The 56,954-nt window shown below is 65.2% G+C and carries 51 protein-coding genes and 4 pseudogenes; 25 read left to right on the forward strand and 30 right to left on the reverse strand.

Going from position 1 to position 56,954, the window contains the following annotated elements; all coding sequences use genetic code 11:
• Positions 1 to 168 precede the first annotated feature (168 nt).
• From ABD912_RS19740 to ABD912_RS19765, 6 genes are all read left to right on the forward strand, one after another.
• Entirely contained in the window at positions 169 to 588 is a 420-nt protein-coding gene (locus ABD912_RS19740) for a nuclear transport factor 2 family protein (protein ID WP_345153592.1), read from the forward strand.
• A 297-nt stretch (positions 589 to 885) separates the two neighbouring features.
• Entirely contained in the window at positions 886 to 2,559 is a 1,674-nt protein-coding gene (locus ABD912_RS19745) for an amidohydrolase (protein WP_345153593.1), read from the forward strand.
• Between the two features lie 11 nt (positions 2,560 to 2,570).
• Entirely contained in the window at positions 2,571 to 3,104 is a 534-nt protein-coding gene (locus ABD912_RS19750) for a flavin reductase family protein (protein ID WP_345153594.1), read from the forward strand.
• Positions 3,105 to 3,499: 395 nt separating this feature from the next.
• Positions 3,500 to 4,651, forward strand: coding sequence for an LLM class flavin-dependent oxidoreductase (locus ABD912_RS19755; RefSeq protein WP_345153595.1), 1,152 nt, complete (start codon positions 3,500 to 3,502; stop codon positions 4,649 to 4,651).
• Positions 4,652 to 5,058: 407 nt separating this feature from the next.
• Positions 5,059 to 5,286 (forward strand): hypothetical protein, encoded by a 228-nt coding sequence (locus ABD912_RS19760; RefSeq protein ID WP_345153596.1) that lies wholly within the window; start codon positions 5,059 to 5,061, stop codon positions 5,284 to 5,286.
• Entirely contained in the window at positions 5,270 to 5,497 is a 228-nt protein-coding gene (locus tag ABD912_RS19765; RefSeq protein ID WP_345153597.1) for a hypothetical protein, read from the forward strand. Before ABD912_RS19760 ends, ABD912_RS19765 begins: the two co-directional genes overlap by 17 nt.
• 1,189 nt (positions 5,498 to 6,686) lie before the next feature.
• Here the strand turns inward: ABD912_RS19765 and ABD912_RS19770 are convergent.
• From ABD912_RS19770 to ABD912_RS19785, 4 genes are all read right to left on the reverse strand, one after another.
• On the reverse strand, positions 6,687 to 7,133 hold the full coding sequence (locus ABD912_RS19770) for a hypothetical protein (RefSeq protein WP_345153598.1): 447 nt from the start codon (positions 7,131 to 7,133) through the stop codon (positions 6,687 to 6,689).
• A gap of 9 nt (positions 7,134 to 7,142) precedes the next feature.
• The gene (locus ABD912_RS19775; protein ID WP_345153600.1) at positions 7,143 to 7,349 is read right to left on the reverse strand and encodes a hypothetical protein; all 207 of its coding nucleotides are present in this window, start codon (positions 7,347 to 7,349) and stop codon (positions 7,143 to 7,145) included.
• Positions 7,350 to 7,568: 219 nt separating this feature from the next.
• Positions 7,569 to 8,273: a TetR/AcrR family transcriptional regulator gene (locus ABD912_RS19780; protein ID WP_345153601.1), complete on the reverse strand. Its 705-nt coding sequence runs from the start codon at positions 8,271 to 8,273 to the stop codon at positions 7,569 to 7,571.
• A 7-nt stretch (positions 8,274 to 8,280) separates the two neighbouring features.
• Positions 8,281 to 9,315: an LLM class flavin-dependent oxidoreductase gene (locus ABD912_RS19785; protein ID WP_345153602.1), complete on the reverse strand. Its 1,035-nt coding sequence runs from the start codon at positions 9,313 to 9,315 to the stop codon at positions 8,281 to 8,283.
• Between the two features lie 195 nt (positions 9,316 to 9,510).
• Between ABD912_RS19785 and ABD912_RS19790 the strand changes: the two genes are divergently transcribed.
• From ABD912_RS19790 to ABD912_RS19800, 3 genes are all read left to right on the forward strand, one after another.
• The gene (locus ABD912_RS19790; RefSeq protein ID WP_345153603.1) at positions 9,511 to 10,443 is read left to right on the forward strand and encodes an NmrA/HSCARG family protein; all 933 of its coding nucleotides are present in this window, start codon (positions 9,511 to 9,513) and stop codon (positions 10,441 to 10,443) included.
• Positions 10,444 to 10,558: 115 nt separating this feature from the next.
• Positions 10,559 to 11,506 carry an NADP-dependent oxidoreductase gene (locus ABD912_RS19795; protein WP_345153604.1) on the forward strand — a complete coding sequence of 316 codons (948 nt, stop codon included), beginning with the start codon at positions 10,559 to 10,561 and terminating at the stop codon, positions 11,504 to 11,506.
• Between the two features lie 107 nt (positions 11,507 to 11,613).
• Positions 11,614 to 12,537: an NmrA/HSCARG family protein gene (locus ABD912_RS19800; RefSeq protein WP_345153606.1), complete on the forward strand. Its 924-nt coding sequence runs from the start codon at positions 11,614 to 11,616 to the stop codon at positions 12,535 to 12,537.
• Between the two features lie 196 nt (positions 12,538 to 12,733).
• On the opposite strand, the gene ABD912_RS19805 is transcribed toward ABD912_RS19800, so the two are convergent.
• The 11 genes from ABD912_RS19805 to ABD912_RS19855 form a co-directional block, all read right to left on the reverse strand.
• Complete coding sequence (locus tag ABD912_RS19805) at positions 12,734 to 13,294, reverse strand: hypothetical protein (RefSeq protein ID WP_345153608.1); 561 nt, start codon at positions 13,292 to 13,294, stop codon at positions 12,734 to 12,736.
• A 343-nt stretch (positions 13,295 to 13,637) separates the two neighbouring features.
• On the reverse strand, positions 13,638 to 14,561 hold the full coding sequence (locus ABD912_RS19810; RefSeq protein ID WP_345153609.1) for a sugar phosphate isomerase/epimerase family protein: 924 nt from the start codon (positions 14,559 to 14,561) through the stop codon (positions 13,638 to 13,640).
• Between the two features lie 12 nt (positions 14,562 to 14,573).
• Positions 14,574 to 15,644 carry a zinc-dependent alcohol dehydrogenase gene (locus ABD912_RS19815; RefSeq protein ID WP_345153610.1) on the reverse strand — a complete coding sequence of 357 codons (1,071 nt, stop codon included), beginning with the start codon at positions 15,642 to 15,644 and terminating at the stop codon, positions 14,574 to 14,576.
• A 34-nt stretch (positions 15,645 to 15,678) separates the two neighbouring features.
• Complete coding sequence (locus ABD912_RS19820; RefSeq protein WP_345153611.1) at positions 15,679 to 16,734, reverse strand: maleylacetate reductase; 1,056 nt, start codon at positions 16,732 to 16,734, stop codon at positions 15,679 to 15,681.
• The gene (locus ABD912_RS19825; protein WP_345153612.1) at positions 16,731 to 17,645 is read right to left on the reverse strand and encodes a dioxygenase family protein; all 915 of its coding nucleotides are present in this window, start codon (positions 17,643 to 17,645) and stop codon (positions 16,731 to 16,733) included. Before ABD912_RS19825 ends, ABD912_RS19820 begins: the two co-directional genes overlap by 4 nt.
• A gap of 41 nt (positions 17,646 to 17,686) precedes the next feature.
• A complete protein-coding gene (locus ABD912_RS19830) occupies positions 17,687 to 18,421 on the reverse strand; it encodes an SDR family NAD(P)-dependent oxidoreductase (RefSeq protein WP_345153615.1) in 735 nt (244 codons plus the stop codon).
• A gap of 54 nt (positions 18,422 to 18,475) precedes the next feature.
• Positions 18,476 to 19,519: an ABC transporter permease gene (locus tag ABD912_RS19835; RefSeq protein ID WP_345153618.1), complete on the reverse strand. Its 1,044-nt coding sequence runs from the start codon at positions 19,517 to 19,519 to the stop codon at positions 18,476 to 18,478.
• Between the two features lie 50 nt (positions 19,520 to 19,569).
• A complete protein-coding gene (locus ABD912_RS19840) occupies positions 19,570 to 21,108 on the reverse strand; it encodes a sugar ABC transporter ATP-binding protein (protein ID WP_345153620.1) in 1,539 nt (512 codons plus the stop codon).
• Positions 21,109 to 21,164: 56 nt separating this feature from the next.
• Positions 21,165 to 22,214 carry a sugar ABC transporter substrate-binding protein gene (locus ABD912_RS19845; RefSeq protein WP_345153622.1) on the reverse strand — a complete coding sequence of 350 codons (1,050 nt, stop codon included), beginning with the start codon at positions 22,212 to 22,214 and terminating at the stop codon, positions 21,165 to 21,167.
• A 34-nt stretch (positions 22,215 to 22,248) separates the two neighbouring features.
• Positions 22,249 to 22,638, reverse strand: a complete 390-nt coding sequence (locus ABD912_RS19850; protein WP_345153624.1) for a nuclear transport factor 2 family protein — start codon at positions 22,636 to 22,638, stop codon at positions 22,249 to 22,251.
• Between the two features lie 37 nt (positions 22,639 to 22,675).
• A complete protein-coding gene (locus ABD912_RS19855) occupies positions 22,676 to 23,476 on the reverse strand; it encodes an SDR family NAD(P)-dependent oxidoreductase (protein ID WP_345153626.1) in 801 nt (266 codons plus the stop codon).
• 332 nt (positions 23,477 to 23,808) lie between these two features.
• Between ABD912_RS19855 and ABD912_RS19860 the strand changes: the two genes are divergently transcribed.
• Positions 23,809 to 24,567 (forward strand): helix-turn-helix domain-containing protein, encoded by a 759-nt coding sequence (locus ABD912_RS19860; RefSeq protein WP_345153627.1) that lies wholly within the window; start codon positions 23,809 to 23,811, stop codon positions 24,565 to 24,567.
• 92 nt (positions 24,568 to 24,659) lie between these two features.
• The gene (locus ABD912_RS19865; RefSeq protein WP_345153629.1) at positions 24,660 to 25,745 is read left to right on the forward strand and encodes an SDR family oxidoreductase; all 1,086 of its coding nucleotides are present in this window, start codon (positions 24,660 to 24,662) and stop codon (positions 25,743 to 25,745) included.
• A gap of 356 nt (positions 25,746 to 26,101) precedes the next feature.
• On the opposite strand, the gene ABD912_RS19870 is transcribed toward ABD912_RS19865, so the two are convergent.
• Positions 26,102 to 26,530 carry a hypothetical protein gene (locus tag ABD912_RS19870; protein ID WP_345153630.1) on the reverse strand — a complete coding sequence of 143 codons (429 nt, stop codon included), beginning with the start codon at positions 26,528 to 26,530 and terminating at the stop codon, positions 26,102 to 26,104.
• A gap of 337 nt (positions 26,531 to 26,867) precedes the next feature.
• On the opposite strand from ABD912_RS19870, the gene ABD912_RS19875 reads away from it, so the two are divergent.
• The 6 genes and pseudogenes from ABD912_RS19875 to ABD912_RS23615 all read left to right on the forward strand — a co-directional run.
• Positions 26,868 to 28,265, forward strand: coding sequence for a DUF6421 family protein (locus ABD912_RS19875; RefSeq protein ID WP_425548113.1), 1,398 nt, complete (start codon positions 26,868 to 26,870; stop codon positions 28,263 to 28,265).
• Positions 28,262 to 29,020, forward strand: a complete 759-nt coding sequence (locus tag ABD912_RS19880; protein WP_345153631.1) for an SDR family NAD(P)-dependent oxidoreductase — start codon at positions 28,262 to 28,264, stop codon at positions 29,018 to 29,020. The genes ABD912_RS19875 and ABD912_RS19880 overlap by 4 nt, the downstream gene beginning before the upstream one ends.
• Positions 29,017 to 30,138, forward strand: coding sequence for a threonine aldolase family protein (locus tag ABD912_RS19885; protein ID WP_345153633.1), 1,122 nt, complete (start codon positions 29,017 to 29,019; stop codon positions 30,136 to 30,138). Before ABD912_RS19880 ends, ABD912_RS19885 begins: the two co-directional genes overlap by 4 nt.
• A gap of 145 nt (positions 30,139 to 30,283) precedes the next feature.
• Complete coding sequence (locus ABD912_RS19890) at positions 30,284 to 31,681, forward strand: NAD-dependent succinate-semialdehyde dehydrogenase (protein ID WP_345153635.1); 1,398 nt, start codon at positions 30,284 to 30,286, stop codon at positions 31,679 to 31,681.
• A 123-nt stretch (positions 31,682 to 31,804) separates the two neighbouring features.
• Positions 31,805 to 32,511 (forward strand): annotated as a pseudogene (locus ABD912_RS19895) (DDE-type integrase/transposase/recombinase); the annotation flags it as partial.
• Positions 32,512 to 32,633: 122 nt separating this feature from the next.
• Positions 32,634 to 32,900, forward strand: a pseudogene (locus tag ABD912_RS23615) (transposase); the annotation flags it as partial.
• A 122-nt stretch (positions 32,901 to 33,022) separates the two neighbouring features.
• Here ABD912_RS23615 and ABD912_RS19905 read toward each other — a convergent pair.
• Entirely contained in the window at positions 33,023 to 34,585 is a 1,563-nt protein-coding gene (locus ABD912_RS19905) for an amino acid permease (RefSeq protein ID WP_345153637.1), read from the reverse strand.
• A gap of 594 nt (positions 34,586 to 35,179) precedes the next feature.
• Here ABD912_RS19905 and ABD912_RS19910 point away from each other — a divergent pair.
• Positions 35,180 to 35,440, forward strand: a pseudogene (locus ABD912_RS19910) (IS982 family transposase); the annotation flags it as partial.
• Positions 35,441 to 35,673: 233 nt separating this feature from the next.
• On the opposite strand, the gene ABD912_RS19915 reads toward ABD912_RS19910, so the two are convergent.
• Positions 35,674 to 37,545, reverse strand: a complete 1,872-nt coding sequence (locus ABD912_RS19915; RefSeq protein WP_345153638.1) for a CocE/NonD family hydrolase — start codon at positions 37,543 to 37,545, stop codon at positions 35,674 to 35,676.
• Between the two features lie 504 nt (positions 37,546 to 38,049).
• On the opposite strand from ABD912_RS19915, the gene ABD912_RS19920 reads away from it, so the two are divergent.
• Together ABD912_RS19920 and ABD912_RS19925 are read left to right on the forward strand one after the other, a co-directional pair.
• A complete protein-coding gene (locus tag ABD912_RS19920) occupies positions 38,050 to 39,135 on the forward strand; it encodes an ArsR/SmtB family transcription factor (protein WP_345153639.1) in 1,086 nt (361 codons plus the stop codon).
• Between the two features lie 161 nt (positions 39,136 to 39,296).
• The gene (locus ABD912_RS19925) at positions 39,297 to 40,853 is read left to right on the forward strand and encodes an AbgT family transporter (protein WP_345153640.1); all 1,557 of its coding nucleotides are present in this window, start codon (positions 39,297 to 39,299) and stop codon (positions 40,851 to 40,853) included.
• A 487-nt stretch (positions 40,854 to 41,340) separates the two neighbouring features.
• Here ABD912_RS19925 and ABD912_RS19930 read toward each other — a convergent pair whose 3' ends face one another.
• Entirely contained in the window at positions 41,341 to 42,351 is a 1,011-nt protein-coding gene (locus tag ABD912_RS19930) for a zinc-dependent alcohol dehydrogenase family protein (protein WP_345153641.1), read from the reverse strand.
• A gap of 255 nt (positions 42,352 to 42,606) precedes the next feature.
• Between ABD912_RS19930 and ABD912_RS19935 the strand changes: the two genes are divergently transcribed.
• Entirely contained in the window at positions 42,607 to 42,963 is a 357-nt protein-coding gene (locus ABD912_RS19935; RefSeq protein WP_345153643.1) for an ArsR/SmtB family transcription factor, read from the forward strand.
• Positions 42,964 to 43,373: 410 nt separating this feature from the next.
• Here the strand turns inward: ABD912_RS19935 and ABD912_RS19940 are convergent, their stop codons facing one another.
• Positions 43,374 to 43,763: a MerR family transcriptional regulator gene (locus tag ABD912_RS19940; protein ID WP_345153644.1), complete on the reverse strand. Its 390-nt coding sequence runs from the start codon at positions 43,761 to 43,763 to the stop codon at positions 43,374 to 43,376.
• 77 nt (positions 43,764 to 43,840) lie between these two features.
• Here ABD912_RS19940 and ABD912_RS19945 point away from each other — a divergent pair, with 77 nt between their 5' ends.
• Entirely contained in the window at positions 43,841 to 45,076 is a 1,236-nt protein-coding gene (locus ABD912_RS19945) for an MFS transporter (RefSeq protein WP_345153646.1), read from the forward strand.
• 301 nt (positions 45,077 to 45,377) lie between these two features.
• On the opposite strand, the gene ABD912_RS19950 is transcribed toward ABD912_RS19945, so the two are convergent.
• Both ABD912_RS19950 and ABD912_RS19955 read right to left on the reverse strand, forming a co-directional pair.
• Positions 45,378 to 46,076 carry a flavodoxin gene (locus ABD912_RS19950; RefSeq protein WP_345153648.1) on the reverse strand — a complete coding sequence of 233 codons (699 nt, stop codon included), beginning with the start codon at positions 46,074 to 46,076 and terminating at the stop codon, positions 45,378 to 45,380.
• Between the two features lie 92 nt (positions 46,077 to 46,168).
• Positions 46,169 to 47,047, reverse strand: coding sequence for a helix-turn-helix transcriptional regulator (locus ABD912_RS19955; protein WP_345153650.1), 879 nt, complete (start codon positions 47,045 to 47,047; stop codon positions 46,169 to 46,171).
• 168 nt (positions 47,048 to 47,215) lie between these two features.
• Here ABD912_RS19955 and ABD912_RS19960 point away from each other — a divergent pair, with 168 nt between their 5' ends.
• Positions 47,216 to 48,097, forward strand: a complete 882-nt coding sequence (locus tag ABD912_RS19960; protein ID WP_345153651.1) for an aldo/keto reductase — start codon at positions 47,216 to 47,218, stop codon at positions 48,095 to 48,097.
• A 119-nt stretch (positions 48,098 to 48,216) separates the two neighbouring features.
• Positions 48,217 to 49,197, forward strand: a complete 981-nt coding sequence (locus ABD912_RS19965) for an aldo/keto reductase (RefSeq protein WP_345153653.1) — start codon at positions 48,217 to 48,219, stop codon at positions 49,195 to 49,197.
• A 267-nt stretch (positions 49,198 to 49,464) separates the two neighbouring features.
• On the opposite strand, the gene ABD912_RS19970 is transcribed toward ABD912_RS19965, so the two are convergent.
• From ABD912_RS19970 to ABD912_RS23620, 8 genes and pseudogenes are all read right to left on the reverse strand, one after another.
• Positions 49,465 to 49,788 carry a hypothetical protein gene (locus ABD912_RS19970; protein ID WP_345153654.1) on the reverse strand — a complete coding sequence of 108 codons (324 nt, stop codon included), beginning with the start codon at positions 49,786 to 49,788 and terminating at the stop codon, positions 49,465 to 49,467.
• 680 nt (positions 49,789 to 50,468) lie between these two features.
• Positions 50,469 to 51,515, reverse strand: a complete 1,047-nt coding sequence (locus ABD912_RS19975; RefSeq protein ID WP_345153655.1) for a DUF998 domain-containing protein — start codon at positions 51,513 to 51,515, stop codon at positions 50,469 to 50,471.
• A gap of 386 nt (positions 51,516 to 51,901) precedes the next feature.
• On the reverse strand, positions 51,902 to 53,092 hold the full coding sequence (locus ABD912_RS19980; protein WP_345153657.1) for a type II toxin-antitoxin system HipA family toxin: 1,191 nt from the start codon (positions 53,090 to 53,092) through the stop codon (positions 51,902 to 51,904).
• A complete protein-coding gene (locus ABD912_RS19985; RefSeq protein WP_345153658.1) occupies positions 53,089 to 53,286 on the reverse strand; it encodes a helix-turn-helix transcriptional regulator in 198 nt (65 codons plus the stop codon). The genes ABD912_RS19980 and ABD912_RS19985 overlap by 4 nt, the downstream gene beginning before the upstream one ends.
• A gap of 782 nt (positions 53,287 to 54,068) precedes the next feature.
• The gene (locus ABD912_RS19990) at positions 54,069 to 54,305 is read right to left on the reverse strand and encodes a hypothetical protein (RefSeq protein ID WP_345153659.1); all 237 of its coding nucleotides are present in this window, start codon (positions 54,303 to 54,305) and stop codon (positions 54,069 to 54,071) included.
• A gap of 512 nt (positions 54,306 to 54,817) precedes the next feature.
• Positions 54,818 to 55,216 (reverse strand): hypothetical protein, encoded by a 399-nt coding sequence (locus tag ABD912_RS19995; RefSeq protein ID WP_345153660.1) that lies wholly within the window; start codon positions 55,214 to 55,216, stop codon positions 54,818 to 54,820.
• 202 nt (positions 55,217 to 55,418) lie between these two features.
• Positions 55,419 to 55,874: pseudogene (locus ABD912_RS20000) on the reverse strand (IS630 family transposase); the annotation flags it as partial.
• Complete coding sequence (locus ABD912_RS23620) at positions 55,873 to 55,950, reverse strand: LacI family DNA-binding transcriptional regulator (protein WP_425548115.1); 78 nt, start codon at positions 55,948 to 55,950, stop codon at positions 55,873 to 55,875. The gene ABD912_RS23620 and the pseudogene ABD912_RS20000, both read right to left, overlap by 2 nt.
• Positions 55,951 to 56,103: 153 nt before the next feature.
• Between ABD912_RS23620 and ABD912_RS20005 the strand changes: the two genes are divergently transcribed.
• Positions 56,104 to 56,559 (forward strand): SRPBCC family protein, encoded by a 456-nt coding sequence (locus ABD912_RS20005; RefSeq protein WP_345153662.1) that lies wholly within the window; start codon positions 56,104 to 56,106, stop codon positions 56,557 to 56,559.
• Positions 56,560 to 56,954: the final 395 nt, after the last annotated feature.

Raw genomic sequence — 56,954 nt, forward strand, 5'->3', positions numbered from 1 at the left:
CTGAATCACAGCGAAATCCGGTGGCAAACGCATCTAGCGGCCGGGCTGAGCGGGCAACAATACTTTTGGATGTGAGAGGCCGATCACACCCCATCTTGATTTGCTGGATTCTTCTCGAGATCGGTTTTCTAATCGCAAACACCCTCAGCCAAAAACCGGAGGCTTTCCTTGAGTGATAAGCAAGACGTCGAAGTCCTTTACAAGAATTGGTGCAGCGCCTTCCAGTCCGTGGACGCACCACGTATGAGAAGCCTGTTTGATCGTTCCTTCGAAGGGTTGATTTACCAGCCGGAGGAAGTTCCCGATCCCATGTTCACCTGGGACGCGATCGACAAGTACTGGGATGCCATACCAACGGTTGTCGAATCAATTCCGGAATGGCGCGAACTGACCAGCCAGGTGAGCGTAGATGGCAACTCCGCGACGGTTTACCTAAAGCTGCAGACCCACATCGAACTCATCGGGGCCAAAAAGCCCCTGATCGGAGAGCTGCGCGTAACACTCGGCGCTCACAAGGTCGACAACGAGTGGAAGCTCATCAAGGTGCATGAATCCCGTCACGTGGATTTGTCCGACCTGTTCGAGTAAGCGCCAGCCCACTCGGCAGCGGCCAATACCAGGAAACGGAGATTCAAAATATGAAATTCCGACTCATTACCGAAGCCCAGGTCCAAAAGGGAACGACCCGCGCCGTCTGCTACCACGAAAACATCATCCACACGATTCTGGGCTGGGCGCGCGTCGCAACTTAGCCGCCGGCAAGCATGCGTGCCCCGCACTCCAGCCTCCCACCTTGGCGGATAGTGCAGACGACGGCTCCTGCAACAGCCCTAGCCCGGAACCCAGCCGCCTGTACTGCGAACATGAGAATTGAGAAGCAAACTAATGGACGTCGACCTGTTAGTCCACAACGCCGACATCATCACCATGGACGACTGCTACCCGCGGGCCACCTCCTTCGCGGTACTGCGCGGCAGGGTCGTTGCCGTTGACGAGACCTTCGGCCTCAATGCCAAGCACATCCTTGACGCGCAGGGGGCGACCATCGTCCCGGGGCTCGGAGACAGCCATAACCACATGGCTTGGTACGGTCTCGGCCTGTCGGAAATCGACCTCTCGGAGGTTCGGGACCTTGGCCAACTGTACGTGCTGGTCGCCGCCCGTGCCGCCGAGCTGGGGCCGGACGAATTCGTTATCGGCAACGGCTACTACCACGCCAAAACCGGCGGGCATCCAAAGCGGGAGGACCTGGACAGGGCGGCCGCTGGCCGGCCCGTATGGCTGAAACACGGATCCGGGCACATGGCCGCCGTCAACACCGTGGTCCTGGAGATGGCCGGCGTCCTCGACGGCACCGCGGTCGTGCCTGACGGGGGAGTGGTCGAACTCGACGAAGCCGGCGTACCTACCGGCATCCTCGAAGAGCAGGCGCAAAAGCTGGTCGTGGACCTGGTAACGCCCTATTCCCTGGACCACCTGAGCAACTCCCTTGAACGTGCCGCCGCCCAATACGCCTCCGAGGGGCTGACCCATGTGACGGAAGCTGGCATCGGCGGAGGCTGGATCGGGAAAACGCCGATCGAACTCGCCGCCTATCAGCGGGTCCGGGACCGCGGGGGACTGCGTGTCCGCGCCCAGCTGATGCCCACCGTTGACGCCCTGCATCCCCTGATATCCCATCCGGACGACGGCGTCGGCTTTGGCTTGGACCTGGGAATCACCAGCGGGTTCGGAGACGACCTCCTGCGTATCGGGCCAATGAAAATCTGGCTTGACGGCGGTCTCGCCAGCCGAACCGCGCACGTCTACGAGCAGTTCTGCGACCAACACAGCCACGGGTACTTCCAAGATGACCCGGAAGTCCTCAGAACGCAGGTTCTCCAGGCACACCGTTCCGGCTGGAGGATCGCCGCCCACGCCATCGGTGACCGCACCATCGACTTTGCCCTCGACATCCTCGAGGAAGCACAGAGGCGCTGGCCGCGGCCGGAGGTGCGGCACCGCTTCGAGCACGCCGGCATCACTACGCCGGAACAAATCGTACGCATGGCCAAACTCGGCATCACGCCCGTGCCACAGGGCCGCTTCATCCATGATCTGGGTGACACCATGGCCGCCGCACTCGGTCCAGGACGCCGCGACTCGCTGTACCGGGTCGCCAGCTTCCTCAAGGCCGGACTTCGCGTCCCGGGCAGTTCCGACCGCCCCGTCGCCTACGGCGCGCCCTTGGCCGGAATCCAGTCCATGGTTGAACGGCTCACGGAAATGGGCCTCTGCATCGGCCCTGAGGAGCGCGTCGATGCGCAAACCGCGCTCCGGTCATACACCGTCGACTCGGCGTGGATCGCCGGAGAGGAAAACGAACGGGGCAGGATACGGCCGGGCATGGCCGCGGACTTCGTTCTGCTCGGCGACGACATCACGAAGGTCGCGCCGGAACGGATTTCCCAGACCCAGGTTGTCGCCACCTTCCTCGGCGGAGAGTGTACCCATGGCAGCACCGCCCTGCATTGGCAGGCTCCGAGCACATCCACCGTCCAAGATTCCATCAGCAACTGAAAGGAGCAAAGGTGCCCAACCCCACCTCGACCACCGACCCCGCGTCGCAGGAGCCAGCAGGTACCGAATTGGAGGAACTGCAGGCGGTCTTCAGGAACGCCATGGCCGGTGTCGCCACCCCGGTCTCTGTGGTGACCGCCCTCAAGGATGGAAAAGCCCACGGGACTACTGTGAGTGCGTTCGCTTCCCTCTCGATGAATCCACCCATGGTCATGGTCGCCCTCGACCGAAGTTCCGACCTGCTAAGTATCCTCCGGGAGACCGGCGCGTATGGAGTGAATCTCCTCGGGCACGAACATTCCCAGTGGGCCAGCGCCTTCGCCAAGAAGGGCAGCGACAAGTTCAACGGGATCCCCTGGGCGGTCGACACCGGACTGCCCAGGCTGCCAGGCGCCGCCTGGGTGGCGTGCTCGGTAGAGTCCCTGGTCGACGGCGGTGACCACGTAATTGCGCTCGGATCCGTCCTAAAAGTCGATCTCGGCGACGACAAGCCGCTGACCTACTGCCAGAGGACCTTCGGCACCCATGCGCCGAATCCGGGGTGACCGTCCGGCAGTTCCCCAAACTCCGGGGTGTGCGGTGAGGAACTGTTTTCCGTTCCCACAGAAGCATCACAGGCAAGACGGGCAGCGGGTTAGGGGTCGCAGCGAATCCAGCATCTGCATACGGACCCGTCCAAAGGCGCCGGAATCCAGCGGCAAACACATCTGGAGACCGGTGAGGGCCATTGACAATAATGTGCCCAATTATTAAATCTTTCGATTTCCCTTCAAATCCACTTTTGGCAAAAAACCGCTAACCGAATCACGTTGTGGATATATGCCAGTGGAAGTCCACGCAAAACAAAGACTCGGATCATCGAGAATGTCGTCGCGATCTAGTCCACGCCCTACTCGGATTGAGCTCGTTCGCGAAAGATCACACAGGAGGAAAGGTCAAAATGAAGTTTGGAATTCTTAACGAGGGTCAGGTTGCGAAAGGGTCGACGCATGCCGTTCGAATCCAAGAGGTTATCGATGAGGCGGTGCACGCCGATAAGCTTGGCTACGATTACTGGGGCACCTCTGAACAGCACCTGGTGTCGAGTTCGTGGACCGTTTCGTCCCCGCAGGCGATCTATGGTGCGGTTGCGGCGCTGACGAAGCGAATCAAGCTCCGAACAATGTCGGTGATCACGCTTAAGGAACTGGGTCACCCCATTCTCACTGCGGAGCGGCTCGCGACCTTGGATGCCATTTCTCAGGGTAGGGTCGAGTTCGGCAGCGCCCGCTCCAATAACGCGGCCTACCAAACGGCTTTCGGCATTGATCCAACGAATACGCAGCGGGAATGGCTCGAGACGGTCGAAGCAACGCTGCGCGCGATGCAAGAAGACCCTTTTACCTTCGAGGGCGAGATCTATAAGATCGATGAACCGTTCCACGTGACGCCTCGCCCGTACTCCATGGTGCCGCCGCCGGTTTGGGCTGCGGCTTCCAGTCTCGCATCCCACAAGATGACAGGCGAACTCGGCATCGGAGTGATGACGCTCGAAAGCTTCTTCGGCTGGGACTACGCCAAGGACTGCGCTGAGGCGCATATCGAAGGCTTCAAGAGCGCCGCTCCCATCGGTGGATTGTACCCGCCGAACCCCGGGCGGGCATTCCTGACGTTCCCGGCCTATGTCGCGGAAACTCATGACCGAGCGATCGACGAGGCGAGGGAAACGACGCTGGGCCTGGTTGCCCACCTCGCTGACTTGTACACGACTGTGGCGAAGCAGGAAAAGGAAAAGGGCGGGGACTCATACGGGTACCTGCTGGACCTGGCGGATAAGATTTTGCCTTTCGTGAACGACATCGAGGGTCTGATCGAGCACTCGCCAACTGCCATGGTCGGCACCCCAGACGAGCTGATCGAGCGTATCCAGCGACTCGAGAGGATGGGCTACAACGAGATCATCCTCAAGTTCGACAACCACGGCCATCGGAACAACCTCCGTGCCATGGAAATGTTTGCGAAGTACGTGATTCCGGGTGTGAAGCATCCCTCCCTCATCCCGGTCAATGACTACGAGCAGCGCGGCGTGGCGGCGAAGCCATACCTCATCTGAGCTGGGTAACTTAACTTTCTCCTACAACTAGCTCACCAAGCTGCCCTGCTCGGCCCGCCCTGCACAGCAGACGGGCCGAGCAGGGCAGCTTTCGGGCTAGGGCGTGTCTCCTTATTGCCATGGCTGGATTAGGCACGGGCAGGGGGAAGGGGTCTGCCGGACAGGTGAACGTGGACGACGCCGTAGTGGTGTCGATACGGCCCCTCCGCCTGAAGCGGCTGCAGCGTTGCCGCCACGTCCTGTACCACGTGTGCCTCGGCGTCGACGTTGATGGGACGGCCCGGCCCTTGCGCCGGTGGACGGAGGCCTCTCTTCCCCGGGGACCGCGTGCTGAGCTAGGGGGACGCGGCGGGCTGCGCTGTGGCGCACACACCACGTCAATAGATCGCAATATGAAAGGTATCGTCATGGCAAACCCCGCCAAGTGGAATGACCTGGTCGGCCAGCAGGTGCAGATTCAGCACCACGGGCGCACCATCCGGACCGGTTACGTCGAGGAGGTGACCGCGGCCGCGGATGCGCTGTGGATTGAGGCCCACGGGATCGACGGGCGGGCCCTGTATGAGAAGGCGCAGGGCCATACGGTCCTGCCGTTCACCGAGCACGAAGGGGCGGATCGTGGACACCGAGGCTGACATCGTCATCGAAGTCAGGGTCAGTGACAAGGCCTCCACGGTCGACTGCCTCAACGCCGCGGTCGACCGCATGATCGAGGTCGCCCTGCGGGGATGCCGGCACGGCATCCGGGTCACTCGATTGGGGGCAGGGCACTTCACCGTCGGGCTGAGCGATGAGGTCCCCTTCGGTCGCACCGAACAGTGCGACGCCTGGAACAGGTCCTCCTGAGCATCTGCCGGCACCGTTGCGGCGGTTCCAGGGGTTCGGTCCTGTAACGCATCGGTCGTGTCCGGCGGCCGGTACGGGGTACCCGTCACCCGGTACTCGCACGATGCCTATGGTGTCGCCGTCCGCCCCGAGGTTCCTACGGCATGACCCTTGGGCGGGAAGATCCGGGAACTCCGTAAGGAATACCGCCTTGCCATGCCCCGCACCCTCTAAGACCTGGCGGCGTCCGGAACGGCGCCGCCGGGAACGGATGCCTCCGCCACGGGCAACGCCGGCATTTCCCCTTGCCGGTCCTCCCCGGGCGTCCGTTCCGCCGGTTGCTACCGGCAGCCGTGCCGGATCCGCACCCCGTCCCCCCTGCAGGGTTCGGATCCGGCACCGGCCACAGCAGTGCTGCCAATGAACGCCTGGCTCCCCGCAGACCTCCCCGATCGCGCACCACGGTCCGTGGCCCGACACTGCCGGCTCAGGGTGTGTCCCCCAAAGAGATCCGGGTTGTACCGAAATGCCTGGGGGCGTGCCGCGTTTTCCGGTTTTCACCGGCTGACCAGGGGGCCCGCATCGAGCCGGTGCTGCCGCCCTAGGACGGGCAGCGGTGCCAGCCGATCTGCCCCCACCGGCAGGACGCCATCGCTCGTGGCGCGTGGAGCGGCACGCTCAGCGTGGAGGAGTACACGGTGTTCCTGGAGGCGATGGGCGAAAACGCTATCTTGCCCGAGGACCGAGCCCGTTGCCGCTTTGCAAGCGTACCTTCGATTTCGGTGGGATGTTGATCGATTGAGGCCGTTGCCAGTGTTCGGCGTGCACTATGGGAACTGTCCGATGCCTCGCGCTTGGCAGAGCCTGTACACGGCCGCCGGCAGTGTGCGGCGACGTGCGGTGATTGACAGCTATAGGAGCGTCGTGTGCGCGGGAAAAGCGCGGAGCGGATGGGCTTTTGCTGTGTACATGTGTACATGTGGGCACGGGGCTGACATGTCTGATGACAGACAGAAAGAGCCAGATCCAGCGCATCCGGCGCGCGGAAGATGCTTCGTCAGCACTGTCTCGACAATGTGTCTTGCATCCCATCCGTTGCAAGACAGGTTGGACGGCCGGCGGGCGTGAGCGTGGAGGCTGCGTATAAGGTGCCACGCTAAGACTGCCGTGGCCGCGCCGTGGGCGGCGGGCACGCGATGCTGGGGGTGGCTTAGTCGTCGTCCAGATCGAAGACAAAGAAATCATTTTCCCACTCGTCGACGAGCTTTGGATCGTAGCATCGGCGTGAGTCTTCGACCTTGTGGCGGCAGTACCGTTCGACCTCGATCCAGTCGAATGCCTCCTGAACAAGGGCCCGTGGCGTTCCGTTGCGAAGGAAGCGGGGATCCGTTTCGACAAACCGGGGCGAGCAGACCCTGAGTTGGAGAACATCGGCCGCCGGAACAGAACTGAGCGGCCCAGACAGACCGAACACCCGGCGCAAGGGTTCCCAGATCCGCCGTTCCACCCGCAGGTACACCGTTGCGACGGTGGCCCAGGAATCGCCCGGCATGCCGAACCGGTCAAAGGCGAACTTCCGCATGTCCTCGTCCGCGGTCTCCCACTCCGGGACGGGCAGGTAGAAGCATTCCTCCAGGATGCTGTCGACGACAATCATCCCCCACTACTACCACCCGGTTGCGCGCCTATGTCCGCACGACCGCCCATGGTCGAAGCAGGGATGCAGCAGGCTTAGGTGGAACCGCCGGTACCTCAGGAAGAGCACAACCCCAGCACGGACGTCAGCGCCGAGGGACACCCCCTGCTCGATGTCCGTGATGGTGATGGCCAGGGACGCACTCAGCAGGACGATGAAGCCGGCCAGCAGGAACATGCTCTTGGACAGTCCTCCGGGGGCCCATGCGTCCGGGGAGTCGTAATCGGCATCGTCATACCTATAGGCCCACCACAGCCATCCGGACCCGCAGAAGTGAACGAACGCGAGGGCATACGCCGCCACGGCCGCGGCCGGGCGGATGTGAACCGCAGCGCTAAATGGTGCGGTTTTATCAGCGCTATTTGTCACCCCGGGTCAAGGGGCTTGAGGCGAAATCTAGCGCGGGTAGCCGCGGCTTGCCCACAGCGGGAGTAGTACCTCGTCGACGATGCTCTCGAAGTCGGCGCGTTCTATGGGGCGGGCGGTGATGTGGGGGAGGCTGGTCAGGAGTCCGATGACCACGGCCAGGTCGATCGATGCGTGAGGCCACTGTGGGTTGGTCACCTTACCGGCGTGGAGGGGGTCGCCTGCGTGTGTGCCCTGACCGATATGCTCGGTCTGCTCAGACGGCTCGCCTTGGTTTTCTCGGGGGGTCTGGACGGCTGCCGCGATGGCTGCGGCGATGGCGTTGATGAAGCGCACGCGCAGTGCCTCGACCAGTTCGGATTGGTCTTTCCCGGTGTTGAGGAGTGCGCTGATGATGCGCTGGCGGCGGGTGTCCATGCAGCCTGAGGCGGCGATGATGCCCTCGATGAGGTCCTCGCGCAGCCCGCCCTTGGACGCGGGAGGGGTGGCGGGGAAGGTGATCGTGTCCACGGCGTCGGCCAGCAGGTCGGGGAGGCTTCCCCAGCGGCGGTAGACCGTGGACTTGCCCACGCCGGCGCGGGCGGCCACGGCTTCCATGCTGATCGCGCCAGGGCCCTGCTCGCTGATCAGATCGAGCGCCGCCTCGAGGATCCGGGTGTCGCGTCCGAGGTCGCGTGCCCGGCCCACCGACCCGGCGGGACGCTGGCGGTGCGGGGTGGAAGGTTCTGAGCTCATTGTGTCTTCAGTGTACTGAGGTGACCGAGGCCGTCGCGGACGTCGCGGCCGGTTGGGCGCCGATGGCTTCGGAGATGAGCTGCAGGCTGCGCACGTGGTCGTCGTGTCCGTGGACGTTCGCCGTGATCATGAGCTCGTCGGCCCCGGTTTGCTTGGCCAGTGTTTGGAGGGCGTCGTGGACGCTGTCCTGGTCTCCGATGATGTGGCCGGCGGTGAGGCTGTCTGCGATGGTGTGGTCCTGCTCGCTCCAGTGGTGCCGCGCTGCGGTCTCCGGACTCGGCAGCGGCCCGGCTATGCCGCGGGCGGCGTGCACGGCGGCCAGCCGCGTAGCGCCGGCGATCCACCGGGTGTGTTCCTTGGTCTCGGCCGCCAGCGCGGCAACGGACAGGATCGCGTGAGGTCGCTGGAGGGTGCCGGCAGTGAAGTGCTCGCGGTAGGTGCGAAGGGCGGGTGTCGCCAGGTCGGGCGAGAAGTGCCCGGCGAAGGCGAAGGCGTCGCCTCGGGTGGCTGCGAGCCGGACGCTGGCCAAGCTCGAACCGAGGAGGAACAGCGGCGGCCGCGAGGTTCCGCGGGGCACGGCCCTGACCCGGGAACGAGGATCGACCGCAGTGCCGTCGAGGTAGGCGTCGAGCTCGGCGAGCTGGTCCGGGTACGACGCGGCGTCCGAGCGGCGCAGTGCCGAGGAAGTGGCCGGATCGGTGCCCGGGGCCCGGCCCACACCGAGGTCGATGCGCCCGGGGTGGAAGGCCTCGAGGGTCAGGTAGCGCTCGGCGACCTGAAGAGCGGAGTGGTTGGGCAGCATCACCCCGCCTGCCCCCACCCGCAGGTGCGACGTGGTGTCGGCAATCCGCAGCGCGATCAAGTCGGGGGCGGAAGAGGCAATGGTGGGCATGCTGTGGTGCTCGGCAGTCCAGAAGCGCTGATAGCCAAACTCTTCCGCGCACTGAGCCAAAGCGACGGCTTGGTTCACAGCCTCGGCCTCGGTCGCGCCGTCGGCAACCGTGGCGAGATCCAGCACGGACAGGGCAAGGGGTTCGGACACGGGACAGCCTCCAAGATGCTCGACTACTTCTCAGTCGATACGATAGCGTAGCGATACGAAACCGTTTCGATACGATGTAGTATTGCATACGGTGTGCTCGCGGAGCTACCACTCCCTTCGGCTCCGGCAGGGGCAACGCTGAGCGTCTTGCCCCGGCCTGCCGAAGGAATGCAACCAACGGAAAGTAGGACGTGCATGACATCGACAAACAAAGCAAGAGTGCTGGTTACCGGGGCCACCGGAATGCAGGGTGGCGCTGTTGTCCAGGCGCTTCTGCGCGGAGGCCACTCCGTGACCGCCTTCGTGCGCAACCCCGATTCCGCGCCCGCCCGGGCGCTTGCCCAGCAGGGCGTCACCCTAGCGGCCGGCAACCTGGAAGACCTCGCGTCCCTCGAGGCAGCCAGCGCCGGACACGACGTCGTCTTCTCCGTGCAGATGGCAGGCATTGACCCAACAGATCCGGGCGCTGAGCAGCGCCAGGCCCGCAACATCGCCACCGCGGCCAAGCGAGCCGGCATCACCCAGATCATCCACACGTCCGTATCGGCGACGGGGTGGCGCAGCCGGCACCCAGGTTATGAGCAGTCCGAGCTGTTTACGGCGTACTGGGACGAGAAGGAAGCCGCGGAAGCGGTGGTCCGGGAGTCGGGCATCGACCGCTGGACCATTTTCAAGCCCGCCTTCTATATGGACAACTTCCTCCCAGGCAAACGCGAGGATATGTTCCCCGAGCTGCATCAGCTGCCCGAGGGCAAGCTGGTGACCGCGACGGGCCCGCAAACAGTGATGGCGCTGATCAATGCGGAAGACCTTGGAGCTGCTGTCGCCGCCGCCGTGGCCGACCCCGACAAGTTCCATGAAGCCGAGATCGAGTTCGCAGGCGACGCGCTGACGCACCCCGAGATCGCAGATGCCATCTCCGCTGTCGCTAACCGCAAGATCACGGCCGTCTTCCGCCCCGCGGAGGAGTGGGAGCAGGTTCTCGGCGCACCTCAGGGGAGCGGCCGAACCTGGGACGACCTCGTCGGCTACCCCGCACGCCCCCACCACGCCGCCCGCTACGGCCTGACCACCACGACCCTCAAACAGTGGGCAGCACGACAGGACTGGCGCACCACGAAGGCCTGAACCCGGACGCGGCGTGCTCGCGGAGCTACCACTCAGGGACATGACCGCGTCACCCAGAAGCCCGGAACATCATTGTCTCGGGTTCGAATTCACAATTTAGAAGTGAGGTGGCCCAGTGAAGGCCGTAGGTTTTACCGAATTTGGAGGCCGCGAGGTCATGCGGGTGCTGGAGCTGCCCGAACCGCACGCTGGACCGGGGCAGGTGCGGATCAAGGTGGCCGCCGCTCCCGTCCACCCGGCCGACGTCAACATCCGCACCGGGCTCTCCGCCAAGTACAGCCCAGAGATGAACCCGCCGTCGGAGGTGTATGTCGTGGGGTGGGAGGTGGCCGGGACGATTGATGAGGTCGGGGAAGGAGCACGTCCGGAGTTGACCGTCGGCGTCGAGGTGATAGCGGTGACGGAGCCGAAGCTGGCCCTGGGTGGGCAGGCGGAGTACGTAGTGGCACCGGCGGAATCGGTGGTCCGTGCGCCGAAGGGAGCCGACCTGACGGCGGCTTCGACCTTGCTGATGACCGCACTGACCGCGCTGATGGGCGTGGACGCGCTGGCCCTGGCCCCGGGAGCGACGGTGGCGGTGACCGGTGCGGCCGGTGGGATCGGTGGTTACGCCATTCAGTTGGCCAAGGCGGCAGGGCTGACGGTCATCGCCGATGCAGCGGATAAGGACCGTGACCTCGTCGCGAGCCTGGGAGCCGATTACGTGCTCCCGCGCGGGGACGGGTTCCCCGACGGGGTCCGCCAGCTGCGCCCCGGCGGCGCGGACGGGGTCATCGACGCCGGGTCGGTGGGCGCGGCGGTGGCCGCAGCGGTGCGCAACGGCGGCGGGATCGCAACCTTCAAGGGGTTCACCGGCGACACCGACCGGGGCGTGAGCTGGTTCCCCGTCTTCGTCTACGACCGCATCCGGGACACAGCAGCCCTGACGCGGCTGCGCGACCAGGCCGAGTCCGGCGTCCTCACGCTCCGGGTCGCGGGGACCTACCCGCTTGAACAGGTCGCCGAAGCGCATCGGCTCATCGAGGAGGGCGGGGTGCGGGGACGCCCCGTGCTGGTGTTCTAAGTGGATTCCTGCTCCAGCGAAGCGTTCGCGCCCCAACTGGATGCCCGAGATCGGCTTTGAGGCCGTACCCCGAACTGTCCGAGATCAAATGAAAGTAGGGCTCTGAAATGACTGATAAGAACAAGACGAGAGTGCTGGTGACCGGGGCCACCGGAACGCAGGGAGGCGCCGTCGTGCAGGCGCTGCTGCGCGGAGACCACTCCGTGACCGCATTCGTGCGCAATCCCGAATCGGTACCCGCCCAGGCGCTTGCCCACCAAGGTGTGGCTCTCGCAACCGGGGACCTCGACGACCTCGCATCCCTTGAGGAAGCCAGCGTCGGGCACGACGTGGTCTTCTCCGTCCAACTGGCCGGCGTCGACCCGGCCGATCCGGGCGCGGAGCAGCGACAGGCCCGCAACATCGCCACCGCCGCCAAACGCGCCGGCATCCGTCAGATCATCCACACCTCCGTGTCGGCGACGGGATGGCGCAACGAACACCCCCACCACGAACGGTCTGACTTTGAGAAGGTGTACTGGGACGAGAAAGAAGCCGCGGAGGAGGCCGTCCGCCAGTCCGGCATCGACCGCTGGACCATCTTCAAGCCCGCCTTCTACATGGACAACTTCCTGCCCGCGAAACGTAACCCCATGTTCCCGGAGCTGCCTGAGGGCAAGCTGGTCACCGCGACAAGCCCGCAGACCGTGCTGGCACTCATCAATGCGGACGACTTCGGGGCAGCTGTCGCCGCCGCCGTGGCCGACCCCTACACGTTCCACGAAGCCGAGATCGAGCTCGCAGGCGACGCGCTGACCCACACGGAGATCGCCGACACCATCTCCAGGGCCGCCGGCCGCAAGATCACCGCTGTTTCCGTCTCCCCGGAGGCGCGCGAGAAGCGCGTCGGCGCACCCACGGTGGACAGCCAGACCTGGAACGACCGTGTGGGCTACCCCGCCCGCCCCCACCACGCCGCCCACTACGGCCTCACCACGACGACCCTCGAACAGTGGGCAGCACGACAGGACTGGACCATCCCAGCGGAGTAGGACCAGCGCGAGGCCTCCGGCTACGCAGCGGAGCGGTGCTTTCCGGCCAATGCATGCTGGAAAGCACCGCCACCCGTAATAGGTCCAGTCACCGAATACGCAAACGAAGCTCCTTCCACGGGCATCCGCAAACGACCGATTGCAAGACGGGGTACTGATGGAGTCCGAGCGGTCGCCGACCGTTAGCGGAACTTCTTCACTCTCTATTGGGGTTTTCTCGGTACCGTTCGAGCCAGGCGTCCGTGTCCTCGCCGATGCGCTGGAATTCTTTCAGGACCGCTGCTTCGTGCGGGCGGCTTTCGTCGTCGCGGATGGAAAAGTCCATGCCGGCAAGCTGTGCCGCATAGGACCGGAAGCGGGTCTGGGTCGCGGCCGGCAGTACCCTGTCCGGGCACCCGACGAGCAAGTCCATCCTTTCGAGGTCCTTCTGCAGTCGCGCGGCCACCGCGCCGGCCGCGGCCAGGCTCAGGTCGCGGTCGGCGAAGAAGGCATTGGGCAGATAGGAGAGCGCCGTGACGTAGAGCCCTGCCAGGTGCGTCACCAGGTCGGCCGTCCTGTAGGCGGAGAACTCGCCGCCAACGGACGCGACGAGACGGCGGATGAACCGGTCGTGCCGTTCGGGAGCCTCTTCGACCCTGTCGAAATCGAGCAGGGACCCAATGTAGTCCGCGCTCAGTGTGGAGGCGTACTCCACCGCCTCATCGATGCGCTCGTTCACGATGAGGTGCTGCAGATGACTGATTCCGCTGGGACCCATTCGCCCATCCTGCCACGAAGCGCAGGAGTGGCTTTGCCGGCGATAACATTAAGTGTCTCGACAAACATGTCTTGTATCCCACCCGTAGCAAGACAGCCTGTCATCAGGGGCAACTGCGACCAGATCATGTAAATGCCCGGCCTCTTATTCAACAAGGCTGCCCAGCACGGCTTCGCCTTCGGGGGGAGCAGACACTTCAATTTCGCCCTTTTCCGTCCCCGGCTCTGAATGGGCAAAACATCGATAAATCAGCAGCGCAACCGGCAACGGTTCCGGTGCCCGGAACCACGGGTGCCGGCCCGCACAGCAGGCCGGCACCCGTGTTCACGCGAACGGAAACGGCCTAGACGGCCGGTGCCTGCTCCTGTGTCAGAAGCTGCTCGGCGTCGTTGAGGCACTTGAGTGCTGCTTCGCGGGCGCGAGTCAGGGCCGTTGCGAGCGGAAGCTTGCGGTGGGACTCGGCCAGGATTTCCACGCCCCAATGACCACGCCAGCCGGCCTGGTAGACGGCCTTGACGAACTCGGCCGTGTCGAGGTCGCCCTCACCCGGGTAAAGCCGCTCGTTGATGGTGTCGTTCCAGAGGGAACCGATGACCTCGGTCTTGGCGTCGTCGATTTCGATGATGAAGACCTTGTCCATCGGCAGGATCGAGGCCAGGTCAGCGTAGCTGGTTCCACCGCGGCGAGTGTGCCAAGTGTCAATGGTGAGGCCGCCATAGGGGTTGTTGACCTCATTGATGAACTTCGCGCCGAGTTCGATCGTCTTGAGATTGTTCATGGGCATGGGTTCGAGAGCCACACGGGTGCCCGCGTTTCCGGCCTGGGTGGCCAGGATGTCGAATTCCCGGTGGAAGGCTTCCTCGTCCACGGGGGCCGGTTCGCCGGAGAGGGCCAGTTCGGCTCCGATCTTGATGGTCTTGGCCCCGAGGACTTCGGCCGCGTCCAGCAGCACGGAGCGCCAGTGGTCGGAATCGGCCCTCAGCTGCCCGGACTTCCACCAGTCCGCCAGGAATTCCAGCTCGACGTGCTTGATGCCGTTGTCATCGAGCAACTGCTTCAGGCCCTTAAGCCCGATGGTTTCCTGAACCTTCGGCAGGTCCGCGTGAATGAAGCCAACTCCCTGCCAACCCGCCTGGGCCGCCGTTTCAATGCGGGTACGAATGTCGATCGGGCTGGTCTCGTCCCCGCGCAGCGGCGCGGCGTCACCGGCCCAAGTCCAGCAGGAGGCCAGAAGGTCCTTGTTCTCGATGATGTTTGGGGATGACATGGTGTTCCTTTGTTAGTTTTCCGTAGTGGTCGGGGGCGTCAGATCGGGGGTGCCTTCGGGGGCGAGCATGACCTTGATTTCCCGGCCGGAGTCCTGGGCGCGGACGACGGCTTCCTCCGCACGGGAAAAAGGCAGGATGGAGGAGACGATCGCTCCGAGGTTGATCCCGGTGTTCGCGACGTAGCGAATGGCCGCGGGCCAGACCTGGACCGGAGCGCCGGTGGAGCTGGTCACGGTCAGGTTCCGTTCCTGGAACAGGCCCAGGCGAGCCGGAACCGACCGGGGCTTTGAGACGCCCATAAGCAGCACCCTGCCGTCATGATCGGCGCTTTCCAGGGCCGCGGCCTGAGCGAAGGGGTTGCCCGAGGCTTCGATCACGACATCGGCGTACGGACGCCCGATGGCCGCTTCCGCAGCCCGTACCGTGTCGGTGTCTTCCAAGGGGTTGATGGCGGCCTTGGCCCCCAGCTCAAGGGCTGCGGCCCGGCGCCGTTCGCTGGGATCGAAAACCACCACTTGCGCGCCTGCCGTGACCGACTGGACCAGTGCAGCCAGCCCGATGGCGCCCAGCCCGTGGATGTGCACGGTATCGGCGGCGCTGACACCCCCGATCTTCTTCAGGCCATTCACCACGCAGGCAAAGGGCTCGATGATGGCCGCGGTGAGCATGTCGACGTTTTCGGGCACGTGGAAGCACATGTCCGCCGGGACGGTGAACAGGTCGGAGGCGGCACCATCATGGGTGACGCCGAACCAGTCGTTGCCTCCCAGATGCCCGTGGCCAAGGACCCGGTCGCCGACCGCGAACCCCACGACGTCCGTGCCGACCTGCTCCACTACGCCCGACCATTCGTGGCCCATGACATGGGGATAGTTGATCTTGAACGTTTCGGGCATTCGTCCGTGCAGGATTTCGATGTCGGTGCCGCAGATGCCGACATACGCGGTCCGGACCAGCAGCTGGTTTGGTCCCGGCGCGCCGATGTCACTGGTGCCCGGGACGGCCGAAATGGTGCCGTCGCTGTCCTTTTGGACCAGGACTGCGGCGACAGCGGTCATGGCCGGCGCTTGTTGATCGAGCATGGTGGTGCCTCTCACTGGATCTCTGGGCTAGGTGTCAGACGGGGTCGCCATTGAGGGCGGCGGTGACCAGGGCTCGGATGCCCTCGGCGGTGACCGGGCGCGGGTTGGCGTAGGGGTTGCGGGTGGCCAGTTCGACGACGGTTTCCACGTCGGCATCGGTCAACCCGAGTTCGCGCAGGGACGAGGGCGCCCCCAGGTCCAGGCTGAGCTGGCGCAGGTATGCGGCCGGGTCCTGGGCCCCCGTGGCCCGCTGCAGCGCGGCTACGGCTTCGGGTGCGTGGGCGGCGTTGTAGGCCAGCGCGTAGGGAAGGACCACGGTGTGGGTCTCGGCGTGGGGGAGGTTGAACGTGCCGCCCAGGGTGTGGCAGAGCTTGTGGTGCAGGGACATGGTCGTCGCCCCGAGCGTGGCACCGCACAGCCAGGCCCCGTAGAGGGCGTCCGAGCGGGCCTCCGCATCGGCCGGGTCCTTCACGATGGTCGGCAGCGCGTTGATCAGGGCGCGGGTGCCTTCCTCGGCCATGAGGGAAATGATCGGGGACCCGTCCGGGGCGTAGAGGGCCTCCACGGCGTGGGCGATGGCGTTGAAACCGCTGGTGACCGACATGCCCACCGGCAGGCTCAGGGTCAGTTCCGGGTCGTAGATGACGCTGCTGGGCAGGACCTTCGGGTCCCGGCCGGTCTTCTTCTCGCCCTCGGCGGTCAGGCCCCAGATGGGGGTCATTTCCGAGCCGGCGTAGGTGGTGGGCACCGCGATGATCGGCGCGCCGAACTCCAGGGCGATGGCCTTGCCCAGGCCGGTGGTGGAGCCGCCGCCGACGGCGACGTAGCCGTCGGCGCCGGCGGCCTTGGCCACCTCGCGGGCCCGGTGCGCGGATTCGATCGGGACGTGCATCTCGGCTTCGGCGTGCACGCCGGCGCTGAGCTCCCCAAGCTGGTCCGAGACCTGACGGGCCAGATCCTCCTGGAACGGGGTGGACAGGACCAGCACGCGCTTCAGGCCCAGGCCGCGGACTTCCTCCGGCAGCGACTTGAGCGAGCCTGCGCCGAAGGTGACGCGCATCGGCAGGGCTTGGTACTGGAAGTCCTTCATCGAACAATCTCCTTGGTGGTTTCGTGGGAGGGGGTGTGGGGGTGGATTTCAGGGTGAAGGACGATGTCGATGGTGCCTTCGACAAAGGGCGAGGCCACACCGAACAGGGCGGCTTCCTGCGGATCCGTGTTGAAGACGAAGGGCTTGACGAGGCTCTGCTTGACCGCGAACACCGCGTCGGAGTCGATGTATTCGCTGCCCCCCACGAAGATGTGGGTGGTCAGTTCCTTGAACCCCGGGGCGGCGACGATGAAGTGGATGTGTGCCGGCCGGTAAGGGTGTCGGGAGGTCGCCTCCAGCAGGGCGCCCACGGGACCGTCGGTGGGGATCGGGTAGTAGCTGGGGACGACGCTGCGGAAGAAGAACTCCCCGTTCTCGTCCGCGGTGAACAGGCCCCGGCCGTTGCCGATGCTTTGGATGCCCGGCTGCTGGACGTCGTAGAAGCCCTTGGTGTTCGCCTGCCAGACATCGATCCGGGCGCCGGGGACCGGTTCGCCCGTGACCGAGACGATCCGTCCCCTGACCAGGCACACGTCGCCCTCGCTCTCGGCCGAGATGTTCTCGCCCAGGGTCCGTTCCGGGGATTCGACCATGTGGAAGGGGCCGAGGACCGTCGAATCCGTGGCGTCCGGGGTTTCCTCGTCGTTGATGGTTTCGACCAGCATCGAGACCCCGAGCACGTCCGAGAGCAGGATGAACTCCTGGCGGACGTCGTCGCACTTCTGCCCGGTGGCGGTGAGGAAGTTGATGGCCGCTTCCCATTCCTCGATGCTGGGGGACACTTCGCGTACGAAGCCGTGGAGGTGGCGGGTGAGGCTCTCCAGGACGGCTTTGAGCCGCGGGTCGGGCGTGTTCCGGAAACTGTCGATGACGGCAGCAGTGAGCGTTTCGGGCCCCAGGTCCGTGGTCATGGTGGATGTTCTCCTTGAATCAGATGGTGTTGCGGAGATGGTCAGACGTTGGTGAAGCCGCCGTCGACCACCAGCTGGGCTCCGGTGATGTACGAGGCACCGTCGGAGGCCAGGTAGGCGATGGCGTCGGCGACTTCCTCCGCGCGGCCCGGCCGCCCCATGGGGGTCTTGGCAACCAGTTCGGCCGAGATGGCTTGGTCCTGTCGGTCGGTCATGGGCGTGGTGATCAGCCCGGGGTGGACGGAATTGACCCTGATGCCTTGGGCTGCCCAAGTCGCGGAGGCGTTCTTGGTCATGAGCGTCACCGCGCCCTTGGAGGCCTGGTAGGCGGCCACGCCGGGAGCGCCGACCAGGCCCCAGATCGAGGACACGTTCACGATGGCGCCGTGGCCCTGGCTGAGCATCGAGGGAGCCACGGTGCGCATGCCCAGGAACACCCCGGTCTGGTTGACCCCGATGATCCTGTGCCAGTCGGCGATGTCGATGTCCGTGATGGACTCGTAGGAACCGACCAGGCCCGCGTTGTTCACGAGGACATCGATGCGCCCGTGGGCCTGCAGGACCTCGTCCACCAGCGCCTTCCATCCACCTTCGTCGGCGACGTCCAGGTTGCGCCACTGGATGCCCCCGTCGCTGTCGGATTCCGGTTTGGCGATGTCCGCGCCGTAGACGGTTGCGCCCTCGTTGGCCAGGCGGGTGGCGGTGGCATGTCCGATGCCGGCGGCGGCACCGGTGACGATGGCGACTTTGCCGTCGAAGCGCTGTCCTGCGTTCATGGTGGGACTCCTTCTTGTTCTGCGTGGGCTGCGGCCGGTGCCGCTGTCTTCTGACTAGACCACTCGGCGGGACTGCTTGGAACCGGCGAGGTAGTTGAAGATCAGGGCGCCGAGGATGATCAGCCCGTAGATCGCCTCGATCCAGAACGAGGGAACCTGGGAGAGCACGAGGATGTTCTGGATGATCCCCAGCAGCAGCACGCCACAGAGGGCACCGATCATGCTTCCCTTGCCGCCGTTGAGGCTGATGCCGCCGATCACGGCCGCGGCGAAGACCGTGAAGATCAGTCCGTCGCCCTGGCTGGCCGTCACGGAGGCGATGCGGCCGGTGAGCATGAGGCCGGCGAAGGCGGCGATGATGGCTCCGGCGACGAAGACGCCGATGGTCAGGCGGGTGGTCTTGATGCCGGCGGCTGCGGCGGCGGCGTTGTTCCCGCCCATGGCGTAGAGCTTGCGGCCCACCGGGTGGCTGCGCATGAAGACGGCGGCCGCGATCAGGATAAGTGCGAACAGCCAGATCTGGATGGAAATGCCGAACCACCGGGTGCTGCCCAGGGCCAGGAACTCCGGGGGAAGCCCGGAGAGGGTCTGTCCGCCGGACAGGCCCATGGTCAGCCCGCGCATCAGGATCAGCATGGCCAGGGTGACGATGAAGGCGTTGAGCTTGAGCTTGGCGACCAGGGTGCCGTTGATCAGGCCCACGACGATGCTCAGGAGGAACATCACGGCCAGGGCGGCCCAAACGGAGAAGCCCCAGCCGGATCCTCCGGAGGCGGCCGGAAGGACCAGCCAGACGGCCAGCATCGGAGCCAGCCCGACCACGGATTCCAGGGACAGGTCGAAGTACCCGGAGATCAGGATGATGCTTTCGGCCACGACCACGATGCCCAGCACGGCCGAGGTCACGAGGATGTTGTTGAGGATGTTGTTGGCTGTGAGGAACTGCGGGGACAAGATGGCCCCGACAATCATGGCCAGGGCGATGGCTGGCACCAGAGCCAGCTCGCGGGCCCAGCTCGAGGAGCGGATGCGGCTGCCGGCCCGGGCGGCACGCCCCTTGTGCGGGGCTCCCGCCAGGGTGGGGGTCTGCGTGGTCATGGTGGGTTCTCCTTGTGTTTCCTGCGTGGGTCGACGGTTGCCTGTGATGGTCATGCCGCCGCCTCCTCGGCTCCCTGGACGGCCCCGACGAGTTCCCATTCCTCGTAGCCCGCTGCCAGTTCGGCATGGATGGTGCCCTTGTACATCACGACCACGCGGTCGCAGATGGCCAGATCGTTGTCGTCGGCCGAGACGATCAGCAGGGATTTGCCGCTGTCCCGCAGGGACTGCAGCGATTCGTAGATGGACTCCTTGGCCGTCATGTCGACGCCAGCGGTCGGATGCACCAGGACGAGGGTGTCCGGCCTGGAAGCCAAGGCTCGTGCCAGGACGACTTTCTGTTGGTTGCCGCCGCTGAGTTCCTCCACGGCTTGGGTCGGTCCGTCGCATTTGATGGCCCAGGTGCCGGAGAGCTCGTTGAACAGGCGGCGGCGCTTCTTGGCGTTGATGAGGCCGCCCGCGCTGCGCAGCCGGTCCACGATGGAGAGGGTAGCGTTCTCTTCTACCGACATTTCCGGCACGTAGCCGTTCACGTGCCGGTCTTCCGGCACGAAACCCACCCCGGCGTTGATGGCGTCGATTTCGTTGCCCGTGCCCAGGGGCTTGCCCTTGTGGACCATGGTGCCCCCGTCCAGTCGCAGCTGCCCGGCAATGGCCTGGGCCAGCTGGATGTGTCCGGCCCCGTCCAGTCCGGTCAGTCCGACGCATTCGCCGGCCCGCACCAGCAGGTCCACCCCCAGAACCCGGTGGCCCACGGAGGCATTGGTCACCTCCAGCACCACCTCGCCGGGTTCCCGACGCTGCACCAGGCGGGCCTGTTCCTCCTTGGCCCGGCTTTGGGCGGAGGCTTCCTCGTCGGTGACGCCAGCCATGACGTTGACGATCTTGTCCACCGTCAGTTCCGACGTTGGCGCCGTCAGCACGTCCTTGCCATCGCGCAGGATCGTCACCGAATCGCAGACCTTGAAGATTTCCTCGAGGTGGTGCGACACGTAGATCACGGTGACGCCCCGCTGGCGCAGACTGTTGATCTGGGCGAACAGCTCGTGCGAGCCGCCTTCGTCCAAGCCGGCGGTCGGCTCGTCCAGCAACAGGATCCGGGGGCCCCTGGAGAGCGCCCGGCAGATCTCCACGATCTTCTTTTCGAGCGGCTCAAGGTCCCCGACCGGCCGGTCGGCGATGTGTCCGTAGCCCCATTCCGTGAGCTGTTCGACCGCGGTGGACCGGATGCCCTGCCAGTCGACGGCCCCCCACTTCTTGCGCGGATAGGCTCCCAGGCTGATGTTCTCGGCGACCGTCAGGTCGTTGACCAGCGTGCTTTTCTGGTAGACGCAGGCGATGGAATCGGCGCCTGATCCCTCATGGACCTGGCCATCCGCTCCCTGGATTCGGATGATGCCGGCGTCGGGTTTCACCAGGCCGGTGAGCATGGCGATCAGCGTGGACTTGCCCGCTCCGTTGCGTCCCAGCAGGGCGCGGGATTCCCCGGGACGAACCAGGAGGTCGGTCCCGGCAAGGGCTTGCGTGAAGCCGAAGGCCTTCTGCAGGCCCCGGATTTCAATGGCGTGTGTTGGTTCTGAGGTGACCACCGTGGTCGTCCTTTCTGGATGGGACAGCCTATGGACGGGTTGGGGACCCTCCCGGCTTATTGCTGGTTGCCCCACAGGGATTCGTCGTCGACGTTGTCCTTGGTGATGACGGGCGATGGGAGCATGTCTGCGAGGTTGCCCTCGTACTCGACGATCTCGCTGTTGTGGTCCGTGGGCCCGACCTGGTATTCCTTGCCGGCGATGGCGTCCTTGAGGTAGGAGACGCCGTACTTTCCGTACAGGTCCACCGGCTGGGACACGACGGCGTCCACGTAGCCGTCGCGGATGCCCTGGAGCGAGCCGGAGGAGCCGTCAATGGTGACCAGCGGCAGGTGTCCGGACTGACCGGCCGGTACCCACTTGCCCTGGTCCTGCAGGACGGTCTGGACTCCGGAGAGCATGACAGAGTCGCTGGCCAGGAACACGGCGTCCACCGGGGAGGTGCTCAGCACCGTCTGGGCCTGTTCGACCGCCTTGGCGGATTCCCAGTTGGTGTCCTTGGCAATGATCGTCACGTCCGGGTACTTGGACTGCATGCAGTCGTGGAAGCCCTTGTTGCGGTCAAAGCCGGAGGTGGTGGAGAGGGCACCGTGCAGTTCGAGCACTGTCCCCTTGCCCCCGACGAGCTCGCCGATCTGCTCGCAGACGCTGGTTCCCATGGCCACGTTGTCCGCCCGGATGTTCATGTAGACGTCGCCGCCGTTGGCGGCGGTGTCCACGGTGACGACGGGGATGTTCGCCTGGTTCGCCGCCTGGATGGCGGGGACGATGGCGTCGCTGTCGCGCGGAATGGTGACGATGCCCTTCACGCCCTGCGTGATGAGCGTGTTGAAGTCGGTGACCTGCTTGGCAGGGTCCCCTTCGGCATTGGAGGCCGGCAGCATGTTCAGGCCGCCTTCGTTGGCCTGGTTGACGACGGACTTGACGAGTCCTGCGGTGAAGGGATTGTCGAGCACGCCGGCCGAGAATCCGACGGTGGGTTCCCCGTCGGCACTGGTGCTGCTGCCGCAGGCGGAGAGGAACAAGGCGGTGGCGGTCAGCCCGGCAATGCCGGAAATGCGGACGTACTTCCTGACGGTGGATGCGCCCTTGCGATCCTGGTTCATGGAATGCTCCTGAGAGTAGGTGAAGCGGTGCTTGTTACTTCTGCTGTTTGGGGGTCGGCTGGTAGGCCAGGAACTTCCACGTTCCTGCCTCTCGCACCCATACGGCGAGGGAGGTGTTGTCCAGGGTGGCCGGACGGTCGTGGATGTCCAGTTCGGCGTGCATTTCGCCGACGACGAGGGCCACGTCGCCCACGACGATGATCTCGCTGACGGGGTGGTCGATCCGGTGGTACCGGTAGGTGCCCTGTACGCACTTGTCCAGGTACGAGGCCAAGGTGTCGCGTTCGCCGTTCGAGTGCGAATAGATGAGCTTTTCGTGGCACAGCCTTGCAAAGGCGTTGAAGTCCGAATTCAGGACGGCTTGGTAGCGCTCATCTTCCAGGGCCTCAAGCTCGTGGGCCGTTGTCGTTGCGTAGTCGGTCATGGTTGGCCTCCGGGCTTGGGTGGTGCGGCTGCGTGGGTCAGATCAGGCCGCGGATGCTGCCGCCGTCGACGCCCCAGACGGAGCCGGTGACGAAACTGGCGGCGTCGCTGCACAGGAAGGTGACGACACGGGCGACCTCTTCGGGCTGGCCCAGGCGTCCGAGCGGCAGCTGGCGCAGCTGCATTTCGTGTTCGACGGCCGCTTCCGGCTCCATGCCGTGAACCGTGGCCAGGGTTTCTGCGAAGCCGCCCGGCTTGGTCCAGAACGGGGACCAGATGGGTCCGGGCGCCACGGCATTGACGCGGATGCGGGGAGCTTCGGCTCGGGCCAGCGACTTGGTCAGCGCGAGGACGGCTGCCTTGCTGGCGGCGTAGTCCACGGGCATGGCCTCGGGCTGCCGGGCCAGGTCCGAGGCGTTGTTGATGATGACTGCCGCTTCGGATGCGCGCAGGGAAGGCAGGGCCAGACGGGTGGTGCGCACGTAGCTCATGAAGTTCAGTTCCAGCGTGCGCTGCCAGGCCTCGTCGTCGATGTCCTCGAAATCCCGCACGGCGCCCGTGCCGACGTTGTTCACCAGAATGTCCAGGCCCCCGAGCCCCTCAAGGGCTTGGACAACGCTGGAGGCGGTGTCCGCGGCGTCGGTGAAATCGACGTGGATGGGCACTACGGTCCCTGGCAGGCAACGCGCGTCGGACTCGAGTTCCTTCAGTGCAACGTCGTCGATGTCCAGCGCTGCCACCGTGCATCCCTCAGCCGCCAGCTGCAACGCCACGGCGTGGCCAATGCCCGTGCCGGCGCCCGTCACGAGTGCTTTTCTTCCCGAGAGGCCCAGTTCCATGTTCTTGCCTTTCAAAGTCTTGGTCAGCCGAGGGGCGATCCCTGATCGCTTCTGCTGAGTGATGTCTCCAGCGTAAAGTGACGACGACCACAGTGTCAACTAATAGATTACATAAGTGGGTTTACAGCTTCGCGCCGTCAACCAAGGCTCGTGAGGTTTTCCCTGATTTAACGGGAGTAAAGGGGGGTATCGGTTCAGCTGGGGCATACAGCAGCAGTTTACGAAGACGCAAATGACGCTGAGGAACTGCACACCTTGGTTTACAATTGCCGCAGGGCCGAGTATCGACAGAACGAGCCGTCCCCTGCAGGGCCAACCTTAGGAGTGACACGATGAGCGTCGCAGACAACTCGATCGCCAACGAACTTGGCCGCGCCGCCCTCGGGGCACAGTTGCGGGACGCCCGAAGCAGGAACAAAATTTCGCTCCGGGAGCTCGGACGCCGGGTTGGCGTTTCCGCCAGCTTCATTTCCCAGGTCGAGCTGGGCCGGGCGACACCGTCGATCGGTACCCTCTACGCCATCGTGTCCGAACTGGGACTGTCCATGGATTCCCTCATGAATGACGAGGAACAGCCCTCCACGCCGGTAGGGAGCACTCTGAAGCCGGCCCGCCTGCAGGGACGCATACCCGGACTGCAGCGCGCGGAGGATCGACCTGAAATCAACATGCACGGGGTCCGTTGGGAACGGCTTACCGTTCACGACGATCCGCTCGTGGAGTTCCTCCGCGTGACGTACACGGCAGGCAGCGAATCGTGCAGCCCGGAGAACATGATGCGCCACTCCGGATGGGAGTACATCCACATCCTGTCGGGACAGCTGGACGTTCAATTGGGCTTCAACGGGGAAACGATGGCCCCCGGTGACAGCCTGAACTTCGATTCCAGCACGCCCCACCGCCTCAGCAATCCCTACTCCGAAGATTGCGTCGCGCTGTGGGTAGTGGTGGGGCGGCAGGGTTTCGCCCATCCCATGGATCTGGCAGGCAAACACAACCCCGACGTCCCCTCCACCATCACGGAACTGGTCTCGCAAGGAAATTTCAGCCGCCCCGGCTCGGAGCACTCACCGGATTCGGATAACGGCTAGCCATTTGCCCCGCCCCCGGCGGGGGAGCACTCACGGGATGCGGAGAGCAGCTTGCCATCCGCCCCGTCCCAGCCTGGAGACAAGGAACCATCATGAACGCTGAAACAACCCCGGTTCGAAGCGCCCTCGTCGTTGGCGGAACCGGGATCGCCGGCCGGGCCCTCTGCCGAGAACTTATCGCTCAGGGATGGGACACCACCAGCCTGTCGCGGAGCCAGAGCATTCTCCAGGACGGCGTCAAGACGGTCCATGCGGATCTGACCGACCCGCGGTCCGTGGAGGCGGCCCTGGTCGGCCTCGGTCCCACCCATGTCTTCTTCACCGCTTGGAGCCGCAGGCCAACGGAGGCGGAAAACATCACGGTCAACGCTGCGATGGTCCGCAATGTCCTGGACCCGACCGGCGCCTCCGGGAACCTGCGGCATGTCGCACTCGTCACCGGCCTCAAGCACTACCTGGGCCCGTTCGAGGCCTACGCCACCGGGGCAACACGGGACACGCCCTTCCATGAGGATGAGCCCCGGCTGGACACGCCGAACTTCTACTACGCCCAGGAAGACGAGCTGTGGCAAGCGGCCGAGCGCTACCAGTTCACGTGGAGCGTTCACCGCTCGCACACCGTCATCGGCCACGCCACCGGCAATGCCATGAACATGGGCCAAACCTTGGCAGCGCAGGCAGCCCTGTGCCGGGCCGAAGGCCGGCCCTTCATCTTCCCCGGCAACGAGGTCCAGTGGAACGGCATCACGGACATGACGGACGCCGGACTACTTGCCCGCCAGATGATCTGGGCCGCCACCACCCCGGGACTGCCCAGCCAGGCTTACAACACCGCAAATGGAGACGTGTTCCGCTGGCGCTGGATGTGGCCGCGGATCGCGCAACTGCTCAACGTCGAACCCGAAGGCTACGCCGACCGGCCTCGCCCCTTGGAAGAGCAGATGGCCGGCAAAGAGGACGCATGGCGCCAACTGGCCGAACGCGAGGGCCTGGTTGAAACCGACCTCAGCCGCGTGGCGTCCTGGTGGCATTCAGACAGCGATCTCAACCGCCCCATCGAATGCTTCACCAACATGACCCGCAGCCGCAGCGCCGGGTTCTCCGACTACGTCGACACACTCGCATCCTTCACCACCCTGTTCGACACCCTGCGAAACGAGCGTGTGATCCCCAACTGACTCACCCCGTCCGCTATCAACCGTGCCCACCCCGGTCCGCCCTCATTGGCGGATGCAGGATCGGGCACATGGACACCCGGCTCAGGAGCCGAGGGCCCCGACCCTCCTGAGCCGGGTGTTCGGTCACCCCACATGGACGCTTTCTTCCACGCCCTCCGAGCGCATCGCCCTGACTGGTTCTAGCTGACGTTCCTGAAGGCTTCAAAAGCGAGGCAACCTTGCCGCTACGCCTTGCTCACGGCGGAACAGGCTCGCATGCCAAAGTGTCTCGACAAACGTGTCTTGCATCCTTCCGGTTGCAAGACGATCGCCTGTGAGTTGCGGCATGACTGTAGGCGAGAGCAATGTTTGGATCCTCAGCCCATATCCTGCTGACTACCGGTGCCTTGTGTCGAGCGTTTTTCCATTTCGCCGAGGGACCACTTGGCCCGGTCCGGCTGGCGGTTCAGGGCGGTCCGGATCGACCGTTCGCACCCCGGGATCGAGCGTCCACGGCCGCGTCCGGGTGGGCGCGCAACGTAATGATGAACCGACTCACCTTCCATGTCGAGCAGCCGCGCTATATCGCCATCGAACTCAAAACCGGCAAATTCAAGCCCGAGCACGTCATCGAACAGCTGCAGTTCTACGTTGCCCTGGTCGATGACCGGCTCAACCGCATCGCCCATGTCGCCGGTGGGGATTCTGGTGTGCGCGAGCCGGAACGAGCACGGGGTCTGCTGCGCCTTGGTCTGGACGCTGGACAGCGAGGCGGACGACCGAACCTGGAACGTGCTCAGACGCATCAACGGACCCGAGCCTCCTCGGACTGATTCGTGCCGGAAATGCTGGACAAGGGCCTCGCCGGCCCGCTTCGGCGCCCGGTGCCGTTCCATATGAGGCGAAGGGGTCGTTTGTCGGCTGACAAGCTCGAATCGGCGCCAGGATGGCGGTCAACGAACCCCTGAATAAGGGCGTTCAAGTTGCGCTCCTTGCTTCCGAGAGTGAGGGAACCACATGCTGAGCCTGCTTCCCGTGGGAGCCGAGCATAAGAATTTCTTACTGATATATCGATTTTGGGTTAGCAGTTCTTTGGATGAGCTAGCGTCACATCCACATTCATGCTCACGGAAGGACTTCTACATGCCCACGACTGAAATGCAGCGCGCGGTTTCGACGGACGAGCTCAAGGGCTTGCCCGCTTGGCATGCGTTGAAGGCGGCCGTCGTCGATTTGCAGCAGGTTCAAGTCCAGGACGGTTCCGTTCCGGATCCTGCGGACCACTCCCGTGCCGGGGCGGCCATCGATACCATCGCCGCCTCGATCGAGGAGTTTCGGAAGCATCTGCCCCACGACGACGCCTACCTCGAACTTCTCGTGAAGGACTTCCAGCAGTGGCGGTCGGCGGGTCTGGGGATTCCCGATTTTCTGGAGTCCTTGCTGGCTTTCCAGCCCCAGCAGCAGCGAACGAACGGTCTGGCCCACTTGGTGGTGTTCCCCATGTACACCCAGAACGGCAGCACCAACCGGTACGTGGAGGCCGTCCTGATCGAGGTCGTCTGGCCCGACTTCGTGGCCGATCTTGAAGCCGGCCAATACTCGAACAAGCTCTTTGTCCCGATCCGCTTCGTGGACTTCACCCCCGGGTACGACACCAACTCCGCCGTCTTGTTCCCCGAAAGCGTGGCCGTCAGGAGCACCCCCACCTTCACTTGGGGAGGCATCTTCGCTGACCGTGAGGCGGCACGGTTCCGCACGGTGCTGAAGGCCGCAGCGGACATCACATCCCTTGACCTCCCGGCCGACGCGGCACAGCTGGTGGAGGACCAGGACCTGACGCAGAAGACGTTCGTGATGTGGGACCTCATCCATGACCGCACGCACATGCGCGGGGATCTGCCCTTCGACCCGTTCATGATCAAGCAGCGCATGCCCTACTTCCTGTACTCGCTGGAGGAACTGCGCTGCGACCTGACCGCCTTCCGCGAATGCGTCCTCATCGAAAAGGATGAGACAGCGTCCGAGGATGCGCGCCGCCACGCCAAGCTTGTGCAGTATGCCGTCATCTTCGACCGCATCTTCCGCTTTGCGATCACCGGCGACCGCATGCGCAATTACGACGGGCTGGGCGGACAACTGCTCTTTGCCTGGATGCACCAGCACCGCGTCCTCCACTGGACGGACGGAAAGCTCAGCATCGACTGGCAGCAGGTTACCGGCGTAGTGGTGGAGCTCGGGATCAGGATCGAAGAGCTCTACTGGCGCTCCATCGACCGCCCGAAGATCGCACACTGGCTCGCGGCGTACGAACTGATTTCGGGAACCCTGACGCCGCACCCCTCGTCTGTCTGGGCCAAGGGACCCGAAGCCCTGCCCCTGGCTGGCCCGCTGCGTGCCTTAACCGACCAGGTCCTGGACGATGAATTCCCCCTGTCCATGTTCTACGAAGCCCTGGAGAAGAAGATGCGCCCTGTGATCGAGTCGACCGCCGGGATTACCGGCGGGTCCTCGACCGTGGTGGGTCAGGAGAACGTCGCGTGACTCGACACCTTGCAGACCGCGTTGTCGTGGTTGCCGGCTCCACCAGCGCGGCCGGAATCGCCGTCGTGAAGGAACTGGCCGCCGCGGGCGCGCGCGTGGCCGCGGCGGATCTTCTGGAGGATCGCGTGCGTGAACTCGCCAGCGCTCACCAGAACGTCACCGGATATGTGTGCAACCTTGCTGACGCCGGAGCCGTGAATGATCTGGCTCGTCAGGTCCGAAAGGATCTGGGGCCGATCGATGGCCTGATTCATCTCGTCGGCGGCTGGCGGGGTGGAGGAGGGATCCAAGACCAACTAGATGCGGACTGGGACTTCCTGCACACCAGTGTCCTGACCACCCTGAGGAACACCAGCAGGGCCTTCTACGCCGATCTGGCGGAATCTCCCGTTGGCCGGCTCGCGATCGTCTCCGCCGAAGCGGCGGCGAACCCCACGGCCGATGGGGCGGCCTACGCGGCCGTCAAGTGTGCGGCGGAGGCATGGACGTTGGCAGTCGCCGACGGCTTCCGTCGAACTCAATCGGGGACCGCTCCGTTGGAGCCGCTGACCAGCGCTGCCGTCGTCTTGGTCGTCAAGGCATTGGTCGATGACAAGATGCGGGCGGCGGAGCCCCACCGAAAGTTCCCTGGCTTCACGGACGTCAGCGTGCTGGCGACAGTGGTGAGCGAACTTTTCCAGCGGGCCGCGGCAGATGTGAACGGAAAGCGCCTCCCCGCGGAGCACGTGCTGCCCGTGGCAGGGGTATTGGCATGAGCGGGCTGAATGCGGCAGGACCGGGCGGGAGCGCGCCTGTCTCCCTCCCGGCATCCCGCGGGTTTGCCTCGGACAACTACGCCGGCGCCCACCCCGAAGTCATTGCTGCCCTGGCCGCCGCCAACGAAGGGCACGTGGTTGCCTACGGCGAGGACATCTACACGGAGCACCTTCAAGAGGTCATCCGGAAACACTTCGGACCCCAAGTGGCGGCGTTCCCGGTCTTCAACGGGACCGGAGCGAACGTTCTGGCCCTTCAGTCCCTGCTTCCCCCCTGGGGGGCAGTGGTGTGTGCAGCGACCGCCCATATCAACACGGACGAGAATGGCGCGCCCGAGCGCATCGGAGGCATGAAGCTGCTCCCCGTCCCTACGCCGGACGGGAAACTGACACCAGAACTGATCGATGTGGAGGCGTGGGGCTGGGGGGACGAGCATCGGGCTCAACCCCTGGTGGTCTCGATCACCCAGTCCACGGAACTGGGCACCTGCTATCGGCCGGAGGAAATCCGGGCCATCGCCGATCATGCGCACTCGTTGGGCATGAAGCTGCATATGGACGGGGCAAGACTCGCGAATGCCGCAGCGTTCCTAGGCCTTCCGTTGAGGGAGTTCACCACCGACGCGGGAGTCGACATCCTGTCCTTCGGCGGAACCAAGAACGGTCTCCTGTATGGCGAAGCGGTCGTGGTTCTTGACCGGAATCACGATGACGGCCTGAAATACCTGCGCAAGATGAACATGCAGCTGTCATCCAAGATGCGGTTCATCTCCGCCCAGCTCATTGCTCTCCTCGAGGGCGACTTGTGGCTGCGCTCCGCCCGTCACGCCAACGGCATGGCCGCCAGGCTTCGCTCGGGCCTTGAATGCATCGAGGGCGTTTCACCGACCCAGGCGACCGAATCCAACGGCGTCTTCGCCACGCTCCCCTCGGGAGCCGCCGAGGCGGTACGGCGCGAGTTCCGCTTCTACGACTGGGACCAGTCGCGGGGCGAGGTGCGGTGGATGTGTTCCTTCGACACCACCGAATCCGACGTGGATCGTCTTTTGGCAGCCGTCAGTTCGGCGGTGGAGGGCGTGACGGAGAGCGGGCCAACGTTGGCCGCATCCCGAAGCTAGTGCCTCCGCGGTGGGGGCGGGGAACATTGACTTCCCCGCCCTCGCCGCACCCGCAGGGGGCCACGCCGTGGGCAAGGGCTCCGCCCGCACCGGCCACACGGCAGAACCTCCGTGAACAACTACCCACAGCAGCAAGGAGCTTGCCTTGAGCACCACTGTCCAGACGACCGCACCGGGCTACCGCGTACTGAATCCAGCCACTGGGGAGGTCCTGGAGGAATTCCCCACCTCCACAGATGCGCAGATCCACGACGCCGTGGCAGCGGCGGAGCGAGCCTTTCAGACGTGGCGAAACGTCCCGATTCAGGAACGGGCAAAGGTCCTGGTCCGAGTCGGCCAGCTCTTCACCGAACGCGCCGACGAACTCGCCGCGATCATCACCGAAGAAATGGGCAAGCCGCTCTCTGAATCCAAGGGCGAGGCCGAGTTCTGCACGGACATCTTCAACTACTTCGCCACCGAAGGACCCTCCCTGGCCGCTGACCAGGAGATCACCCCCATCGGCGGCGGCAAGGCGGTCATCGAAAAGCGACCCGTCGGAGTACTCCTGGGCATCATGCCGTGGAACTACCCCTACTACCAGGTGGCCCGCTTCGCCGCGCCCAACCTGATGCTCGGCAACACCATCATCCTCAAACACGCCGAAACGTGCCCGCGCTCGGCGCTTGCGATCCAGCGGATCATGGACGACGCCGGTGTCCCGAAGGGCGCCTACGTCAACGTTTTCGCCTCCCACGACCAGATCGCGGACATCATCGCCGACGAGCGGATTCAGGGCGTGTCCCTCACCGGGTCCGAACGCGCCGGGGCCATCATCGGCGAACTCGCCGGCAGGAACCTGAAGAAGGCCGTCCTCGAGCTCGGCGGCTCGGACCCCTACGTGGTGCTCGACAGCGACGACATCGCCGCCTCCGCGGCCGCGGCGTGGGAGACCCGGCTGGAGAACATGGGCCAGGCCTGCAACTCCAACAAGCGCATCATCGTCATGGAGGACATCCACGACGAGTTCGTCGCAGCCCTGACCAAGCACGCCAACGGGCTCGTCCCGGGAGACCCGGCCACGGAGGAGGAGGGCACCTACGCGCCCCTGTCCTCCCGGGCCGCCGCCGAGTCCCTGGCCGAACAGATCCGGGACGCGGTGGATCAGGGCGCGACCCTGCATGCCGGCGGCCAGCTTCAAGACGGTCCGGCCGCCTACCTCGCCCCCGCCGTCCTGACCGGGGTGACCCCACAGATGCGCGCCTACCGCGAGGAGCTTTTCGGCCCGGTAGCAGTGGTCTACAAGGTCTCCAGCGACGAGGAGGCCCTGGACGTGGCCAACGACACCCCGTACGGCCTCGGCGGCGCGGTCTTCAGCACCGATGAGGAACGCGCCCGGAAGATGGCCCAGCGGCTGGACGTCGGCATGGCCAACGTCAACGGCGTCGGCGAGGGCGCGGACATGCCCTTCGGCGGCATCAAGCGCTCCGGCTTCGGTCGCGAACTCGGCCCCCTGGGCATGGACGAGTTCGTCAACAAGCGCCTCTTCTACATCGCCGACTAACTGTACTGCCCAGGCAGGTTGGTTGAACGCGTGTGAAGACACGGTCTGAATCCGTCGGATGATGAAGGCCTCCCGTTGTGGAGTGGAACTGTCTGGAAACCGCTTCACGAACGGGAGGCTTTCGTGTCCCACGCTAATGCAGCTCTGACTTCGACAGACTGGCCAGGCTGATCGTTGAGGACGGGTGGAGCGTTTCGGCCGCGGCGAAGCTGTCCATGGTGTCCTGGCCGACGGCCAAACACTAGGCCGAGGGGTACCGGGCCCAGGGGAGGCCGGCATGGCCGACCGCTCCAGCAGGCCCCACCGGTGCCCGCATCGGACCCCCATTTCCGTGGTGAAGCGGATCGTGGCCCTGCGCTGGTACCACCGCCTGGGCCCTGGCGAGATCGCCTACCACTTGGGGCTGCCGACTGCGCCACCTCGACCGGGTCACCGGCAAGGTGATCCGCCGCTACGAACACCCCTACCCGGGCTCGCTGCTGCACGTGGACGTGACCAAGTTCGGCAACATTCCCGACGGAGGCGGCCACCGCTACGCGGGCCGGCACGCCGGGAGCCGGAACTCGCGGGCGACCGCGAACCGCACCGGCCAGCGCACGCCCAGCCGGCATCCACGGCCTGGCACCGCGTTCGTGCACACCGTGGTCGATGACCACTCACGCATCGCGTACGCGGAGATTCACGACGACGAGAAGGCCGTGACCGCCATCGGGGTGCTCGAACGCGCGGTGGCCTGGTTCACTGCCCGCGGCGTCACCACCGAACGCGTGCTCACCGACAACGGCTCCGCGAACAAGTCCCGCGCCTGGCGCGAGGCCTGCACGGCACTGACCAAGACCGTCATTGAGACCGCCCTAGACGAGGAGATGACGGGGCACCTGGGCTATAAAAGCATGACGGCGCGGCCAAGCAGACCGCGAACCTGCGCAACGAAACCCGGTCCAATACCATACTGAGTGAGACCACGGGTCCGGTGGAGATCGGGGTTCCGCGGGACCGGGGCGGCACGAACGAGCCGAAGATCGTGAAGGAGCGCCAGCGCCGGCTGTCCGGGGCGACGAGATGATCCTCGCGCTCTACGCCAGGGGTCTGATAACAGGGGAAATTTCCTAGCACCTGACCGAGATCTACGGGGCCGACCTCCCCGCGAGACGATCACCGGATCACCGGCAGGGTGCTGGAGGAGATCAACGACAGGCAGAACCGGCCCCTGGGCGAGGCCTACGCGGCAATCTTCATCGATGCCATCGTGGTGAAGATTCGCGACGGGCAGGTCGCCGTGGCGCGCGGCTACCGCCGGGGACCCCACTGTGTGACCTGGGGTCCCCGGCGGAACCTAGGTCATCGGGTGGCGCCGGCAGGTGCGTCCTCGACATCCTTCGGTGCCTGGAGATCCATCTCGAGCAGCGGTACCATCTTGGACTTGGTGATGAAGCGGTGGGCCTGCCATAGGAGGATGAAGGCCGGCAGCCCGATGTAGGAGGAAAGCACCTCCATGCCCCTCCCGGCAAGCACAGCCTCGTAGTTCTGTCCCGCGATTACCAGGACCAGCAGTGCGAAGGCCAGCAGTGGGCCGATGGGGAACAGTGAAGCTTTGTACGGTAGGTCGCTGACCTTGTTGCCCTGGGCCAGGAAGCCGCGCCTAAAGCGGTAGTGTGAGATCGCGATCCCCGCCCAGACGATGAAGCCGCACAGGCCCGACATGTTGAGCAGCCAGGAGTAGGCCGCGCCCTCACCGATGATCGCCGAGAGGAACCCGAGGAGTCCCACGGCCGCGGTGGCCAGCAGCGCCGGGATCGGCACGCCGCGCGCATTGGTGCGGCCAAAGATCCTCGGTGCCTTGCCATCAGAGGCCATGGCGTAAAGCATGCGGGTGGAGGCATATAGTCCGGAGTTGCCGGCCGAGAGGATGGCGGTCAGGATTACCGCGTTCATCAAGGCCGCTGCGAAGGCGATCCCGGCGCGCGAGAAGACCAGCGTGAAGGGCGATACTGCAACATCGGCCTCGCCGGAGGCCAGCAGGCTCGGATCGGTGAACGGGATCAGGCAGCCGATGATGAAGATGGCACCAATGTAGAAGAGCATGATGCGCCAGAAAACGGTGCGAATGGCCTTTGGCACTTCCCGGCGCGGGTTTTTGGCTTCGCCTGCGGCTACACCCACCAGTTCGGTGCCTTGGAAGGAGAACCCTGCAATCATAAAGACCGAGATGATCGAGACCCAGCCGCCGTGGAACACTTCGTGCCGGTTTTCCCAGTTGCTCAGTCCCGGAGAGTTGCCCCCGAGGACGCCGAAGATCATCAGTACACCGGCGATCAGGAAGAGCACCACGGCGACGACCTTGACTAGGGAGAGCCAGAACTCTGACTCACCGAAGGACTTGGCCGAGAGGGCGTTGAGCCCGGTCAACACCAGCAGAAAGATCCCGGCCCACATCCAACCGGGGACCCCCGGGAACCAGAAGTCCATGATGATTCCGGCCGCGACCAACTCGGCGGCCACCGTGATGGCCCAGTTGAACCAGTAATTCCAGCCAATCGCGAATCCGAAGGACGGGGAGACAAAACGGGTGGCAAAGGTCTGGAAAGAACCGGCGACCGGAATCTTGGCCGACATTTCGCCCAGCGACTGCATCAGCAGGAATACCATCAGCCCGACCAGCGCATAGGCGACCAACGCGCCGCCGGGACCCGCTTGGGAAATGGTGCCGCCAGAGGCCACGAACAGCCCCGTGCCGATCGCACCGCCTATGGCGATCATTTGCAGGTGACGGCTGTCTAGCCCGCGCTTGAGTTCATTGGCGGTCTTGTCAGAGCCGCGGACTGTCCCTAGGGCTGGGGAGGATTCGTACTGGGCCGCTGCATCGGGTTTGATTTCTGCGGAAGTCCCGCTCACAGGTGTCATGCAACACCGCCAAGGGGCATGAGTGTGCTCCGGCTCACGTTCGCCTTGCTGCCGATGGCTCGGCCAGTGCGCGCCGCTCCGGCAGGGGTGCCGAGCGCGACAGCCCAATCATCTGTTTGCATGGGGGAGCTGAGTCCCATGGTGCCTCCGGGTAGTAGCTGAGGGTAGTTGGGCTTTTTGACGGCCCCGGCCGGGAAGGGCAGTGATCAAGCTAACACGCGAAAAGTAAGGGTCTTTTTCTGAAGCGAATGTTGCACGCGAAATTCGTCAAGACTTACGAATACGCCTGAAATCGGGAACCCAAGCATAAGAGTTGCTAATTTATCTGGATCCACGGGATAAGCAGCTCTAAGTGATGTGCTAGGAGGCGGCCCACTTAGGCAAATGATGTCGTGGGAGCCAAGGCGCAGCGAATGCTTGTGTTTTTGTCGACGTGCGGCGCAGCACCTCCGCCCAGGCACGGTAAGACCTCGGTTCAGGTAAGTAACACGCGCGGGCGGAAGCCTTGTGCCGACTCCCACCCCCTGCGGCAGGGCTGCCAAGTCATTCCTGCGAGACTTTAGGTCAGGGCCATAGCCATCTGACTCAGCAATGCTGCCCGGCCAGTCCGGCTACGGCAAGCGCGTCCGCGCCTGCGACGGGCTTCTCGCGGGGGTGATCACCGAACTGGCCCGGGACATCCCGTCCTGGCACGAACTCACCCGCCTGCTGGACTCGCCCCCAATGCCCTGCGCCGCATCCCGCGAGGCGGTCCAGCGCAGCGCCCTGGCTGGGCAGGCTTCCTACGGCTACTGCCCCTCCCATTCCCGCCGGCCTTGGGGCTTGTGGCTCTACCTGCTCTGCATTCGTGCGGGAACTGTCCGATAAACGGTGTGTGGGACCCGGCGGCTTTCGTCAGTGAGTGTCTCGACAAAAGTGTCTTGCATCCCCTCCGTTGCGAGACGCCAGTTGAAGCATCACTCCCTGCCTTGGGAGGCGTGCGAATAAGGCGTGCTTGGCCGTTGATTGCCGGATTCCATTTTGGGCATGCAAGAGGGGCCGCTCCTGCGCCGTTGAGGGAGCGGCCCCTGGTCTGCGGCCGAACTGGCCTACCGGTTGGCGGGCAATACCCGGACCGTGAGGGAGGACGGGTGCTCGGGACCGGCGTGGATGGTGTTGTCGGCCGTGATGCTGCATCGTTCCGTGCTGACGGGTCGGCCCGTGTTCGGATTGACGTCGAAGCGGGGGAAGTTGCTGGAGGAGATGTCCAGGCGGATGCGGTGGCCCGCGGCAAAGAGGTTGGCCGTATCGGGAGCCTTCACGGTGACCCGGTAGACCTTTCCGGCCTTGAGGGGCTGGGGGTCGGAATAGGAGTCGCGGAAGCGCAGGCGCAGGATGCCATCGGTGAGGTTCATGGCGAAGCCTTGCGGATAGTCGGCGCTGGGCGGGTACTCGTCGATGAGTTTGATGGTCAGGTCCGTGTCGGGTGCGGTGGAGGACACGTAGATCTCGGCGCTGACGTCTCCGGCGATCGTGACGGGTTCGGGGAGCGGATCGGTCCTGAACACCACGACGTCGGGGCGGGCGCTGAGCGGCAAGTAGGGTTCCGTCGCGCCGAACAGGCCCGGCGTCTCGGTCTGGTCGTAGGCTCCTCCGTGCATCACCGGTTCGCCGCTTGTGACTTGCCCGCCGATGGTGGGCACCGGGTTGGCCGGGTCGAAGGAGTATGTCACGCCGGCCGGGGCCTGGTCCGGTTGCCCGCGGAGCTTGCCGTCGCGAGAAAGGTAGAGCTTCGTGGCCGTGGTGTCTTCGGGGGGCCAGGTGCCCGCGTGGGACCAGGTGCCGCCGTGGTCCAGGCGCCCCTCGGGGGTCGTGGTTCCGGATCCGCCACCCATGGTGAAGTAGGTCACCGCGGGGCGGTTCGAGGGTGCGGCGAGACCGAGCATCTCGTCGAACCAGTCGGCCCTGAAGTCGAGGTAGGAGGCGCCGACGTTCTGGTCGAAGAAGGCGTTGGGGCCGAAGTCGACGTCTCCGGCGTGGCTGAGGCACCGCTTGCCGTGCGTCCACGGACCGAGCAGCAGGTAGGCCGGGCTGGCCTTGCGGCGGCCGAGTTCGGAGAAGTTCTCGATGGCGGAGGCGATGTAGGGGTCGTACCAGCTGGAGATGTGGAAGCTGGGCACGTCCGGGAACCGGTCGTAGAAGCCGCGGGCGTAGATGGCCGGCTGGGACCAGTAGTCGTCGAAGGATTCCTTGGCCCACTGCTCCAGCAGGTAGTCCTCGTAGGCGGGTGCGAGGCGCAGCGGGGAGTTCCCCTGGCGCCACGGCGTGGTGTGGAACCAGTCGGCGATATTGATCTCGGAGAGCCCGGCGGCCAGGACGGGGTCCTGGGCAGTCTCGGGGCTGCGCACCGCGTGCCGGAAGGCCCAGGTGGCCTGCTTGAGTTCGAAGGCGCCGCCCATCCGCATGCCGACCTCGTAGGCGGAGGAAAAACCGCCCGAGTCCAGGAACATGGCCGAGAGGCTGGCAGGGGATTCGGCGGCCGCGGCGGTCTGGACGTGCGCGGAGTAGGAGACGCCCGTCATGGCGATTCTGCCGTCGCACCACGGCTGCGCGGCGATCCAGGCGAGGCTGTCCGCGCCGTCCGGGCCCTCGTTGAGGTACTTGACGAAGGTCCCTTCGGACCGTCCCCTGCCCCGACAGTCCTGCCGCACGACGATATAGCCGCGTTCGACGAAGAAGGCGGCGATGTCCTCCGGCAGGGGCATCGGCCCGCTCCGCTGCGACTGGTCCGAATCCCGCGTGCTGCGCTTTCCGTACGGAGTCCTTTCGAAGATCACGGGCCGTGGCGGCCCGTCGACCGGTCCGTAGACGTCCGTGGCCACCCGGCAGCCGTCCCGGAGGTGGACCATGAACTCCCGGGGCTCCAGCGAGGGCGGCGGGGCATCGGCCAGCGTTGCGGTGGTGTCGAAGGCATTGCTCATGTCGTGTTGGTGCTCCTTCGGGCGGCGCTCGACAGGAAGTGTCCAGGGCCGCCGGCAGTGGTTGGGCCGGGTTTTTTCGAGCTTAGGAAGGGGCCGGGGCTGCAGGAGGACGGTTAACGGGTTTTGGATAAGCGTGGAGTGAACCGCCGGGCCACGCACAACGATGGCACCAAGGCCCGCGAGCAGGCCCGAAGCGACTCATCCCGGGAGGATTTCTTGGCACTCACAGCACCGCTGCCGATCGTGGGGTTCCCGATCGAAGACCTTATTCCGGCCGATTCCCGCATCATCCATCTGCCGTCCACCGGGGCCGCGTCGGGCTGGGCGGAGCCGGTACGCCCGGGAGCGGCGGGAAATCCCCCGGTAGACTGTTGCATCGACTGCTTTTACTGCTTCGGCCCCGAAACCGACTAGCACGGGCGGTCCGGGATTCCCCGTTCCCGCTTCCCGGGGCCCCAGCAACTCCCGCGACGGTCGGGGCGCTCAAGGCAAGGCAAGGATGACATGGCCATCGTCCTCAAATTGGCCGGTTTCGACCCGGCCCATATCCACGTCGTTCCGTCGCCCCTGACAGAGATGATGTCGCTGCTTCATGCCCTGGCCGAGCCGGACCACCATCTTGAGGCGAAAGCCACGCTCGATGACGTCTCGGGGGCCTTCGACGCCGGCATGCTCGATGAGTTCCGTTTCTTCTCGCCCCTGTGGGCGCGCTTTCGGTGCCGCCTCTTCTTTCCCCTGGATCCCCACACGAGCGCACTGCCCCACCAGCTCCAAGCCATCCTGGACCTGTCCATGGAGCAGTTCATGCGCTTGGCGGCCGAGGGGGTCCACGGCTACGCGCGGCCTCTGCCGCTGCCGCAGGAGCTCCTGCACGACGACTCCGCCCGCCAGGTCTTTCTCGACTATTGCCGGGCGCGCTCGACCACGCGGTTCGAGCTTGCCGAGAGCCTCTTGGCGGATCCCGAGGCGTTCAGGCACCGGCTGGCCAATTTCCTTCTCCGCGCCCAGGACGCCTTCTTCGGGCAGGAGTGGGTCCACGTGCACGAAGCCATCCATCGCAGCGTCGCCCGGGCCGCGGCCGGCATCCGTACCGCCGGACCCGCGGCCGTTCTGTCGCAGCTGAGCAGCAGCGCCCACGGGTTGCCCGACCTCCAGGAGGTCCGGTTCGACAAGCTTCAGCAGCGGACGGTGCACCTTGGCGGCCGGGAGCTGGTGTTGGTTCCCTCCGTCCATATCGGACCGCATCTGACGATCAAGGACACCGCGGGATTCCCCGTGGTCATCCACTACGCTGCCCAGTCCGTGGAGGAGGAGCGCCTCGGCATCAGGGAACTGCGCGAACGGCTCGCGGCGCTGGCGTCGGAGGCGAGGATGGAGATCTTCCGGCACCTCTCGGCCGAACCCATCACCACCAGCGAGCTGGCCCTGCGCCTGGGCCAGAACCCCGCACAGGTGTCCCGGTCCCTGGGCGTGCTCCGGGACGCGAGCCTTTTGGTCTCCGAACGCCGCGGCAAGCTGGTGTACTACCGCATCAACACCGCCCGCGTCCTCAACCTGGGCCCCGACATCCTCTCCACCCTGGTCCGCTAGGTTCGTTCGATGCGCCGTTTCTTGACGGCCTTCGATTGTCAGAAATTCGTCAATCGTTCACCCGGATCGCCTCGAAAGTAATAGAAATCACTGACGGGTTTCCCCGACCCGCAGCATGGAAAGATCCGTGCCCCCTTAGATCCACGTTCACTGGAGGACCGATGACCACCGAAGTATCGAAGCGGACGGAGCCCTCGGCAGGGCTGCGCCTGCTGGCTGGAATCGAGGAGGCCGGCAACGCGCTGCCCCACCCGTTCTGGCTCTTCTGGATCCTTTTCGGCGTCCTGGCAGTGGCCAGCTGGATCCTCTCCGGGACGGGCATCACCGTGAGCGACCCGGCGACCGGCGAGACGGTGGGCGTCAACAACGCCCTCAGCGTCGAGGCGATCCGGGCCCTGCTGACCGGCGCCGAGGAATCCTTCGTGACCTTCGGTCCCCTCGGCACCGTCCTGATCGTCATGCTCGGCGTGGCCGTGGCCGATCGTTCCGGCCTGTTCGAGGTCGTGGCCCGCCGCGCCCTGAGCAATGTCTCCGCACGCTGGGTCGTTTTCGCCGTCGCCCTCGGCGGCGCCTTATCGAAGTTCCTCTCCGACTCGGCCTACGTCATCCTCATCCCCCTCGGCGCCATTGCGTTCAAGACCGTGGGACGCTCGCCCATGCTGGGCATGATTGTCGCCTTCGTGTCCATCAACGCCGCAGGTGACGCGAACCCGCTGATCGCCCCCGGCGACGTGGTCTTCGCGAAGGTCGCCACCGAGGCCGCACAGCTGATCGACCCCAACGCCACGGTCCGTGCCACGGACAACATGTACTTCACCACGGTTTCCGCGCTCGTCCTGGCCATCACCATCACCTTGGTGACGGAACTTATCCTCAAGAAGCGCGAATCCACCCTCATCGTTGACACCGCCCAGGTCGACACGACGGCGATCATGGCCATGGGCCCCCAAGCCACACTGTCCGGGGCGGCCGAACGCCGCGGCCTGCGCGTCACCGGCCTTGCCGCCCTCCTGTTTGTCGCCCTGACCGTCGTTGCGATCCTGCTGCCCCAATCTCCGCTGCGCGGGGAGAACGGCGAATTCCTCGAATCGCCCTTCCTCGACGGAATCGCCTTCTTCCTCTCCCTGTTCTTCCTGACCCTGGGCATCGCGTTCGCCACCGGCTCCCGCCAGCTCGAAAGCTCCGCCGACATCCCCCGCTTCATGGCCGACGGCGTGCGCTCCATCGCCCCGCTGATCGTCCTGTTCTTCGCCGTTTCCCAGTTCCTGGCGCTGTTCAAGTACACGAAGATCAGCACCCTGGTCGCCGTGAAGGGATCCGACGCCATCGCCGACCTGGGCATCCACAATGTCGGACTCTTCGTGATCGTCGTGGTGGCCATCGCCCTGCTGAACCTGCTCATCACCTCCGGCCAGGCATTGTGGGCGCTGGTCGCCCCGATCGTCGTGCCCATGATGCTCCTGCTCGGCACCAACCCCGCGGCCACGATGGCCCTCTACCGGATCGCGGACTCCTGCACGAACTCCATCACGCCGATGAGCACCAGCTTCGTCCTGTGCGTGGGCTACCTGCAGACCCTGAACAAGAAGGCCGGCATCGGAACCCTGATCTCCTTCACGCTCCCGTGCGCCGTGATCATGTTCATCGTCTGGTTCGCGCTCTTCCTGCTCTGGTGGGTCCTGGGCATTCCCCTGGGCCCCGGAGCACCCGTCCGCTAGACCATCCGGAATATGTCGCAGCCAACACCCACCCGTCCCTTCCTGACCGAAGAGATGAGTGGGTGTTGTGGTTCCGGCAGGTGCACCCTTATCCGCGACGGCATCGGCGGCCAGGACGAAGTGCTTTGGAGCGCATTTCCGCCCTCAAGCGGACAGCCACCCCGGGCCCACGGACGATATGACCCCACCGATCGGGGGTGTCCCGATAGCCGCACCATCCCGGCGGGAAACAGATGATCGTCTGGCTCGCAGCGGGACCAAACCACATGCCAAAGTGTCTCGTCAAAACGTCTTGCATCCCACCGGTTACAAGACTCGCTTCCGGTCGAGGGTGACGCCGCCGAAGCCGCGCGGGCTTCCCCGTCATCGGCGATTGGCGACACCGAGCGATCACGGAACGCGGCCACAAAGCGCCGAAATCCACGTTGCGATCGGTCTTCACGGCGTTCTCGCGAATGGTCGTTGGGGAGAAGTGGAGCAGTCGGGATCAGGGGGTGCTGATGACGATTTTCCCGAACGCGCCTTCGGCCAGCTTCTCGTAGGCGCGGGGGGCGTCCTCGAAGGCGAAGACGCTGTCCACGACCGGGTTGATGGTGTGCTCGTCCAGGAAGCGGACGAGGTCGTGGAAGGAGCGCAGGTGGCCGACGGCGATGCCTTGGATGTGGGTCTGGTGCCAGATCAGGTCCATGAGGTCGAGGCTGGCGGTCTGCCCCTCGAGGAAACCGATGACGGCAACCAGGCCGTTGCCCTTCGCGGCCCGGATGGAGTCGCGCAGTCTGTCCCCTCCCACGACGTCGAGCACGACGTCCACGCCCTGGCCATCCGTCAGGTCCAGGACGGCTCCGGCCCAGTCGGGGGTGGTGCGGTAGTTGATGGTGTCCGTCGCACCCAGCTCGCGGGCCCGGGCAAGCTTCTCGTCGCTGCTGGAGGTCACGATCACGCGGGCCCCGAGGGCCGATGCCAGCTGGATGGCGAAGATGGAAACGCCGCCGGTGCCCTGGACGAGCACGGAGTCCCCGGCCTTCAGCCCCCGGTATTCCCGCAGCGCGAACCAGGGCGTGAGGGCCGCGATCGGCAGGGTGGAGGCCTCGGAGTCGCTCATGGTGGAGGGGGTGGGAACGACGTTGTCCTCCCCGAGGATCTGGTATTCGGCCAGCCCCCCGTTCAGCGGCCCGCCCATCTGGAAGTCGGCATACTCGGGGAGCCAGGGCCCGTCGTGCCAGGTGGAGTAGAAGTGGGAGGTCACGCGATCGCCCACGCGGTACTTCGTCACCCCGTCCCCGACCGCGGCAACGACTCCGGCCGAGTCGGCCACCGGAATCAGCCCCTTGGGCATCTTCTCGGGTGCGTAGATGCCGTCCACCAGGGCCTTGTCCCGGTAGTTCAGCGAAACGGCGGAGACCTTCACGAGCAATTCGTGCGGTCCCGGCGTGGGCGTGGGCACCTCGCGGAGGTTGAGATTTTCCAGTCCGAATTCATCAAGTGTCCAGGCGCGCATGCGTGTCTCCTTCGTGTGGTGGGGGGAGGGTGCGGATCCTGCGGCGGCGTGCCGGCGGGACCGCTGCTGTGGCACCACCCTACGTCATTAGTTTGATGCTTATCAAAATAGACTGTAATCAAAGTACGTGATCAGATCGGTCGCCCGGCTGGCGGCTATCCTAGGGAAGCGGCGGTAACCCCACCGGGCTCCGGGTTCACCGCGCGAATCCCCACCCGCGCCGTCCGGGGGCGATCGCTCAAGGCGCCAGGAGCCGTGCATGAAAGGCAAGAGATGGTTCGACGACGGGAAATAACCGACGAGCCCGCAGTGGACGACTTCGATTTTCCGCGCGTGCTGAACGCCATTGCGGATCCCATCCGGCTGGCCATCGTCACCCAGCTTGCCGCGGCACCGGGGGATCTCAGTTGCGGCTCCTTCATCCTGCCCGTGCACCCGTCCACGGCGACGCACCACTTCACCGCGCTCCGCCAGGCCGGCGTCATCCACCAGTTCTACGCCGGAACCTCGCGCATGAACGTCCTGCGGCGCGACGACCTGAATGCGGTCTTCCCGGGCTTTCTGGACTCCGTCATCAGCGCCGCGGCGAAGGCCTCGACGCCTGCACGCTGAGAGACCTCCGGATGCGCTTCGTGGCTGGGCTGCATCGGCGGAAATTTCCGCCTGGTTGACAGGCTTCCCGCCCCGAATCGCCGGATCAGAGTGATCAACCACGTCGACGCATTCCCACCCCGAGGTCATCGGGGCAGCTGGAGAAACCTCCTCATTGGCCACTGGGCGTTGCTAAATCCCTGCCGAATGGCCCCGGGATTCACATCGCCGGACCGTCATGCAGCCCCTCGCTTGCAAGGCGCCCGGCCGAGGGCGTTCCGGAAATCCGCTCCCTCGGGACGGAGCGCAACATGTGCGGGGGAGTGGTGCGTTGGAGGATCCTCGTTGCAATCCCTGGCCGGGGCTTCGTCCCGCGCCGGAGGGGAGGGCAGACTTTTCCATGCCCTGGGAATGCGTGTTCCTGCGGTGGCTTAGGCGGCGGTGCCGGCGGTGCGGCGCGCCAAGGCCTCGTCTGCGGCGTCGATGTAGGTCGCGATCGAATCGCGGTTTCGGGTGAGGAACTCGATGCGCTGGGTCATTCTGTCTCGTTCGTCGCGGAGGATGGCGAGCAGTTCCGGCTCTATGTCCTCGGGGACGATGCCGCGGGCCTTGTCCAGACAGGGGAGGATCAGGGCGATGATCTTGGTCGGGATGCCGCTGTCGATGAGGCCGCGGATCTGGATCGCGCGGTCGATCAGGTACGGGTCGTATTCGCGGTAGCCGTTCTCGAGGCGTCGCGGGATGATCAGCCCCTGCTCCTCGTAGTACCGCAGCGATCTGGTGGGCGTGTTCGAGAGTTTCGCCAGCTCTCCGATGCGCATGTCTTTCGCCTTTGGATCGATTCGGTCGGCACCCGGTTTGACCTTCACATTAGTGTCAACCATTTACGGTAACGTTCATGACACTAGTACAGCAAGGCCCGGAAGAGACGCGCAGCGTTCAGCGCCTCCCGCTCTGGAGCCTGCTCGCACTGACAGCGAGCGGCTTCCTCACCATCATGCTGGAGACGATGCCCGCCGGCATCCTCCCCGAGATGAGCCAGGGGCTCGGGGTGAGCGAGTCCGCCGCGGGCCAGTTCGTCACGGCCTATGCCATCGGTTCGATCGTGGGGGCGATCCCGATCATCAGCTCAACGATGGGCTGGCCCCGACGGCGCCTGCTGGCAGGCGCACTGGCGGGCTACGTTGCGACGAGCCTGGTTGTCGCCGTCTCGCCGAGCTTCGCGCTCACGCTCGGCGCCCGCTTCGTTGCCGGTGTCTTCGCGGGTGTCGTGTGGGGCATCGTCGCCGGCATCGCCGGCCGGCTGGTGGGTGATGAGCAGCGGGGACGCGGCCTGACGATCGCGCTTGCGGGCACTCCCATCGCCCTGGCCGTCGGCACGCCGGCGGGCACGCTGCTGGCGGGCCTGATCGGGTGGCGGTTCACCTTTGTCGCGATGGCGGTGTTCGCCGCGGCCCTCATCGGGTGGGTGCTGGCTGTCCTTCCCGCCCTGCCGGGCCAGAAGAAGGGTGAGCGGACCCCGGTCCGCCGCGTGTTCACGCTTCCGGGTCTGGTCCCTGTTCTTGTCACGGCGGTCCTCTACGTCACGGCGCACAATCTCCTCTACACGTACATCGCGTCCTTCCTGGCACCCGTGGGCCTGGGCGGTGCCGTCGGCGCGGTCCTGATGGTTTTCGGTGTCGCGTCGCTGGCGAGCCTGGCGGTGACCGGTGCCCTGATCGACAGGCACCTGCGCACCCTCATGGTCCTCAGCTGCGCCGTGTTCGCCGCTGCCATGCTCGCCCTGGGGTTCCTCGCAGGATCCCCCCTTGCCGTGTACGCCAGCGCCACCGCGTGGGGTCTGGCGTTCGGAGGCGCCGCCAGCCTGTTGCAGACCGCAATGATGAATGCCGCCGGCACCGCCGTGGACGCCGCGCAGGCCGTGATGGTCACCGGCTGGAACATCGGCATCGCCGGGGGAGGCATTGCCGGAGGCGTGCTCCTCGGCTCGCTGGGCTCGCCGTCCCTGGGCTGGGCCACCCTGGCCCTGCTCCTCGGCGCCCTGATCATCGTGCTCGCCGGGCGCCGCCACGCGTTCCCGCCCCGCAGGCCTGACCGCGCCGACAGGGCAGCCGCAGCGATTCACCCCTCGTGACGGCTTCTTCCACCGGTGGACCGGTGTGCCCCATGCCTGTCCATGGAGCGCCTGTCCTTGGCCATCAGGCTGGTGATACCCGGGCTTGCCGGGTGAGGTGAAGGAGGACCTCCGGGTGCGGCGGGAGATGTCTCGTCTTCTACCGTCCCGAGGTCCTCCCGTCCCACCGCAACGCCCGTTTGAACCCTAGGGGCCGTCCCTTCCCTCTCGCCGGAGTGTCTTGCATCCCGTCGGTTGCAAGACTCGCTTCCGGTCGACGGTGACGTCGCGCACGCCGCAGGCGGCACCTTGCCGGGCTTGTCTATGTTTCGGGGAATCCGGTGCGGCGTAGCCAGGATTGGATGTCCGGTCCGGCGCCCCGGACTTCCTCTCCGCGCACGGCGAGGCCTTCACCGATGGTGGCACCCGGGCAGGAATCGCCGTAGTCCCTTTCGGTGGTGCCGAGCCCGCTCATGGCGTAGGTGGTGACGGGATGGATGGTCTTGCCGGCGAAGTCGTGGCTTTCGGCGAAGGTGGTCATGATCATGGGTGCCCGGACGTTCCAGATGCCGCTGGCCAGCAGCACGGTGTCGTACTGATCGATGGAGGGCAGGAGGTTGGCGATGACGGGGCGGGCGTCGGCGTTTTGCTCGCGGACGTTGCGTGCGACGGTCGCGTCGTAGTCCTCCGGGTAGGGGTCGGCGGCCTCGATCCGGTGGACGTCGCACGTGATGAGCGTGCCGATCATGCCGGCCAGGACCTCGGTGTTGCCGACGGTGAGGTTGGTGCGGCTGCCGTAGTGGTAGTTCTCTCCGGCGCGGGAGAAGTAGGCGAGCAGGACCCGCCCGGTCTTCCGTTCATTCGGGGTGCCTTGGGCGGTGCTTTCTCGTGCGGGCATGGGTGGGTTCCGTTCTTGGGGGGTGCAGCCCGAGGTTCCGGCGGCAATCATGGCCATGCCCAGGCCGGTGACGGCCGTGCGCAGGACGGAGCGCCTGTCGATGATCCTGTGCCGTGCGGGCATGGGCGGGTCTGGCCTTCCTGGTGCTGCTGATGTTCCGAGGGCGGTCATGTCAACTCCTAGACCGGTGTTGGCCGTGCGCAGGACGGAGCGCCTCAGCGGCTGGTGCGGGCTGTCTCGCCGGTGTGGGCTTCGTTCGCCATCCAGCTGCGCAGCAGGTTCATGGCGTCCGCGGAGGGGGTGGCGGGCTCGGCGAGGTAGGTCATGAGGCTCAGGCCCGGGGTGGAGGCCAGGGCGAGGACTTCGTAGCCGAGGGTCATGTCACCGACGACGGGGTGGTGGATGTTCTTGGTCCCCGTGGAGTGGGTCCGGACCGTGTGCCCGCCCCACCAGGTGCGGAACTCGTTGCTGCGGGTCGCGAGCTCACCGACCAGCGCCATCAGGGCTTTGTCGCTGGGATCCTGGCCGGCAAGGAGGCGCATCCCCGACACCGCCTCGCGTGCGGTTGCCTCCCAGTCCGGGTAGAACACCCGGGAGCGTTCATCGAGGAACAGGTAGCGGGCGCTGTTCAGCACCGGTTTTCCGGCCGGGAAGAGGTCGGGGAACAGCGCACGGCCCAGCGGGTTGGAGGCGACCGGGTCGCCGAGCCGGGTCATCGCGATCGCGGGGACATCGCTCATCGTGTCGATCAGCTGCGCGACCCGCGGGGACACGCGCGGTGCGGGTTTGATCCGGGGCGCACGGCGCGGCCCGGTCGCCGCACGGGCCAGATCGAACAGGTGCGCGGTTTCGGCCTCGTTCAGCTGCAACGCCCGAACGAGCGCGAACAGCACGCTCTCGGACACCCCGCTGAGGTTCCCGCGTTCCATCCGCGTGTAGTAGGCGGTGCTGACCCCCGCGAGCTGCGCGACTTCCTCGCGGCGCAGGCCCGGGACGCGGCGTTCCCCACCGAACACCGTCAGGCCCGCCAGCTCCGGGGTGATGCGGGCGCGCAGCGCGGTGAGGAACTGCTGCACGTCGTGAGGGGTATCCATACCGTCAAGGCTAGGAGGGTCCACGGCGGGAGTGGGAGTCCCTGGCATTAACCCCCAGCCCGCATACCCTTCCGGGCACTGCGCGTCCCCGCCGGTGTCGGGGGTACCTTCTGGGGGATAACACCAGTGACTCTCACCCGCTCCCGTTTCGTGCCTACCGTTGAAGGCATGACCGACACCAAGATCACTTTGAACAACGGCGTGGTGATGCCCTCACTCGGGCTTGGCGTCTTCCAGACCCCGCCCGACGTCACCGCCGCCGCCGTCGAGGAAGCCCTGCGGGTCGGCTACCGCCACATCGACACCGCCGCCGCGTACTTCAACGAGCGCGAGGTTGGCGAGGGCATCCGCCAGTCCGGCGTCCCCCGTGAGGAGGTCTTCGTTGAAACGAAGATCTGGATCAGCGACTACGGCTACGACGCGACCCCGCACGGGTTCGAGAAGAGCGCCGCGAAGCTCGGCGTCGACTACATCGACCTGGTCCTGCTGCACCAGCCACTGCCTTCCGCCTTCAACCTCACTCTTGATGCGTACCGGGCGCTTGAGAAGCTCCTGGCCGACGGCACAGTCCGCGCCATTGGCGTCAGCAACTTCATGCCCGAATACTTGGAACGGCTTCTGGCAGAAACGTCGGTTGTCCCGGCCGTGAACCAGATCGAACTCCACCCGTACTACCAGCATAAAGAACTCCAGGCCCTGCACGCCGAGCACGGCATCCTGACCCAGGCGTGGTCGCCCATCGGCGGCATCACCTCCTACGGCGGCGCGGAGAAGAGCGCCTTTGAGGACCCCACGCTCCTCGAAATCGGCCGCGGGCACGGGAAGTCGGCCGCCCAGGTCATGCTGCGCTGGCACCTGCAGCAGGGCCGCTCGGCCATCCCGAAATCAGTCAACCCCGAACGCATCGCCGAGAACTTCGACGTGTTCGACTTCGAACTCAGCGGGCAACAGCTCGCCGCCATCGACGCGCTCGACACCGGCGTGCGCGGCGGACCCGAGGCCGACTTCATCAACCTCACGGATCATGCCTTCCCCATCCCCGAAGCGTGATCCCCTCCCCGCGGGGTGGCTTCACGCGCCACGCCGGGGACCACATGCCGAACCTCGAATGCAATTCGACGGCCCGGTACATCGGATCTTCGACTCGACTCTCTGACAGGAAACACGCTATGGAATACACCCAACTCGGCACATCCGGACTCAAGGTCAGCCGCCTCACCCTGGGGTGCATGAGCTTCAGCGATCCGAACCCGATGATGGACTGGTCACTTGATGGCGAAGCCGCCGGGCCGCTGTTCCGACAGGCCGTAGAGCTTGGCATCAACTTCTGGGACACCGCGAACGTCTACGGAATGGGCACTTCAGAAGAAATCGTCGGTCGCGCCATGCGCGAATACAGCAGCCGCGACGAGACAATTCTCGCGACCAAGATCTTCTGGCCGATGCACCAGGGTCCGGGCGGCGGGGGCCTGAGCCGCAAGGCGATCCTCGAGCAGGTCGACGCCTCGCTCGCCCGACTGGGCACCGACTACGTCGACCTGATGCAGATCCACCGCTTCGACCCCGAGGTCCCGGTGGAGGAAACGATGGAAGCGCTGCACGATGTCGTCAAGGCCGGCAAGACCCGCTACATCGGCGCTTCCTCGATGTGGGCGTGGCAGTTCGCGAAGCTGCAGCACGCGGCCGAGCAGAACGGGTGGACGAAATTCGCCTCGATGCAGGACCAGTACAACCTGGTCCAGCGCGAGGAAGAACGTGAGATGTTTGGCCTCCTCGCCGACCAGAGCGTCGGCAACATGACATGGAGCCCCCTCGGCGGCGGTATCCTCGCACGTCCCTGGGGTGAGAAGAGCAGCACGCGCGCGGCGTCGACCCCTGCTCAGGATCAGTTTGGTCGGCCGCTGTTCCTCGAATCGGACAAGGCGATCGTCGACGCCGTTGAACGCATAGCCACCGAGCGGGGCGTCTCCATGGCCACCGTCGCGTTGGCCTGGGTGCTGAAAAACCCCGTCGTCGATACCCCAATCATTGGGGCGACGAAGGAAAAGCACCTCGCGGACGCGGTCGCAGCGCTCGGGCTGACGCTCAGCGACGAGGAAGTGGCGGCGCTGGAGGCTCCCTACACACCGCGCGAGCCCACGTTCTTCTAGGCCCATGGCCCCAGCACCGAGGGGAGTGCCGCACCAGACCGGTACGGCACTCCTCCCATTTCCGACCTCGGCATATTTCGCGCGACCTTCTACCGCCGATCGCAAGGTCTCGACACCCATGTCCAAGCCACATAGCGCTGCGAAAACGAGGCCACTTATCGCCGCGATTCACAAGAGTGTCTCGACAAATGTGTCTTGCATCCCATCCGTTGCGAGACATTCGAAAATCGACGTATCGGCCCGTCATAGACTCCGAGGGCCACAGATCTACATCTTTTTGAAACGCGCGAACTCAGTGGTTTCCCCGGCATTGGGGTTGGTTCCAAGCAGGCGCACGAGGCCGGTCTTTCGCGAAGTCTGGAACGATCCTTCGGGCTCATCGTCGATCTCCGCGAACACTTCGAACAGGCGCCCGTTCGCGTGATCGGTGACCCAGCGCAGCACCTCGGTAACGTCTTCAACCTCGGTTAGCGCGTAGGCGTCCAGGGGCCACGAATGCCCGGGTGGCGGTTGCTGCCAAAAGTTCACGCGGTAGCAGGGTGAGTAGGTCACGTCGCGTGGTTCAGCATGAACCGTTTCGATCACACGCATGCTCGCCAGCCTACAAGCCGTCGTCATGGGGTCACAGGGTAACCAGCCATGCTGTCTCTTCGCTGGTTGCCGATCCCGGCCATAGCTTCGGGCGGGCATATGTCTCGACAAAAGCGTCTTGCATCCCTTCGGTTGCGAGACATGCTGAGGGGATGGCTGATACCCGATCGGTCTCGCGCCCGTCTCCGCGCGGCGGCAGAACCTCGGTGCCGTGATCGGGGACATACGGCGCCGGCAGGGGCCGCAACGGCAAGGCCTGGCCAGGTAGCGGAAGTCTCAAGGCCATCGCATGGCGTGGGGGACCAGACGGGAGGCAAAAACCTAGGGGCGTGAAGACCGGCACGGTCTTGGCCGCCCTGCCGTTCCGGCGTTGAAGTACCCCGGCTGAACAGGTGCCAAATTGCTTCACTTTCCCTGCAGGGCAAGCCAAGGATCGGCCGTTCCCGGGGAATCCGGCAGTGCCGGTCCGGGGCGTGCGTCGGGTTCGATAAGGGGCACCGGGGGAAAGCCGCTCGGCGTGGTGGTTCCAGCCGTCAGCGTTCCGCCCGCTGCCACGTGCAGCGTTGGGTGGATGGACGTGAGAACCGGGGAAGCCGGGTTTGGCCGTTTTGACAGGGGTCCTGCCGGGGAGCGAAAGGCTGGCGCAATGCCGCTTTGCGAGGGGCGTGTGGTTCCCGCGCCTAGCGGTCGTCGGCTGGTTCGCCCGGAGAGGCGTGGGCCACGCCGGCGGCCTCGACGACGGCCATGGTGGTGCGGATGAAGACCACCAGCCAGCCGAACACGATTCCTGCGGCGCCAAGCTCGAGGGCGGTGAGGTTGTAGTAGCGCAGCGGATACCACAGGGCGATGACCCCCGCCAGGGAGGCCACGGCGATCAGGCTCAGCAGGTAGAACGCGGCCGGGTATCCCGGGAGCCAGAGCGGTACTCCGAGCAGCAGGATGGCAAGGATCAGCGCCAGGAGGCGGACGAGGCCGGTGTGGACCGGCTCGAACGTGTTGACGGGGAACAGTCCGATCCCGGCCATGCACACTCCGCTGGCGATGAGGCAGGCGCGGACGACGTTTGGGCGGGGACGGATGAACGTGCGCCGCCGGCCATTGCGTGCGTCGCTGGCGCCGAGCAACTCGGCCCAGCGGCGGAGGTCGCGGGTGATGAACGCGGAGAGCGTGGTGAGGATGATCCCGGAGGTAGCGATGGTCGTGTTGAATGTCCAGAAGGACGTCAGTCCGGCCTGGCCGGTGCCGAGTTCGCTGAACATGCTGTGCCACCACAGCGGGTTTTCCGCCAAAAGCATGCTGATGAGCATGCCGGAGGCCATGAAGACGGCGAGCAGCACGGACAGTGTCGCCGCGGTGATCCTCGCCCCAGAGGTGTAGCCGAAGTATCCGGCGACGCCCGAGGCGACAGCCAGCATCGTTGCGCCCGCCACGGTGTCCACCGTTAGGCCCTGGAACGCCTGCTGGAAGAGGCTGAACAGGACCAGACAGGACATGATCGCGATCGAGGAATGAACCACCAGAAGGGCCGCGACATCCACGACTTGCCGCGGTAGGGGCCGGGATCCCAGCCATACGTGCACGGTCCGCACGTTCTGCACGTAACCGGCAACGAACGCCAGACCGGAGGCCGCGCCGCAGACAACGGACGCGTGGAAGCCGACGGATTCGTATCCGGCCAACGGAGGCCTGTGTCCACGGAACGCGACCAGCCCGACAACGATGGCCACAGCCGCAGCGAACACTGAAGCCCAGATCGAGCGGGACTCGATCTCTACGGCGTGGGGAGGCTCCCCCGCCCGTCCGTTCCGACGCCGCTGCACCCTGATCACCAACCCCCGCGAATCGTGGTGGGGAAACCGTCCGGCAGCCCCGGGCACGATTCTGCCACGCAGCGACCAGCCGCTCCGGTGGCCGGAAAGGTCCCCCGGCCGGCTCCGTCCGGGAAACGCGGACGGGCGGGCGCGAGAGGTTCCTGGCCGCGGGAGCGGAGCAGCCGGGCCCACGATCGCCTGGAGGGTCCTGGCGGGTCGTAAATGGTGACGGTTGCCCTGTCCACGGACGCTTCCAGGGCGCCTCACGGCAAGGGCTTCCGGACACTCGGGAAGCGACCGGGTCAGGGTTCGAGTTGGGCGCGGCGGAAGCGCAGTTCGCGTTCGGCTCCGGTAAGAGGGGAGCCGGTGAACGGCAGTGCCTTGAGGTCCACGAGTGCGGCGGCTTTCAGGGCCAGTGCGTTGGCGGCCTGCGCGGCGCGTTCGGGCAGTCCGATGCTCCGGGCGAAGGCTGCCCAGTGGCGGGCCCGCAGGTTTTTCAGTTTCCCGTCCACCGGCAGGGCCAGGGTGTCGTCGCCGTAGAGCAGGGTGCAGGGCACGTCGTACACCGGGGCGATGACCAGTCCTCCGGGAGGGCCGCCGAGGACGGAGACGTTCTTGGCGTGCAGGTCGCCGTTGCCGGTCAGCCAGGCGAAGACGAACTGCAGGTACAGGTTGCGTGCGGCAACGGCGGGTGCCTTGCTGGCCGTGGCCAGGGCCTTCACCACGGCCTCGGAGTCCACGTTGTATTTGTCCGCGGGCGGGATGCCCATCACCTGCGCGGCGTCCTCCAGCGGCAGGCGCAACCATTCGTTGCCGTCCGACACGCGGTCGAAGCGTTCCACCAGCAGGCCGTGCAGCCCGTTGCGGTCGGTGACCAGGGCGGCCTTGGCCACCGGGATCTTCAGCGCCTTGGCCGCGAGCAGGTGCGCGGCCTCGTTCTCGACCAGGTGCCGGTGCCGGGGTGGATCCAGCTTCAGGATGTACCGGTGCCCGCGCAGGGCCAGGGGTGCGCTGAGCATGGAGGCGCTGGCCTTGTCCTGCACTCCCGGCAGGGCGTGCAGGTCCACGGCCTGGGCCAGCTCGCCGAAGTCCAGGGACGAGGGGTCGGTGGCGTCGGCCAGCGGCTCGGGCTCGACCGGGGTTTCGCCCCTGGGTACGACCTGCACGTCCCCGGGCGCGTCGGCACCGACGGCCAGCAGCAGGGAGAGCTCGTCGTTCAGGCTGGTCTTGACCGCTTCCTTAAGCACGCTCAGGCGGTGCCCTTCGGGCAGGAGGCCGGCGAAGAACGGCGGCAGGGATCCGGCTGGCGACATGACGGCCTCCGGCGACAACGGGAGGGTGCTGGCCACCGGCTGGCCGCCGCCGGCCAGGTAGGTCCCCTCGTAGGAGAAGGTCGTGCCCCCGTGCGCGCGCTCGATGCGGCCGGCCAGCCGGCCAGCCTTGTAGACGTCGGCTACGGTCACGAACCGCAGCCGCTGCAGGTCGGCCGTCATTGGGCCACCAGGCGCAGGCCGAGCACGTTGGCCGCCGCGGCCACGGCCGCCAGGGCGGGGTTGCCGGTGCCGGTCTCGATGGCCCGGACCGTCCGCTCGGAGATGCCCGCCAGATCGGCCAGGTCCTTCTGGGTCAGTCCCGCCTCCTTCCGGGCAGCCCGGATCCGGCCCCCCAGCTCCTCGACGTCGCTCAAACCGCACCCCATTCCGGCAGGATCCTGCCGCTTCAACCTCTTACGGATCCATTCTGCGCCTCAGGGGATGGTTTCGGCAGTATCTTGCCGATTTTTTCTCGTGTCGTCTTCCGGTGGTCCGCTACATCCTCTATCGGCAGGATCCTGCCGGTTGGAGGGGAGCTTCAGGTGCCTCGGAAACTCGGGCTTCGGGCCATGTTGGCGCACAAGGACGGACGCGATTCACACTCTTTGAGAGTGTCTCGACAAAAGCGTCTCGCTACCCGTCCGTTGCAAGACGCCCTTCCGATTGAGGGTGAACTCGCTGAACGTGCTGCAAACATCCCGAACCGGACACTAGACGCATGGGGCGATCAAGGAACCTCGCTGCTCTTTCGCAAAGTCCTTCCGAAATGGCCGCGATCTGCGGTTGGCCCAAATAGCCCCTGGGGGCACCGGTAGTGTGCCTCATACCCCCAGGGGGATACGTGCATACGCGGTTTGACGACGGAGGGCCCCAGCTTCCCGCGGAATCGCAGAGGACTGGTCCAGTCACCGCTCTGGGCGCACATGGTTTCCCTTGCAGCTTATGGGCAGTCTGTCTTGGAGCCGGCCGGGAAGGACCGGCGTATCAACGACGGATCTTCGGAGGAATCGGATGGATCCTTGCTGGCACGTCCGGAGGCGTTCTGTGAAGGTCCGCGAGATATGTCAGCCGATGGATTCGAGATCGTCGTAGCAGCTGTCTTGTTCGGGGCACCCCCAAGGGGAGCCTTTGAGGGCGCAGTTATCGAAGCCCTGCGCTACTTTTCCCCTAAGTCGTCCGCCACGCGGCGCAGGTCCTGGATCCAGCCGGTTGAGCGGCTGGGCCCGCTCACGCCAGCTTCAAAGTTCGCCAGGGCTTCCGCCATGAGTTCCAGTGCTTTCGACAGGTTGGCTTTGACGCCCGCATAACCTTGATCCGAGCGGGGGTCGGATGAAGCGGATACCAGCAGCTCCGCTCCGGACTTGATGACCAATGAGGCCTCGTACTCGTTCACACTCGCACCCCGCGTCTTCCAGATGGTGGACGGTGCGGAATCTGTCCGCTCGTCCAACCTTACCTCCGCGCCGGCTGCCCCGAAGGAAGCCGACAACGCCTATGGCCCCCACCTCCACGCCCGGCGGTGTGCAGCCGATCGATGGGGTCCCGCCGTATGTCGTGTGTGCGGGAAAGCAGCGGAGTGGGTGGGCTTTTGCCGTGCACCTGTGGGCGCGGGACTGAGCGCTACATATGGTTCCTCGCACCCTGCCTTTGAGAGTGTCTCGATAAAGTGTCTTGAGACCTTTGGGATGCAAGACGGTTTGTCGAGACAGGGGGACCGTGGCGGTGTGACTGTTAGCTCGGTTTGGCGGTTCTAGCTGATTCCTATGACAATGCCGCAGGTTGTAGCTTTCGAAGAGGGTGGCGGCAGTCTTTCCTGAGCCATACGGCGACACGGCATGTCGCCGCGTGGCCACGGCAGCATGCCAATACAGACGGGCCGTCGGAGCAAATGTTAGGGGCTTCAGCCTATGTCCGCGCGGTCGGCTCGCTGCCGTGCTTCAACTGCGCCCAGAGGCGGTCACGCTCGGGCCCGGTAACGACGGTGGCGTCAAGGGTGGCATCCCGATCGAAGCGGGAATCGAAAGTGGTGAAGTGCCCGGCCAGCAACTCCTCCACGGCAAACCATTCGGGACCGTAGTCCTCGTCGACATCCTCGTGCTTCCCATCCGCCCAATGCACCTGGTTCCACATGCATTCGAGCTTGACCCAGAAGAAGGGGAATGAGCGCATGGGGGTGACCGAGGTTGTCACCCATCCTTTGGTCTCGCCGTTCAACGACAGCCGCCACACCCCATCACGAAACGGATCCAGACGCGGATCCTTCGGCCAATCCGCTTCGTCGAACCACGTGTCGAACCATCCCATCGTTCAGTTGTAACAGCCCGGGCAATTCGAGCGGAGCAACATCAACGATCGTGTTGGCCGTGAGTCAATGACCGAAAACGATGGCTATCGAGACATGGAGGTCGAGACACACGCGTTACCGTGCGTCCTTGAACTCCACATTGCCCTCAGCGACCACTGCCCCTCTGGCGCAACGCGCGTCGTCGCCCAAGCACCGCTAGTGTCACGTGTTAATGGTTTGGTTCCGTTTGATCTTGCCGAGTAGGTAGTCGCCGGTTTTGACCCATCGGAACGGATGGGCGGACTGGTTGTAGCTGTCGGTGTAGGTGCGGATCGTGTTTTCCAGGTCGTCGACCGAGGTGAAGGATCCGCGCCTGATGGCTTGGCGGGTGATAAGGCCGAAGAAGATCTCGACCATGTTCAGCCAAGAGCAGCAGGTCGGGGTGAAGTGCATGGTGACCCGCGGATTTGCGGCCAGCCAGTCCTTCACGTTCTGGTGTTTGTGGGTGGCGTAGTTGTCACAGACCACATGCAGCTCGACGTTCGGGTTGGCAGCGGCGACCTGGCCCAGGAAATCGACGAACTCGGCGTTGGTGTGCCGCGGATAGCACGCGTCGGCGCTGATCTTCCCGGTGAGCACGTCGAGAGCCGCGAAGAGCGTCGTGGTCCCGTTGCGCTTATTGGGAGACCGTCGTCAGGGAGACCCCGGCCTTGATGGCGACGTCGCGGAGAGTGGGGTTCGATGCACGCTTCATATCTCAACCGTCGGTATGTGGGTAGAAGACAGCCATCGTGCGCCCCGGGACTTCAGAAAATCTTGGGACAGAAAACCTAAGCGCGACCCCCGCCCACCCGAATCGGTGGTTTTGGGTCCTGTCGCCGTTTCAGGCACGGACGTAGAATCCCCTATGGAAAAGCTGAACTACACCGTAAACATCAACGCTCCGGTCCAGACCGTGTGGGCCACCATGCTGGACGACGCCACCTACCGGGAGTGGACCAGTGAATTCTATGAAGGCTCCTACTTCGAGGGCGACTGGAACCAGGGCAGCGAAATCCGTTTTCTCGGCCCGGACGAGAAGGGCTCCCTGGGCGGGATGATCGCCACAGTGGAGGAAAGCCGCCCCCACGAGTATGTGTCCCTCCGCTATGTTGGCCAGATCTCTGACGGCCGGGATGACACCAGCAGCGAAGCCGCCAAGGAGCTCATCGGAACCCACGAAAGGTACTCGTTCAGCGAGGCCGACGGCGTTACCACCGTCGATGTGGAACTCGACAGCCAGGACGAGTACGTGGACATGTTCAACCAAGCGTGGCCTGCGGCGTTGGCGAAGCTCAAGGGAATCAGTGAGGCCCGGCGGTAACCCGCGGGACCTAGTTTCACGCGTTAATGGTTTGTTTCCGTTTGATCTTGCCGAGTAAGTCGCCAAGGGGACGGTCAGGGTGACCGTAGGATTTTCCCCGCTGACCCCGACACGCAGCACGGCGGTTGGAAGGCCCCCATCGTTCGCGCCCGTATGGTCGATGTGCCGGACCTTGAGGGTGGTCTGGGCAATGGAACCGTCATAGCCCACCTGGACTTCACCGGCACCGAACTTTGGGCTGTCGGGGGTCCACGGATCAAACCAGTCGATCTCCCACGGATCCCATCTGCACACGGCCACAGCGCTCTTACCCTCCCCGCATACCCTTAGCGCAGGCTACTGGCGCGGCGAACCGCGGCGCCAGCCAGTTCTGCCAGAACATCGCCACTGGGCAC

The organism is Arthrobacter ginkgonis (genome assembly GCF_039540195.1).
GTDB classification, from domain to species: Bacteria; Actinomycetota; Actinomycetes; order Actinomycetales; family Micrococcaceae; genus Zafaria; species Zafaria ginkgonis.

Coding starts and splice junctions, on each gene's coding strand:
- ABD912_RS19745 (WP_345153593.1), top strand. CDS start 886: ATGGACGTCGACCTGTTAGTCCACAACGCCGACATCATCACCATGGAC.
- ABD912_RS19755 (WP_345153595.1), top strand. CDS start 3,500: ATGAAGTTTGGAATTCTTAACGAGGGTCAGGTTGCGAAAGGGTCGACG.
- ABD912_RS19760 (WP_345153596.1), top strand. CDS start 5,059: ATGGCAAACCCCGCCAAGTGGAATGACCTGGTCGGCCAGCAGGTGCAG.
- ABD912_RS19770 (WP_345153598.1), bottom strand. CDS start 7,133: ATGATTGTCGTCGACAGCATCCTGGAGGAATGCTTCTACCTGCCCGTC.
- ABD912_RS19775 (WP_345153600.1), bottom strand. CDS start 7,349: ATGTTCCTGCTGGCCGGCTTCATCGTCCTGCTGAGTGCGTCCCTGGCC.
- ABD912_RS19780 (WP_345153601.1), bottom strand. CDS start 8,273: ATGAGCTCAGAACCTTCCACCCCGCACCGCCAGCGTCCCGCCGGGTCG.
- ABD912_RS19790 (WP_345153603.1), top strand. CDS start 9,511: ATGACATCGACAAACAAAGCAAGAGTGCTGGTTACCGGGGCCACCGGA.
- ABD912_RS19800 (WP_345153606.1), top strand. CDS start 11,614: ATGACTGATAAGAACAAGACGAGAGTGCTGGTGACCGGGGCCACCGGA.
- ABD912_RS19805 (WP_345153608.1), bottom strand. CDS start 13,294: ATGGGTCCCAGCGGAATCAGTCATCTGCAGCACCTCATCGTGAACGAG.
- ABD912_RS19810 (WP_345153609.1), bottom strand. CDS start 14,561: ATGTCATCCCCAAACATCATCGAGAACAAGGACCTTCTGGCCTCCTGC.
- ABD912_RS19815 (WP_345153610.1), bottom strand. CDS start 15,644: ATGCTCGATCAACAAGCGCCGGCCATGACCGCTGTCGCCGCAGTCCTG.
- ABD912_RS19820 (WP_345153611.1), bottom strand. CDS start 16,734: ATGAAGGACTTCCAGTACCAAGCCCTGCCGATGCGCGTCACCTTCGGC.
- ABD912_RS19825 (WP_345153612.1), bottom strand. CDS start 17,645: ATGACCACGGACCTGGGGCCCGAAACGCTCACTGCTGCCGTCATCGAC.
- ABD912_RS19830 (WP_345153615.1), bottom strand. CDS start 18,421: ATGAACGCAGGACAGCGCTTCGACGGCAAAGTCGCCATCGTCACCGGT.
- ABD912_RS19835 (WP_345153618.1), bottom strand. CDS start 19,519: ATGACCACGCAGACCCCCACCCTGGCGGGAGCCCCGCACAAGGGGCGT.
- ABD912_RS19845 (WP_345153622.1), bottom strand. CDS start 22,214: ATGAACCAGGATCGCAAGGGCGCATCCACCGTCAGGAAGTACGTCCGC.
- ABD912_RS19850 (WP_345153624.1), bottom strand. CDS start 22,638: ATGACCGACTACGCAACGACAACGGCCCACGAGCTTGAGGCCCTGGAA.
- ABD912_RS19855 (WP_345153626.1), bottom strand. CDS start 23,476: ATGGAACTGGGCCTCTCGGGAAGAAAAGCACTCGTGACGGGCGCCGGC.
- ABD912_RS19860 (WP_345153627.1), top strand. CDS start 23,809: ATGAGCGTCGCAGACAACTCGATCGCCAACGAACTTGGCCGCGCCGCC.
- ABD912_RS19865 (WP_345153629.1), top strand. CDS start 24,660: ATGAACGCTGAAACAACCCCGGTTCGAAGCGCCCTCGTCGTTGGCGGA.
- ABD912_RS19870 (WP_345153630.1), bottom strand. CDS start 26,530: ATGCGTCTGAGCACGTTCCAGGTTCGGTCGTCCGCCTCGCTGTCCAGC.
- ABD912_RS19875 (WP_425548113.1), top strand. CDS start 26,868: ATGCCCACGACTGAAATGCAGCGCGCGGTTTCGACGGACGAGCTCAAG.
- ABD912_RS19885 (WP_345153633.1), top strand. CDS start 29,017: ATGAGCGGGCTGAATGCGGCAGGACCGGGCGGGAGCGCGCCTGTCTCC.
- ABD912_RS19905 (WP_345153637.1), bottom strand. CDS start 34,585: ATGACACCTGTGAGCGGGACTTCCGCAGAAATCAAACCCGATGCAGCG.
- ABD912_RS19915 (WP_345153638.1), bottom strand. CDS start 37,545: ATGAGCAATGCCTTCGACACCACCGCAACGCTGGCCGATGCCCCGCCG.
- ABD912_RS19920 (WP_345153639.1), top strand. CDS start 38,050: ATGGCCATCGTCCTCAAATTGGCCGGTTTCGACCCGGCCCATATCCAC.
- ABD912_RS19925 (WP_345153640.1), top strand. CDS start 39,297: ATGACCACCGAAGTATCGAAGCGGACGGAGCCCTCGGCAGGGCTGCGC.
- ABD912_RS19930 (WP_345153641.1), bottom strand. CDS start 42,351: ATGCGCGCCTGGACACTTGATGAATTCGGACTGGAAAATCTCAACCTC.
- ABD912_RS19940 (WP_345153644.1), bottom strand. CDS start 43,763: ATGCGCATCGGAGAGCTGGCGAAACTCTCGAACACGCCCACCAGATCG.
- ABD912_RS19945 (WP_345153646.1), top strand. CDS start 43,841: ATGACACTAGTACAGCAAGGCCCGGAAGAGACGCGCAGCGTTCAGCGC.
- ABD912_RS19950 (WP_345153648.1), bottom strand. CDS start 46,076: ATGCCCGCACGGCACAGGATCATCGACAGGCGCTCCGTCCTGCGCACG.
- ABD912_RS19955 (WP_345153650.1), bottom strand. CDS start 47,047: ATGGATACCCCTCACGACGTGCAGCAGTTCCTCACCGCGCTGCGCGCC.
- ABD912_RS19960 (WP_345153651.1), top strand. CDS start 47,216: ATGACCGACACCAAGATCACTTTGAACAACGGCGTGGTGATGCCCTCA.
- ABD912_RS19965 (WP_345153653.1), top strand. CDS start 48,217: ATGGAATACACCCAACTCGGCACATCCGGACTCAAGGTCAGCCGCCTC.
- ABD912_RS19970 (WP_345153654.1), bottom strand. CDS start 49,788: ATGCGTGTGATCGAAACGGTTCATGCTGAACCACGCGACGTGACCTAC.
- ABD912_RS19980 (WP_345153657.1), bottom strand. CDS start 53,092: ATGACGGCCGACCTGCAGCGGCTGCGGTTCGTGACCGTAGCCGACGTC.
- ABD912_RS19995 (WP_345153660.1), bottom strand. CDS start 55,216: ATGGGATGGTTCGACACGTGGTTCGACGAAGCGGATTGGCCGAAGGAT.
- ABD912_RS23620 (WP_425548115.1), bottom strand. CDS start 55,950: ATGAAGCGTGCATCGAACCCCACTCTCCGCGACGTCGCCATCAAGGCC.
- ABD912_RS20005 (WP_345153662.1), top strand. CDS start 56,104: ATGGAAAAGCTGAACTACACCGTAAACATCAACGCTCCGGTCCAGACC.